Below are 56,524 nucleotides of genomic sequence, written 5' to 3'. Positions count from 1 at the left end.
GCCCACTGGGCACATATGGTTGTACACGGCAGCCTGCATCTGCTCGGGTACGACCACATCGAAGACGATGAAGCCGAAGAGATGGAAGCGCTGGAAACAGAGATAATGCTTGCTCTTGGGTATGCCGATCCGTACATTGCCGAGAAAGAGTAGTCGGCTCAGGGCTTTCCCTTTGCCGCCGCCACGCGCAGGCAGTGCACCATCAGGCTGCCTGTTAGTATTTGATTTATATGAGGCCTAAAACCTAACGCCATGAGCGACGACAATTCACAGAATAGTGACACGCCGGAAGCCAAAAAGGGATTCTTCTCCCTCATTCTCAACCAGCTGTTTCACGGTGAACCGAAAAACCGTGACGATCTGCTGACGCTTATTCGTGATTCTGAGCAAAACTCTCTGATAGACCAGGACACCCGCGACATGCTCGAAGGGGTGATGGATATCGCTGACCAGCGCGTCCGCGACATCATGATCCCACGTTCACAGATGGTCACGCTCAAACACAACCAGACGCTGGACGAGTGTCTCGATGTCATTATCGATTCCGCTCACTCCCGTTTCCCGGTGATAAGCGAAGACAAAGATCACATCGAAGGGATTCTGATGGCGAAAGATCTGCTGCCGTTTATGCGCAGCGACTCTGAGCCTTTCAGCATGGAAAAAGTGTTACGTCAGGTGGTTGTCGTGCCTGAAAGCAAGCGGGTTGACCGCATGCTGAAAGAGTTTCGTCAGCAGCGCTATCATATGGCGATTGTCATTGATGAATTTGGCGGCGTTTCAGGTCTCGTGACTATCGAAGATATCCTTGAACTGATTGTCGGGGAAATCGAAGACGAATACGACGACGAGGAAGACGGCGATTTCCGTCAGCTGAGCCGCCATACGTGGACGGTGCGCGCCCTCGCCTCTATTGAAGACTTCAACGAAACCTTCGACACGCACTTTAGCGATGAAGAAGTCGACACCATCGGTGGTCTGGTGATGCAAGCCTTTGGGCATCTGCCTGCCCGTGGCGAAACCATTGAAATAGATGGTTACCAGTTCAAAGTCGCCATGGCCGATAGCCGTCGTATTATTCAGGTTCATGTCAGAATTCCGGACGACTCGCCGCAACCTAAACTGGACGAATAACTCAGCTATGGCTATAGCTCAACTTCTTCAACGCCAGCGCATTCGCCTGCTGCTGGCGCTTTTCTTTGGGGCCTGCGGAACGCTGGCCTTTTCCCCTTATAATTTCTGGCCTGCAGCCATTGTCTCGCTGGCTGGTTTGCAGGGTCTGACGCTCAACCGTCGCCCGGTACAAAGCGCCGCGATTGGCTTCTTCTGGGGGCTGGGGCTGTTCGGCAGCGGCGTTAACTGGGTTTACGTGAGTATTGCTCAGTTTGGCGGTATGCCGGGCCCGGTGAACGTGTTCCTGGTCGTACTGCTGGCCGCTTATTTGTCACTCTACACAGGTTTGTTTGCCGGTATTCTCAGCAAGCTGTGGCCAAAAACAACATGGTGGCGCGTAGCTATTGCCGCCCCGGTCGTCTGGCAAATTACCGAATTTCTGCGCGGCTGGGTGTTGACCGGCTTCCCGTGGCTGCAGTTTGGCTACAGCCAGATCGATGGCCCACTAAAAGGTATCGCGCCGATTTTTGGGGTCGATACGATTACCTTCCTATTGATGATTATCAGTGGCCTTCTGGTGTACGCCCTGCAGGCACGGAAATGGGTTCCTGCCGCGGTTTCTGCGGCTTTACTGTTATTACCCTGGCCTCTGCGCAGTATTCAATGGTTCCAGCCTCTGCCAGAGCGTTCCGTTGATGTGGCGATGGTACAAGGCAACATTCCCCAGTCGCTAAAGTGGAATGAAAGCCAGCTGCTGGAAACGCTGAAAATTTATCTGGATAAAACAGAGCCGGAGATGGGCAAAGCTAAGCTTATCATCTGGCCGGAATCGGCTATCTCCGATCTGGAAATTAATCAGCAACAGTTCCTGACCATGATGGATGACCTGCTGCGGGCAAAACACAGCTCATTAATTACCGGTATCGTCGATGCACGCCTTAACAAGCAAAACCGGTATGACACCTACAACACCATTATCACGCTTGGTGAAGGTAGCCCTTACAGCTACACCAGCAGTAATCGCTACAACAAAAACCACCTTGTGCCATTTGGTGAGTTTGTGCCGCTTGAATCGATTCTACGGCCGCTGGCCCCGTTCTTCGATCTGCCAATGTCATCGTTCAGCCGTGGGCCATATGTTCAGCCCCAACTGCTCTCAAACGGCGTTAAGCTGACGGCGGCAATCTGCTACGAAATCATCCTGGGTGAACAAGTCCGGGACAACTTCAGGCCAGATACTGACTTCCTGCTGACTATCTCCAACGATGCCTGGTTCGGTAAATCTATCGGCCCGTGGCAGCACCTGCAGATGGCGCGTATGCGTTCGCTCGAACTGGGGCGGCCTCTGTTGCGCAGTACCAATAACGGCGTCACTGCGGTGGTCAACGCCGAAGGTGATATCACTAATATCATCCCGCAGTTCACTCGCGAAGTGCTGGAAGCGAAAGTCACGCCAACCACCGGCTTAACGCCTTATGCACGCTTCGGCTTCTGGCCGCTGTGGGTGATTACCGCGTTATTCGGTTTCACCGCTCTGGTGATGAGCCTGCGTAACCGCAGCAAAAAGTAATCTCCCTTCCCGCGCCTAAAGGCCAGCAAATTTGCTGGCCTTTTTCATTTCTGGCACAAGCTTTGCTAGATATTAACAGTTGAAATCAAATAGCTGGCGCAAAGACGCCCTGTGGCCTGGCCGTATCGGGCAGTGAAAAATGCATGCACCAAAAAGCGACATCGCAAGCACCGTTATAGTGCATCGGCATATCTTTGCCTTTAAACGGTGCGGCGCGCTTCGCAAAAATAAACATCTTATTAGCATTTTCTTTACATTCAGCTAGGTTAGATGCTAACAAAAGAGCATTGCATGACGCTTTTAGCAGCATGAAAAAACAACAAAACACAACACTCACATCGGATACCGGTGCCTCCTCTGGCACTAAGATTAAGGAGTTGGATATGCAATTACGTAAACTGGCCACGGCAATGCTGGTGATGGGCATGAGCGCCACAATGGTTCATGCAGAAGATGCGAAACCTCAGCAGTCAACGCTGGATAAAATCAAAGCCAACGGCGTTATCGTGGTCGGCCACCGTGAATCATCTGTACCTTTCTCTTACTACGACAATCAGCAAAAAGTGGTTGGCTACTCTCAGGACTACTCAAACGCCATCGTAGAAGCGGTGAAAAAACAGCTGAACAAACCTGACCTGCAGGTGAAACTGATCCCAATCACCTCTCAGAACCGTATTCCGCTGCTGCAAAACGGCACTTTCGATTTTGAATGTGGTTCCACCACCAACAACGTGGAACGTCAAAAACAAGCCGCATTCTCCGACACCATCTTCGTTGTCGGCACCCGTTTGCTGGTGAAAAAAGGCGGCCCGATTAAGGACTTCCCTGACCTGAAAGGGAAAACCGTTGTTGTGACCTCCGGAACCACTTCCGAAATCCTGCTCAACAAGCTTAACGACGAGCAGAAAATGGGCATGCGTATTATCAGCGCCAAAGACCACGGTGACTCCTTCCGTACCCTGGAAAGCGGCCGTGCCGTTGCCTTTATGATGGATGATGCCCTGCTGGCCGGTGAACGTGCGAAGGCTAAACAGCCAGATAACTGGGAGATCGTCGGAAAGCCGCAGTCCCAGGAAGCCTACGGCTGTATGCTGCGTAAAGATGACCCAGAGTTTAAAAAGCTGATGGATACCACCATCGCGCAGGCACAAACCTCCGGTGAAGCCGCGAAATGGTTTGATAAATGGTTTAAACAGCCAATTCCACCGAAAAACCTCAACATGAATTTCGATCTTTCTGACGAAATGAAAGCGCTGTTCAAGGAACCAAACGACAAAGCTCTCAACTAATTAGAAACACAGGGGCCGGAAAAATCCGCCCTCCCGATTGACGAACTGAAGCCAGGACAGACTATGCGTTGGTGGGTCGTTCCCCCACCAGCGTGAAGGTGCCCAAAAACGCAGACAAAGATCTGCTTCAAGGCACCGGCTTCTCATCAATCTTCGAGGGTAGCCTGCGCTACCCTCTTTTTTTTATCTCGGAGTAAGTTATGTCTATAGACTGGAACTGGGGAATCTTTTTACAGCCCGCCCCGTTCGGCAACACAACCTATCTGGGCTGGATTTGGAATGGCTTCCAGGTCACCGTAGCCCTGTCAATAACCGCATGGATCATTGCTTTTCTGGTAGGGTCTCTGTTTGGTATTTTGCGTACGGTCCCGAACAAATTCCTGTCCGGCATCGGTACACTTTACGTTGAACTCTTTCGCAACGTTCCCCTGATAGTCCAATTCTTTACCTGGTATCTGGTTGTGCCTGAACTGCTGCCGGAAAACATCGGCATGTGGTTTAAGTCCGAACTGGATCCCAATATTCAGTTCTTCCTCTCGTCAATGATTTGCCTCGGTCTGTTTACCGCCGCTCGCGTTTGTGAACAGGTGCGAGCCGCAATTCAATCCCTGCCTCGCGGGCAGAAGAACGCGGCTCTGGCAATGGGGCTGACGCTGCCTCAGGCCTATCGCTATGTCCTGCTGCCTAACGCCTATCGCGTCATCGTGCCGCCGATGACCTCTGAAATGATGAACCTGGTGAAGAACTCGGCCATCGCCTCAACCATTGGTCTGGTGGATATGGCGGCACAGGCTGGCAAGCTGCTGGATTACTCGGCACACGCCTATGAATCCTTTACGGCGATTACCCTTGCCTATGTACTGATTAACGCCGTCATCATGGGCGTGATGTATGTGGTTGAACGTAAAATTCGCCTGCCTGGCAATATGGGGGGCAAATAATGCTCGATCTTGACTGGAGTTCTATTCTACCTGCCCTGCCGTACTTAATGCAGGGGCTGGTCATTACGCTCAAAATCACCGTTACCGCGGTGGTGATAGGCATTGTCTGGGGCACGCTGCTGGCAGTCATGCGTCTGTCGAGCTTCAAGCCGATCGCATGGTTTGCTACCGCTTACGTGAACGTTTTCCGCTCCGTGCCGCTGGTGATGGTACTGCTTTGGTTCTATCTGGTGGTGCCTGGCTTCCTGCAGTCGGTGCTAGGTCTGTCGCCAAAAACCGATATCCGCCTGATTTCCGCGATGGTCGCCTTCTCAATGTTTGAAGCCGCCTACTATTCAGAAATCATTCGCGCCGGTATTCAGAGTATTTCCAGAGGGCAGTCAAACGCCGCTCTGGCGCTGGGCATGACCCAGTGGCAGTCGATGAAACTCATTATTCTGCCGCAGGCCTTCCGCGCTATGGTGCCGCTGCTGTTAACTCAGGGCATCGTTTTGTTCCAGGATACCTCGCTGGTATATGTTTTAAGCCTGGCAGACTTCTTCCGCACCGCCTCCACCATTGGCGAGCGTGACGGCACACAGGTCGAGATGATCCTGTTTGCTGGCCTGGTCTATTTTGTGATTAGCCTCAGTGCATCGCTGTTGGTCAGCTACTTGAAGAAAAGGACTGTGTAATGATTACCCTGAAAAATGTTTCTAAATGGTATGGTCACTTTCAGGTGCTGACCGAGTGCTCAACCGAAGTGAAGAAAGGCGAAGTTGTCGTCGTGTGCGGGCCTTCCGGTTCCGGCAAATCTACGCTGATTAAAACCGTCAACGGTCTTGAGCCCGTACAAAAAGGCGAAATTCTGGTGAACGGCACCCAGGTGAACGATAGGAAAACCAATCTGGCGCAACTCCGCTCCCACGTTGGCATGGTGTTCCAGCACTTCGAGCTGTTCCCTCACCTGTCGATTATCGAAAACCTGACGCTTGCCCAGGTCAAAGTGCTGAAGCGCGATAAAACAGCTTCCCGCGCCAAAGGGTTAAAATTACTCGAGCGCGTTGGGCTTGCCGCCCATGCCGATAAATATCCGGCGCAGCTTTCCGGCGGCCAGCAGCAGCGTGTCGCGATTGCCCGCGCCCTGTGTATGGATCCTATCGCAATGCTGTTTGACGAACCAACCTCAGCGCTAGACCCGGAAATGATCAACGAAGTACTGGACGTCATGGTTGAGCTGGCCAATGAAGGCATGACCATGATGGTGGTAACCCACGAAATGGGCTTTGCCCGCAAAGTGGCTAACCGCGTGATCTTTATGGATGAAGGGAAAATTGTCGAAGACTCAAACAAAGATGACTTCTTCAATAATCCTCAATCTGAACGCGCCAAAGACTTCCTGGCGAAAATACTGCACTAACCGTAACGCGCCACAGTAAAAAGCCTTCCCTGCGGAAGGCTTTTTTTTAAGGCTCAAATGGCCGTCGATGAAACTGGTTATGACCGCATTTCGGGCAAACCGGCAGCACATCAGGTGTGTAAATTGCAATGTGATGGTGACAGTTTTCACACACTAAATTGCCTAACCCAACAACTTCGCCGCTGTGATACACCCCGTGATGGCTGAGATCTTTAAACACTTCCCGCCATTCAAGCTGCGTTTTGTCGGTAATGTCCGCCAGCTCTTGCCATAAGCTCTCTTTAATCACCCGCATAAAAACGCTGTCGGTGAACTCTTCCTGACTTTCCCCGTAGCTACGAGCAAACTCTTCGAGATCACGGCGCACCGCACGCGTTACCTCCTCTATCTCCGTTCGGGTCAGCTCCCCGGTGTCATTCATCTGCTTACGGGCGCTGGCAACCAGCGCATCAATATCGCGATCCCCCTTGCGTAGACGTTCACTCAGCGATTCGACCAGTTCCCGATAAAATTGAGCAACCTTGTTCATCGTTAGCCTGCCTCCTTGAAGGATTCCCGCATTCGCGGCGTGGTAACTGATTCTAATAGTAGACGTTAATCCGCCCACGCTTTGTTAGATTAACCACACCCTGGGTAAAAAACTGCAAGCGTTACGGAACGGTGAAATGGTCACTGAGGGCGTCGAAAGGCTGTTTTGCCGCTGTCGAATCGGCTATGCTATGGCGATCTAAACTCGAATTCATTAAAGGCTACGTTTCGTAGCCGTCTTTCATACACAGGACTACTGGCTGCCATGCAAGAGCAATACCGCCCGGAAGAGATAGAATCCAACGTCCAGCAACACTGGCAAGAGAACCGTACTTTTGAAGTGACCGAAGACGAAGGCAAAGAGAAATACTACTGCCTCTCCATGTTGCCCTATCCTTCCGGCCGACTACATATGGGCCACGTCCGTAACTACACCATCGGCGACGTTATCGCACGCTACCAGCGTATGCTGGGTAAAAACGTCCTGCAGCCGATCGGCTGGGATGCTTTCGGCCTGCCGGCTGAAGGCGCCGCGGTAAAAAACAACACCGCTCCAGCCCCGTGGACCTACGACAACATCAATTACATGAAGAACCAGCTGAAAACGCTGGGCTTCGGCTACGACTGGAGCCGCGAACTGGCTACCTGTACGCCGGAATACTACCGTTGGGAACAGCAGTTCTTCACTCAGCTGTACAACAAAGGTCTGGTTTACAAAAAAACCTCCGCGGTTAACTGGTGCCCGAACGATCAGACCGTACTGGCAAACGAGCAGGTTATTGACGGCTGCTGCTGGCGCTGCGACACCAAAGTTGAGCGTAAAGAGATCCCGCAGTGGTTCATTAAAATCACCGCCTACGCCGACGAACTGCTGAACGACCTGGATACGCTGGATCACTGGCCGGATCAGGTTAAAACCATGCAGCGCAACTGGATTGGTCGCTCCGAGGGCGTGGAAATCACCTTCGATGTAGAAAACAGCGCCGAGAAGCTGACCGTTTATACGACTCGTCCTGATACCTTCATGGGCGTGACTTACCTGGCCGTTGCCGCTGGTCACCCTCTGGCGCAGCAGGCTGCGGTCAATAACCCTGCGCTTGCCGAGTTCATAGAAGAATGCCGCAACACCAAAGTGGCCGAAGCCGACATGGCAACCATGGAGAAGAAAGGCGTCGCCACCGGCATTAACGCCATTCATCCGCTGACCGGCGAAAGCGTTCCGGTTTGGGTGGCCAACTTCGTGCTGATGGAATACGGCACCGGTGCCGTGATGGCCGTTCCAGGCCACGATCAGCGTGACTGGGAATTCGCCACAAAATACAGCCTGCAGATTAAGCCAGTAATTCTGAATGCCGACGGCAGCGAGCCGGACCTTTCCGCCTCCGCAATGACCGAAAAAGGCGCACTGTTTAACTCTGGCGAATTCGACGGTCTGGACTTCCAACAGGCGTTCAACGCCATTGCCGATAAACTGGCCGCTAAAGGCGTGGGCGAACGTAAAGTGAACTTCCGTCTGCGCGACTGGGGCGTTTCCCGTCAGCGTTACTGGGGCGCACCAATCCCAATGGTCACCCTGGAAGACGGCACAGTGATGCCAACGCCTGAAGACCAGCTGCCGGTTATTCTGCCGGAAGACGTGGTCATGGACGGCATCACCAGCCCGATTAAAGCCGATCCTGAGTGGGCGAAAACCACCGTTAACGGGATGCCTGCGCTGCGTGAAACCGACACCTTCGACACCTTTATGGAGTCCTCCTGGTACTACGCGCGCTACACCTGCCCGCAGTATGACAAAGGCATGCTGGACTCCAAAGCCGCCAACTACTGGCTACCGGTGGATATCTACATTGGCGGGATTGAACACGCCATCATGCACCTGCTCTACTTCCGCTTCTTCCACAAGCTGATGCGCGATGCGGGCATGGTGACTTCCGACGAACCAGCCAAACAGCTGCTTTGCCAGGGCATGGTGCTGGCCGATGCCTTCTACTACACCGGCGTTAACGGCGAACGTAACTGGGTTTCTCCAGTCGACGCTATCGTTGAGCGCGATGATAAAGGCCGCATTGTCAAAGCCCGTGACGCAGAAGGCCGTGAACTGGTCTATGCTGGCATGAGCAAAATGTCGAAGTCGAAAAACAACGGCATCGACCCGCAGGTCATGGTTGAGCGCTACGGTGCAGATACCGTTCGCCTGTTTATGATGTTTGCTTCACCGGCAGACATGACGCTTGAGTGGCAGGAATCCGGCGTTGAAGGGGCCAACCGCTTCCTGAAACGCGTCTGGAAACTGGTCTACGAACACACCAACCGTGGTGCTGCACCAGCTCTGGATATTGCTGCCCTGAGCGAAGATCAAAAAGCACTGCGTCGCGATGTGCATAAAACCATTGCTAAAGTGACCGACGATATCGGCCGCCGTCAGACTTTCAACACCGCCATCGCTGCCATTATGGAGCTGATGAACAAACTGGCAAAAGCACCGCAGGACGGCGAGCAGGATCGTGCTCTGCTGAACGAAGCTCTGCTAGCCGTTGTGCGCATGCTGTATCCATTTACCCCGCACGTTTGTTTCGATATGTGGCAGTCGCTGGGCGGTGAAGGTGATGTGGATAACGCACCGTGGCCGCAGGCTGACGAGCAGGCAATGGTCGAAGACTCTCGCCTGGTTGTGGTTCAGGTTAACGGTAAAGTACGTGGTAAAGTTACCGTGCCTGCCGATGCCACTGAAGAACAAGTGCGCGAGCGCGCCGGTCAGGAACATCTGGTCGCGAAATATCTTGAGGGTGTAACCGTACGTAAAGTGATTTACGTTCCGGGTAAACTGCTCAACCTGGTTGTGGGCTAAGCGCAGGAGGAAGCGTGCGACATCCCTTTATCACCCTGTTAGTAACCCTGGCGGTGCTTGTCACCGCTGGATGTGGTTTTCACCTGCGTGGTAACACGCAGGTCCCTTCAGAGATGAAGACGCTGATCCTCAACTCTGGCGATCCTAACGGTCCGCTAACGCGTGAAATTCGTAAACAACTGCGCTTAAACGGCGTAACGATTGTTGACGATACCGGCACTGGCGTACGCAAGGATATTCCGTCCCTGCGCGTGGGTGCCTACAGCCTTGGTCAGGACACGGCTTCAGTATTCCAGAACGGCCAGACCGCGGAATACCAGATGGTGATGGTTGTTAATGCTCAGGTTCTGATCCCTGGACACGACATTTATCCGATCAGCGCGAAGACCTACCGTTCGTTCTTTGATAACCCGCTGACTGCCCTGGCGAAAGATGCCGAGCAGGATTTGATTATCAAAGAGATGTACACCAACGTTGCCCAACAGCTAGTCCGCAAACTGATGGCTGTGCATGCGGCCGACCTTGCAGCAACAGAAGACAAGGAAAAGCAGGTTAGCGCAGCGAAACCAGCCGAACCTGCAGGCCGGGTGTCCACCACTCTGCCTGCAACCTCTGGTAGCAAATGATCCGACTGTATCCGGAACAACTCCACGCGCAGCTCAATGAAGGGCTGCGCGCGGCATATCTGTTGCTAGGTAACGATCCTCTCTTATTGCAGGAAAGCCAGGATGCGGTGCGTAAACACGCCCAGCAAAACGGCTTTGAAGAACATCACACCGTTCAGATAGAAGCCTCCACGGACTGGCAGGCGCTGTTTTCGATTTGCCAGGCGCTCAGTCTTTTTGCCAGTCGCCAGACGCTGCTCTTATTGCTGCCGGAAAACGGCCCAAATGCCGCCATTAATGCACAGCTAGAAACGCTTGTGAGCCTGCTCCACGACGACATTTTGCTCCTGGTTCGCGGCAACAAACTGACCAAGGCACAGGAAAATGCGGCCTGGTTTACCCAATTGGCAAATCGCTCTGTGCTGGTAACCTGCCAGACGCCAGAACAGACCAATCTTCCCCGCTGGGTGTCTCAGCGCGCAAAACAGATGAATCTGACCCTGGACGATGCCGCCAATCAGTTGCTTTGCTACTGCTATGAGGGCAATCTGCTGGCGCTTTCTCAGGCTCTGGAAAGGCTGTCGCTCATCTGGACGGATGGTAAATTGACGCTGCCTCGTGTTGAGCAAGCCGTGAACGACGCCGCTCATTTCACGCCTTTTCACTGGGTAGATGCGCTGCTCGCCGGTAAGAGCAAACGAGCGCTGCATATATTGCAGCAACTCCGTCTGGAAGCCAGCGAGCCGGTCATTCTGCTTCGAACCCTGCAGCGCGAACTTCTGCAACTGGTCAATCTCAAACGTCAGTCAGCAACGACGCCCTTACGAACGCTGTTCGATCAGCAACGCGTGTGGCAAAACCGCCGCCAGCTGGTCACTGAAGCGCTCAGTCGTGTTTCTCCAGAGCAGCTTTATCAGGCCGTTCGTTTACTGACGCGCATCGAACTGACGCTGAAGCAAGACTACGGGCAGTCAGTCTGGGACGAGCTTGAAGGTCTTTCTTTGCTTATCTGCCATAAAGCTATACCGGAAATCTTTATTGATGCCTGATTCATCTCTTCTGGCGCTGTATGGCGGCACTTTTGATCCTATCCACTACGGTCATTTGAAATCCGTTGAAGCTCTTGCCAGCTTGGTGAAGCTGAAAAGCGTCACCATCATGCCCAATAATGTGCCTCCGCATCGCCCGCAGCCGGAAGCGAGCAGCGCGCAACGCAAAGAGATGGTTGAGCTTGCGATAGCAGACCACCCGCTTTTCACTCTGGATGACCGCGAGCTGACCCGGACGACACCGTCCTGGACCGTGGAAACGCTGGAGCAGCTCCGCGCCGAACTGGGGTCCAAACAGCCGCTGGCTTTTATTATTGGTCAGGATTCACTGCTCAGTTTGCACCGCTGGCACCGTTGGGAAACGCTGCTTACTCTGTGCCATCTGCTGGTCACCCAGCGGCCCGGTTATCCGCTAACCATGGAAACACCTGAACAGCAGGCGTGGCTCGCACAAAACGTAACGGATTCTGTCGAAATACTGCACCAGCAGCCCGCTGGCAAAATCTTTCTGGCCCCAACGCCGTTGTACGACATTTCGGCGACAACGATTCGCCAACGACTTGAGAACAATCAGCCCTGTGACGATCTGCTGCCCCCGGCTGTGCTGACGTTTATTCTCCAGCAAGGGTTGTATCGCTGAGCTTCCAGGCTAAGTCTGAATCATTCGGCAGAACGACAGTGAAATGCCCGGCTTTACGCTATTATCTTTTACCGGAAGCCGCAGCCATTGACACCACTCCTCAGGCTGTTATGCTCCGCTGCCATAATTTCCTGCCCGTAATCCGGCTTTTCTGAAATAGTTTTACAAAAATGGCAATGCAAACTCTGGCGCGCAATGGGATGATAGCCCGCGCTTCGCGCTGGACGGCCAATTTTTCAGCCAAAGCCACCTGCCCTGTTGGTCCAGGGTTATTTACGGGCTCAACCAAACACTCTCATTCTCTCAGGGGGAACACTTGCAGGGTAAAGCACTTCAGGATTTCATTGTCGATAAAATCGACGACCTCAAAGCCCAGGACATCATCGCGATTGATGTTAAAGGCAAATCCAGCATCACCGATTGCATGGTTATCTGCACCGGGACGTCTAACCGTCACGTCATGTCTATTGCTGAGCACGTAGTTCAATCCTCTCGTGAAGTTGGCCTGTCGCCAATGGGCGTGAAAGGCATTAACGCTTCTGACTGGGTCGTGGTCGATCTGGGCGAAATTATCGTTCACGTCATGCAGGAAGAGAGCCGTCAGCTGTACGAACTGGAAAAACTCTGGAGCTAACGGGTGAAGCTGCAACTGGTGGCCGTTGGAACCAAAATGCCTGACTGGGTGCAGACCGGCTTTACCGAGTACCTGCGTCGTTTCCCGAAAGACATGCCTTTTGAGCTGGTAGAAATTCCGGCTGGAAAACGCGGCAAAAATGCCGATATCAAACGTATCCTCGAAAAAGAGGGTGAAATGATGCTGGCCGCCGCAGGCAAAGGTAACCGAATCGTGACGCTGGATATTCCCGGTCAACCGTGGGATACCCCGCAGCTCGCCACGCAGCTCGAACGCTGGAAGCAGGATGGCCGCGATGTCAGCCTGTTAATCGGTGGTCCCGAAGGGTTAGCACCAGCCTGCAAGGCCGCCGCCGAGCAAAGCTGGTCGCTCTCCACGCTAACCATGCCCCATCCGCTGGTCAGGGTACTGGTGGCGGAAAGCCTTTATCGGGCGTGGAGCATTACCACCAACCATCCTTACCATCGTGAGTAAACCTGAGCGGGTAATACTAAGCAGCGAATGAAATTACAGAATTCTTTTCGCGACTATACTGCTGAGTCTGCGCTCTTTGTGCGCCGGGCGCTGGTCGCTTTTATCGGCATTTTGCTGCTTACCGGCGTGCTGATCGCCAACCTTTATAATTTGCAGATCGTTCGCTTTAACGACTATCAGACGCGGTCCAACGAAAACCGCATCAAGCTGGTGCCCATTCCGCCCAGCCGCGGGATTATTTACGATCGTAACGGCACTCCGCTGGCGCTGAACCGCACCATCTATCAAATCGAGATGATGCCGGAGAAAGTCGATAACGTTCAGGATACGCTGGAGGCGCTGCGCCCGGTGGTTGACCTGACCGACGACGATATCGCGAATTTCAAAAAAGAGCGTGCCCGCTCGCACCGCTTCACCTCTATTGCGGTCAAAACAAACCTGACGGAAGTTCAGGTTGCCCGCTTTGCGGTAAACCAATACCGCTTCCCTGGTGTGGAAGTGAAAGGCTACAAACGCCGCTTCTATCCTTATGGCTCAGCGCTGACCCACGTCATTGGCTACGTCTCTAAAATCAACGACAAAGACGTTGAGCGCCTGGATAAAGAAGGCAAGCTGGCCAACTACGCCTCGACCCACGACATCGGCAAGCTCGGTATCGAGCGCTATTACGAAGATGTCCTGCACGGGCAAACGGGCTACGAAGAGGTCGAGGTTAACAACCGTGGCCGCGTCATCCGCCAGCTTAAAGAAGTGCCGCCTCAGGCCGGACATGACATTTATCTGACCCTCGATCTGAAGCTGCAAACCTACATCGAAACCCTGCTCGCCGGCAGCCGTGCTGCGGTGGTTGTTACCGATCCTCGCACGGGCGGCATTCTGGCGCTGGTTTCTATGCCAAGTTATAACCCGAACCTGTTCGTCGACGGCATCTCCAGCAAGGACTACTCGGGCCTGCTTAATGACCCGAATACCCCGCTGATTAACCGCGCGACCCAGGGCGTGTACCCACCGGCCTCTACCGTGAAGCCTTATATGGCCGTCTCGGCCTTGAGCGCCGGGGTAATCACCCGCAACACCTCGCTGTTTGACCCAGGCTGGTGGCAACTGCCGGGCTCGGAAAAACGCTACCGCGACTGGAAAAAATGGGGCCACGGCCGCCTGAACGTCACAAAATCCCTCGAAGAATCGGCGGATACCTTCTTCTACCAGGTCGCCTATGACATGGGCATCGACCGCATTGGCGAATGGATGAGTAAGTTTGGCTACGGCCACCTGACGGGCATCGACCTTTCAGAAGAGCGCGCGGGCAACATGCCGACGCGCGAGTGGAAGCTGAAGCGCTTTAAAAAACCGTGGTATCAGGGTGACACCATCCCGGTCGGTATCGGCCAGGGTTACTGGACGGCCACGCCAATCCAGATGAGCAAGGCGATGATGATCCTGATAAACGACGGTATTGTTCGCGTTCCGCACCTGCTGATGAGCACCACCGAAAACGGCAAACAGGTTCCCTGGCAGCAGCCGACTGAAGCCCCGGTAGGCGATATCCACTCAGGCTATTGGGAAATTGCCAAAGACGGGATGTATGGCGTTGCAAACCGACCAAACGGGACAGCGCATAAGTTCTTTGCTAATGCTCCTTACAAAGTGGCGGCGAAATCCGGTACTGCACAGGTCTTTGGCCTGAAAGCCAACGAAACGTATAACGCGCATAAAATTGCTGAACGCCTGCGCGACCACAAGCTGATGACGGCCTTTGCACCGTATGACAATCCACAGTACGCCGTGACCATGATTCTGGAAAACGGCGGCGCAGGCCCAGCCGTTGGGACCATCATGCGCCAGATCCTCGACCACGTCATGTTAGGGGATAACAACACGGTACTGCCGTCTGAAGCACCGGCCGCCTCGGCCGCAGAGGATCAATAAGCATGACTGACAATCCTAATAAAAAAACAATTTGGGATAAGGTTCACCTCGACCCGACTTTCCTGGTGACCATCCTCGCGCTGCTGGTGTTCAGCGCCCTGGTGGTATGGAGCGCCAGCGGCCAGGATACGGGCATGATGGAGCGTAAAATCGGCCAGATCCTGATGGGACTGGTGATCATGGTCGTCATGGCACAGATTCCGCCTCGCGTTTACGAAGGCTGGGCGCCCTACCTCTATATTTTCTGTATTATTCTGCTGGTGGCGGTTGATGCCTTTGGGGCCATATCAAAAGGGGCACAGCGCTGGCTCGACCTGGGCTTCGTGCGTTTCCAACCGTCAGAAATCGCTAAAATTGCCGTTCCGCTAATGGTTGCTCGCTTTATTAACCGCGACGTTTGCCCGCCCACGCTAAAAAATACCGGCATTGCGCTCGTCCTGATCTTCATGCCGACTTTGCTGGTTGCTGCCCAGCCTGACCTGGGGACATCCATTCTGGTCGCCGCATCAGGCCTGTTTGTGCTGTTCCTGTCAGGCATGAGCTGGCGGCTTATTCTGGTTGCCGTACTGCTGGTAGCGGCCTTTGTACCGATCCTGTGGTTCTTCCTGATGCATGATTATCAGCGCGCGCGCGTAATGATGCTGTTAGATCCAGAAAGCGATCCGCTCGGCGCGGGCTATCATATAATTCAGTCCAAAATCGCCATCGGCTCCGGCGGACTGCGCGGTAAAGGCTGGCTGCACGGCACACAGTCACAGCTGGAATTCTTGCCCGAACGCCACACGGACTTTATCTTTGCAGTGCTTGCAGAGGAGCTAGGCTTAGTCGGCATTCTGGTGCTGCTGGCGCTCTATCTGCTGCTGATCATGCGCGGTCTGTTTATTGCCGCCCGCGCGCAAACCACCTTTGGCCGGGTAATGGCTGGTGGGCTGATGCTGATCCTGTTCGTCTATGTATTTGTAAATATTGGCATGGTTAGTGGTATCTTACCGGTGGTCGGCGTACCGCTGCCGCTTGTCAGCTATGGGGGGTCAGCGCTCATCGTGCTGATGGCCGGGTTTGGTATCGTCATGTCGATACATACTCACAGAAAAATGTTATCAAAAAGCGTGTAACTGGATGAGGTGCGCAATGGGTAAGCAAAAACGGTGGGCTGGCGTCTGCATCGCAGCGGCGTTACTGGCAGCATGTTCGTCAAATGATGAGAGTCAGCAGCCGGTTAATCAGGCACCGCAGCCGGCCGTGTGCAACGGTCCAGTCGTGGAAATCAGCGGCGCTGAGCCACGCTACGAGCCGCTGAATCCGTCAGTGAACCAGGATTACCAGAACAATGGCAAAAGCTACAAAATTGTTCAGAATCCGGCAAACTTCAGCCAGGCAGGCTTTGCGGCTATCTACGATGCCGAACCCGGCAGCAACCTGACCGCCTCTGGCGAAGCTTTTGATCCTAATGCGCTGACCGCAGCACACCCAACCCTGCCTATTCCAAGCTATGCGCGAATCACTAACCTCGCGAATGGCCGGATGATTGTGGTCCGCATCAACGATCGCGGCCCTTACGGCAACGATCGGGTTATCTCGCTGTCTCGTGCGGCGGCAGACAGGCTGAACACCTCGAACAATACCAAAGTCCGTATCGACCCTATTATCGTTGCACAGGATGGCACAATGTCTGGCCCGGGTACGGCCTGTACGACTATCGCCAAGCAGACCTATGCTCTGCCGGCCCGCCCAGATCTTAGCGGCGGCATGGGAAGCGCCTCCTCCCCTGCTCAGCCTGTAGCGCCGCAGGGTGATGTCCGCGCCATCAGCAATTCGACGCTGCAAAGCGCAGATACCACTGGCGCACCTGTTCAGAGCAGCGGTTTTCTCGGTGCTCCTACTCCTCTTGCGGCAGGCGTGATAGAAACACCTGATGCTCCGGCAACGGCAGCTCCTGTGACACAGCAGCCTGTCGCAGCAACAGCTGCACCAGCCGCAGCGCCTACTCCTCCAGTAGCGCCACAGCCAGGGCCGATCGTTGAGCAGCCTGCTCCAGCTGTTTCTGCGCCGGTCACCGCGCCGGGTTCAACGCAAGGTCATGTTCAGCGCAGTACAACTGCAGCAAGCGTGCCTGCCAGCAGTGGCCGTTATGTTGTTCAGGTCGGTGCAGTGAGCGACGGCGCACGCGCCAGCCAGTGGCAGCAAAAGCTAAGCCAGCAGTTTGGCGTACCGGGAGCTGTTTCTCATAACGGCGCCGTGTATCGCGTACAGCTTGGCCCGTTCAGCAGCCGTACTGAAGCCACCGCCCTGCAGCAGCGTCTGATGTCGGAAGCGCAACAGCAGTCATTTGTTACCAACGCTCCCGCTATGTAAAGCAATGACTGGCCTGTTTCTTGCCCGTAAATTTGTGTAAAGACCATTAACAAACGCACGCGCAAAGTCAGATGCCAGTCAAAAATGCTTTTGCTATAGTAAGGCACTTTTTTTAATTCCATCACGGACGTCGTAGTTCCATCATGAATACAGCTCCTTCTGCACGTTTTGTTAAGCGCCTGGCGCTCACCTCGGCTTTCGCTCTTGCGGCTATGGCCTCTGCTCAAGCTGACGACCTCAACATTAAAACTATGATCCCGGGCGTCCCGCAGATTGATGCAGAAGCGTATATCCTGATTGACTACAACTCAGGCAAAGTGCTGGCCGAATCAAACGCCGACGCACGTCGCGACCCGGCCAGCCTGACCAAAATGATGACCAGCTACGTCATTGGCCAGGCGATGAAAGCCGGCAAGTTCGACGACAATGCAATGGTCACCATCGGCAAAGATGCCTGGGCCACCGGTAACCCGGTCTTTAAAGGCTCCTCGCTGATGTTCCTGCAGCCTGGTATGCAGGTGCCGGTCAACAAACTGGTTCGCGGTATCAACCTGCAGTCAGGTAACGATGCCTGTGTGGCGATGGCCGACTTCGTTGCAGGTAGCCAGGATGCTTTCGTGAGCCTGATGAACGGCTACGTTTCCGCCCTGGGCCTGAAAAACACCCACTTCCAGACCGTGCACGGTCTGGACGCAGAAGGTCAGTACAGCTCTGCGCGTGATATGGCGCTGATCGGCCAGGCACTGATCCGCGATGTACCGAACGAATACGCTATCTACAAAGAAAAAGAGTTCACCTTCAACAACATTCGTCAGACCAACCGTAACGGTCTGCTGTGGGATACCAGCCTCAACGTTGACGGTATTAAAACCGGCCACACGGATGCAGCAGGCTATAACCTCGTGGCTTCCGCAACCGAAGGCCAGATGCGCCTGATCTCCGCTGTTCTTGGCGGGCACACCTACAAAGGCCGTGAAACAGAAAGCAAAAAGCTGCTGACCTGGGGCTTCCGCTTCTTTGAAACTGTTTCTCCGCTGAAAGCCGGCAAAGAGTTTGCTTCTGAGCCAGCCTGGTTTGGCGACAACGATCGTGCCTCCCTCGGCGTGGATAAAGACGTTTATCTGACCATTCCTCGTGGCCGCATGAAGGATCTGAAAGCCAGCTACGTGCTGACCACGACTGAACTGCACGCGCCGCTGCAGAAAAACCAGGTTGTCGGTACCATTAACTTCCAGTTGGATGGCAAAACCATCGAGCAGCGTCCGTTAGTCGTGCTGCAGGAAATGCCGGAAGGGAATTTCTTCAGCCGAATCATTGATTACATCAAACTGATGTTCCACCACTGGTTCGGTTAATTATTGAACACTTGAAAGTGTCGAAGTTGACCCCATATACTTAGCATCAAAGCAACTCCCGCCCGCCGGCGGGAGTTATTATTTTTATTGCCGTAACGCTGGAGCTACCATGAAAACCAAACTGAACGAACTGCTCGAATTCCCAACCTCTTTTACTTACAAAGTAATGGGCCTGGCGAAACCGGAGCTGGTTGATCTGGTCGTTGAGGTGGTGCAGCGCCACGCCCCTGGTGACTACACGCCGCAGGTTAAACCAAGCAGCAAAGGTAACTACCACTCGGTTTCTATTACCATCAATGCCACTCACATTGAACAGGTTGAAACCCTGTATGAAGAATTAGGCAACATCGAAATCGTTCGTATGGTGCTGTAATCTGAGAACCCGGCTTAGGCCGGGTTTTAGCTGTGATATACTTTCCGCCACCCTCTTCTCCCGGAGACGCTGTTTTGTCTCAAGACACTATCCTGATTCGCACTCTTGGCCTGCAGCCTTATGAACCTGTTTCGCAGGCAATGCATGACTTTACCGACACCCGTGACGACACTACGGCCGACGAAATTTGGCTGGTTGAACATCCCCAGGTCTTCACCCAGGGCCAGGCCGGTAAAGCCGAGCACGTCCTGATGCCGGGCGATATTCCCGTTGTGCAAAGCGATCGTGGCGGCCAGGTAACCTTTCACGGCCCAGGCCAGCAGGTTATGTATCTGCTGCTGAACTTAAAACGACGCAAGCTTGGCGTGCGGGAGCTGGTTACCGTCCTGGAACAAACCGTGGTTAACACGCTGGCAGAATATGGTATTGAAGCTTACCCCCGCGCCGACGCGCCGGGCGTGTATGTCGACGGACGCAAGATTTGCTCTCTGGGGCTTCGTATTCGTAAGGGATGTTCTTTCCACGGGCTGGCACTGAACATCGACATGGATTTATCCCCCTTCCTGCGGATAAATCCCTGCGGTTATGCCGGCCTGGAGATGACCCAGGTCAGCCATTTTGTCGAAGGCATCACCGTGGCGGATATTCAGCCCCGGCTGGTAGAAAACTTTATCGCCCTGCTAAACCACCCGCCGTACGAATATCGCAAAGAGAAGTAAACGTCAGGCCTGCCTCCCGCGGGCCAGACATTGCCGTTTTATCACTTTTTCGCCCACCAGTTATAATCACTAATTGGATAATTCAGTAATGTCATTATTTAAATAATATGACAGTCAGGAATGGGTTCCCATAGCTTAATTTTTCTCATTCGTGCTTGGGTTGGCAAAATAACTACGCTAATTCCCCAAAATGCTCTATTTGTATCTATAAATATAATATTCTTTATTTTTTTAGCGGAGACCTGACATGGGGCAAAACCCACTGTCTGAGAAAAAAATCGTGGATCGCGATGGTGAAAACAACTATCCCGTATTCAAGACGTTACGCAACATAGATTTGAACTTGCTGACTATTTTTGAGGCCGTCTACATTCATAAAGGCATCGTCAATGCAGCCCGAGTGCTTAATCTCACGCCCTCGGCTATCAGCCAGTCTATCCAAAAGTTGCGCTATATTTTTCCCGACCCTTTATTCATTCGCAAAGGCCAGGGCGTCACGCCGACGGCGTATGCTGCACATCTGCATGAATATATCAGCCAGGGTCTGGAATCGATTCTTGGCGCGCTGGATTTCAACAACAGCAACGATCAGCAGCGTACCATCACCATTGCCACTCAGCCGTCTATTGGGGCTTTAGTTATCCCTAAAGTCTATTCGGCGATCCGCAAGGTCAATCCAAATCTGCTTATTCGCAATGTGCCCATTAACGATGGTGAGTCCCAACTCAGCCAGTTTCAAACCGACCTGATTATCGACACCAGCCGCCACTACGCGCGTACCATCACCAGCGTACCGCTGTATCAGGAAAGTATCGCCGTGGTCTGCCGGGAAGGTCATCCCTGCCTTGAACAGCGGCTCACTCGCGAAGATCTGCAAAATATGGAGCACACTTTCCTGATCATGCAGGATGACCTGTTGCGTGACCTGCGTCAGGAGATCAGCGAGCGGCTTCCTAACAGGCAAATAGCGTTCAGCAGCTACAACTACGTCACGTTGTCCTCGCTGCTGGGCAGCAGCGATTTGCTGGGCTTCATGCCCTGGCGCCTGTACGAAATGTTCAAAGAGACCTGGAACCTGCGAGCCGTTGACTGCGATCTGTTTGCTGATAAAACAATGGAAACCAGCATGCATTTTAACAAGCTGAGCATTCGGGACACGGTTTTGCAGGAGATAATCAAAGCCATTCACACAGAGTTCGCTTGATCCTCAGTGGTTTTCACCTCTTGCCGGGCGTTTCAGAGGTGAATACCATGCTCGTTAACCTCGCATTTAGCACAAAACAACAACCCATTTACAATTCTTTCTCCATTTCACGTTGGGGTATACTGATTCTCCCTGGCCGTGATGGTATACTTCTGGCCATTAATTCAAAAATAGTTGATAGATCCTAACTTAGCTTGAATTAGCCTGACTTCATTATCCGCAACTGGAACACGCACCCTATGAGCAAACCCATTGTGATGGAACGCGGCGTTAAATACCGCGACGCCGATAAAATGGCTCTGATCCCGGTTAAAAACGTGGCGACAGAGCGCCAGGAGCTGTTGAGAAAACCAGAATGGATGAAAATTAAACTTCCGTCTGACTCAACCCGTATCCAGGGCATTAAAGCGGCGATGCGCAAAAATGGTCTGCATTCCGTTTGCGAAGAAGCCTCCTGCCCTAACCTCGCTGAATGTTTTAACCACGGCACCGCGACCTTTATGATTCTGGGCGCTATCTGTACCCGCCGCTGCCCATTCTGCGACGTCGCACATGGTCGCCCTGTTGCGCCAGATGCCAATGAGCCTGAAAAACTGGCACAGACCATCGCCGATATGGGTCTGCGCTATGTCGTGATTACTTCAGTAGACCGTGACGATCTGCGTGACGGCGGCGCCCAGCACTTTGCTGACTGCATTCGCGCTATCCGCGAAAAAAACCCAAGTATCAAAATCGAGACGCTGGTGCCTGACTTCCGTGGACGTATGGATCGCGCGCTGGATATTCTCACCGCAACGCCGCCGGACGTGTTCAACCACAACCTGGAAAACGTACCGCGCGTCTACCGCAACGTCCGCCCAGGTGCAGACTACAACTGGTCGCTGAAGCTGCTTGAGCGCTTCAAAGAAGCTCATCCGGATATCCCGACCAAATCTGGCCTGATGGTAGGCCTGGGTGAAACCAACGAAGAGATCATCGAAGTGATGCGCGACCTGCGCCGTCACGGCGTGACCATGCTGACGCTGGGCCAGTATCTCCAGCCAAGCCGTCACCACTTACCGGTGCAGCGTTACGTTAGCCCGGATGAGTTTGAAGAGATGAAAGCCGAAGCGCTGGCAATGGGCTTCACCCACGCCGCCTGTGGCCCGTTTGTTCGCTCTTCCTATCACGCCGATCTGCAGGCAAAAGGTATGGAAGTGAAGTAACAGCTGTTACATCTTGTTACTTATAAACTAACAGCCATAAAAAAACCGGCCATTTTGAGCCGGTTTTTTATTTTGCAGTCGTCATTCAGTCTTTATGAACGATGCGCTGTTCTGCAGTGGCTTCAGCTTCGGTATCGGGCTTTTTGCCACTGTCGTCTTCAGCCATCGCTTTCTTAAAGCCTTTGATGGCAGAACCGAGATCGCCGCCCAGCGTGCGCAGCTTCTTGGTACCAAACAGCAATACGATCAGCGCGCCGACAACCAGCAGCTTAGTAATACTAATCTCTCCCATACCTACCTTCTTTTGTGATGCGTGCCGTGGCAACGGCGAATAAAAGACCTGATTGCATTAACGGATATTTATCCGGGCGACACAATAGCAATCTGTAACAAGGTGAATCAAGGCTTGTTTAAAAAAACATCATAACATTTGCGGCGGCGCAAACCGCCGGTTAAGCAGTACCGGCAGCATTTGCCTGACCGCCACGACTCGTTCTGTGTTTATCTCGGCAAAAATCAGATCAGGCACCTCAGCTGCCGCAGCAACGGTCACGCCCAGCGGGTCAATGATCCGGCTCTGGCCAATATTTTTATTGCCACACTCTCCAGAAGCAACCATATAGCACGTAGTATCCAACGCGCGAGCGGCGAGAAGCGTCGCCCAGTGAGCCTCTTTATGCGGGCCTTTTAGCCACGCCGCGGGCAGAACCAGCACCTCTGCTCCACTAAGCGCAAGACTCAACGCCATATCAGGAAAACGAAGGTCGTAGCAGGTCATCAGCCCGACGTTCATGCCGGCAACCTTAATCAGGGGGGCCAGGCTTGCTCCGGCATCCACCTGCTTAGATTCCTGCACGCTGAAGGCGTCATACAGATGAACCTTCCGGTAGCTCGCCAAAATCTCACCGCCGCGAATGGCCAGCAAGGTGTTTGCCGCCCGCCCATCACGAGTAGGGACATGCAGCGTTAGCACCGTTGTCATCTCGTTCTTTCGGCTTTCAGCCCGCAGCTGTTGTACATAGCCGCCATCCAGCGTCTGTGCTGACTTGACTGACATATCCGGATCGGTATCACTCCGGGCTAACACCGCCTCAGGTAAAACGAGCAAATCGGCCCCTTTGCCTGCCGCTTGCGCCATCAGGCTGACGCAGGTTGCCGCATTTTCCTGCCAGACTGGCCCCACCACAAACTGCCCGACCGCCACCTTCATATTCGCCTCGCCGTTCAAAGGATTAATTACAGCACATTGGGTATAAATCTCCCGGCCTGAACGCTACACTTTTCCCATTGCTGATGTTTAATAAGGATTAATCGTGATTCAGATGCTATTCGCCGTCTTTATCGGCGGCGGGATGGGCAGCGTAGCACGCTGGTTTCTTAGTATGAAGTTCAATCCAATGCACATGGGCGTTCCCATCGGGACATTAATCGCCAACCTGACCGGGGCATTTATCATCGGCCTTGGGTTGGCGCTGTTCAGCCGCTTCAGCCACGTCGACCCGATGTGGAAACTGCTGATAACCACCGGTTTCTGTGGTGGCCTGACAACGTTTTCGACGTTTTCTGCGGAGGTCGTTTTGCTGCTGCAGGATGGGCGTTTGATCTGGGCTGGCACGAACGTCCTGCTCAACCTGGCAGGCTCGTTTATCATGACCGCGCTCGCATTTTGGCTGGTTTCTCTCTTCGTTACCCAATAAGCCCTGAGGCATTAATGTTAGCTTAATTTTTCTCTGCCACTATCCCAGCCATATCTTTGGGGGAGCGGGCAATGAAAGAGCAAATAACCGGCTGGGCGAGCGTGCTGATAAGCGTCGTTATCGTTGGGTTGTTTTTGAAAACGTATCTGTTTGCCTGACAAATCACAGGCAAAAAAAAACCCGCCTCGGCGGGTTTTTATATTCTACTGGTAATGACTTAGATAGGCATTACGTTTGCAGCAGAAGGGCCTTTGGCACCGTTAGTGATTTCAAACTCAACGCGCTGGCCTTCAGCCAGGGTTTTGAAACCATTGCTCTGGATTGCAGAGAAGTGTACGAACACGTCTTTGCTGCCATCTTCCGGAGTAATGAAGCCGAAGCCTTTGGATTCATTAAACCACTTAACGTTACCTTTAATCTTAGACATCAAAATTACCTTTACATGAAAAAACGACACAAATGCTGTGTCGGGCATCAGTACAACAATTGTGGTGGCTTTTGTCCAGTCCAGAATTGCTAAAAAGTGATAAAAGTCGCTAACTTTTTACTAGCTTGCGCATTACACCTTGTTTTTAAAGGGGTATAAAAACCCTCAGTTTTCACCGACTTCAGGACTATACAATCAGAACTGGAAACGCATCCACGCAAAGTAGACGTTACCGTTGTTATAGGTGCCTGGAATGTAGGTCATCTGGAAGGTTGCCGGGCCGTAGCCAATAGACGCCAGCGGCAGCACAACCGGGATTGGGATATATTTCCAGTTGTCGCGGGCAGTAACACCCACGGTATAACCCAGTCCCATATGGAAGTTATCGTCACTCAACGGCCGCCAGGTTTTCTCCCAACCGTAACCGCCGATAGGCTCCCATTTGTTAAAAGAGTCCTTGAACGCCATCAGATAGATGCCGTTCCAGTTACCTTCCTCATCCCAGCGAGACTGGCCAAAACCTGCGCCCCACGGTCGTTCGTTATAGCGATCCGTTTTTTCTTTGTCATAGGCAAAGCGGGCGTGCCAGGTAATCGCCGGCACGTAAAGGTCATAATGTTCTGGTTCGTTCCAGGTTTTAGACACCTGGCCGGAGAAGGTTTCCCATGCGTTGCTGAAAAAGCCGTCTTCCGCAGCAGCAGAAGCGCTCAGCCCAAGCGTGCAAACAAAAATCAAAATTGAGAACAGTTTATTCGCGTAAGTCACGTCGTTATTACCATATTAAAATTCGACAAGTACCTTACGAAATTATATCTCAATGGAAGCTAAATCAGCACATGACTCGTAAAGAAAATTGTCCATCGCCTGCTGTCAATACGCTGAATTCCCAAACAGATGTCAGACAACGTTGAATAAAATTGCAAGCAGGAGCGCATAACTATATACGCTCCTGCCAACAACGCTTATTTCCGTTTTTTAATCAACATATATACCGCAGGGATAACCAACATCGACAACAATGGCGCCGTCACCATCCCCCCAATCATCGGGGCGGCAATACGTCGCATTACCTCCGATCCAGTGCCGTTGCCCCACATAATCGGCAGTAAACCCGCCATAATGGTGGCCACCGTCATCACTTTAGGCCTGACGCGCAGTACAGCACCTTCATGAATAGCACGCCGCAGCAGACCGCCATCCTGCACGCTGTCAGTTTTCTGATGTTTAGCTAGCGCCTGGTTTAAATAAAGCACCATGATCACACCAAATTCGGCAGCAACACCCGCAAGGGCAATAAAGCCCACGGCTCCGGCCACCGACAGGTTATATCCCAGCAGATAAAGCAGCCACACACCACCAATTAATGAGAACGGCAAAGTCCCCATAATTAATAGCGCATCCTTCACTCGTGAGAAGGTGACATATAACAGTACAAATATGATTAATAAGGTAAATGGCAGCACAATTTTTAATTTCGCCGTCGCACGCTCCAGGTATTCAAACTGCCCTGACCACGAAAGAGAAACACCTTCAGGCAATTTCACCTGCTCGGCCACCGCACGCTGCATATCCTCTACGGCAGACTTCAAATCTCGGCCACGCAGATCGACATAGATCCAGTTCGAAAGGCGCGCATTTTCACTTTTCAGCATCGGCGGCCCTTCTGTAATCGCGATATTTGCCAGTTCAGAAAGCGCCACCTGGCTGCCGTTAGAGGTAATAACCGGTAAATCACGCAGTTTCTGCAGGTTGTCTCGCAGCTCACGCGGGTAGCGCACATTTATTGGAAAACGCTCACGCCCTTCAATAGTTTCACCAATGTTTTCCCCACCGATCACCGTGGCAACCAGCGACTGCAGTTCTTTAACCGAAACGCCATAGCGAGCCGCTTTACGCCTGTCGATATCGATATCCACATAGCGCCCGCCGCCCAGGCGCTCAGCCAGCGCAGAGGTGACGCCAGGCACCTGCTTCACCACGCGCTCAATCTGTTCCGCGACTGACTCAATGGCGGCAATATTATTGCCGTTCACCTTTATCCCTACCGGGCTTTTAATCCCGGTGGCCAGCATATCCAGCCGGTTACGAATAGGCGGCACCCACACGTTGGCAATACCCGGCACCTTCACCACGCTGTCCAGCTCATTCACCAGCTTGTCCATCGTCATTCCCGGCCGCCACTGGTCGCGTGGCTTAAAGCGAATGGTGGTTTCAATCATGGTGAGCGGCGCGGGATCGGTGGCCGTTTCGGCACGTCCGGCTTTACCAAAAACGGTTTCAACTTCCGGCACAGTTTTGATCAGGCGATCGGTTTGCTGCAGCAGCCGCCCTGCCTCTCGCGTCGAGATACCCGGCAGCGTGGAAGGCATATACAGTAAATCGCCTTCATCCAGCGGCGGCATAAACTCGCTGCCCAGTTTGCTCAGCGGCCAAAGCGTGGCGACCAGCAACACGCCGGCTACCGCAAGCGTGGTTTTCGGCCTGTCGAGCACTTTTTCCAGTACAGGCTCGTAGGCCGCAATCAGCCAGCGGTTAATCGGGTTGGCCTTTTCATTGGGGATCTTGCCGCGAATAAACCAGCCCATCAGCACCGGCACCAGCGTAATCCCCAGCCCCGCGGCCACCGCCATAGAATAAGTCTTGGTGAACGCCAGCGGCGAAAACATCCTTCCCTCCTGCGCTTCAAGAGAGAACACCGGGATAAACGAGAGGGTAATAATCAACAGGCTACAAAATAACGCTGGCCCTACTTCTACCGCCGCCTGCTGAGAAATTTGCCAGTAATCTTCGCCGCGAGGCTGCTCTCCCGGACGATCGTGCCGCCACTGCTCCAGCACTTTGTGCATGTTTTCAATCATCACTATCGCCGCATCGACCATCGCGCCAATGGCAATCGCGATGCCACCCAGCGACATGATATTGGCATTCACGCCCTGGTAATGCATGACGATAAACGCCCCCAGAATCCCCAGCGGCAAAGTAATTATCGCCACCAGCGCAGAGCGGAAGTGGAACAGGAACAGCGAACAAATAATGGCGACCACGATAAACTCTTCCAGCAGTTTATGTGAGAGAGTTTCAATCGCGTTTTCAATCAGATGTGAGCGATCGTACACCGGCACAATTTCAACGCCGGCGGGCAAACTCTTCTGCAACTGAGCCAGCTTTGCTTTAACCGCGTTAATCGTTTCAAGGGCATTTTTGCCATAGCGCATCACGATAATGCCACCTGCAACTTCACCCTCGCCGTTAAACTCCGCCACGCCCCGGCGAATTTCCGGCCCAAGCCTGACGGAAGCGACATCGGAAAGCAGCACCGGCACGCCATCACGGCTGGTGATAACAACCTGCTTGAAGTCATCCAGATTTTTGAGATAGCCAGAGGTTCGCACCATATACTCAGCCTCTCCCATCTCGAGCACCGACCCGCCGCCTTCCTGGTTGGCGCTTTTTACCGCATTGATGACTTGCTCATGGGTAATATTCAGCGCTTTCATACGTTCCGGATCGAGCACAATCTGGTACTGACGTACCATGCCGCCTACGCTTGCCACTTCGGAGACGTTAGGCACGGTTTTCAGCTCAAACTTCAGCGTCCAGTCCTGTAAGGCTCGCAGATCTGCCAGGCTGTGTTTCCCGGTTCTGTCCACCAACGCATATTCATATACCCAGCCGACCCCGGTAGCATCAGGCCCCAGCGAGGCTTTGGCCTCCGGCGGCAGCTGAGACTGCACCTGGCTCAGGTATTCAAGTACCCTGGATCGTGCCCAGTAAGGGTCGGTCCCATCGTCGAACAGAATGTAGACATAAGAGTCGCCGAACATGGAAAAGCCACGCACCGTTTTGGCTCCCGGAACGGACAGCATGGTGGTAGTCAGCGGATAAGTGACCTGGTCCTCCACGATTTGCGGTGCTTTACCCGGATAACTCACCCGCACAATCACCTGCACATCAGAGAGATCCGGCAGCGCATCCAGCGGCGCTCTCTGCAGCGACCAAAGCCCCCATGCCGCCATAATGATGGCGGCCAGCACCACCAGCAGGCGATTTTTAAGCGACCAGCGAATAACGGCGGCAATCATTTGTGCGCCCCCGCCATCGGCATCAGGTGAGTGATCACGGCCCCTTTTTCATCGTCCATTGTAAAGCTGAACATGACTGCATCCCCCGGCTTCAGACTGGTCGGCGATGTCAGCGCAAACGGCATCACCATCGCGCCCCAGTTCAGCGCCGGGATAGGATGATGGGCAATAGTAATAGCCTCCGCGCTGACCGCTTTGACCACGCCTTCGCCGTCGTAGGTTTTCACCGCTGGTGATGCTTTGGGCTGCGCGTCAGACTCCGGCAAAGCGCTGCGCAGGCTTGCCTCGGAGTCGATAAGGAACTGGCCGGAAGTGACCACTTTCTCCCCCTCATTCAGCCCGGAGCGAATCTCCACCCAACCCTTGTCACTGATGCCCGGCACCACGTTCACCGGGCGGAAATGGCCGCCCTCTTCGGCAACCAGCACGCGGCTTTGGCTTCCTGTTTCAATCAGCGATTCCTCCGGCACGGCCAGAACCGCGGCACGAGGCTGCTGATTCGCCAGATGCACGCTGAGGTACATGCCGGGCTTGAGCTTCATTTGCGGGTTATCCAGCACAATGCGCGCTTTCAGCGTGCGGGTGGTGGTTTCGAGGTTCGGTAAAAGCTCACTTACCCGCCCGTGAAAGACCTCTCCAGGCCAGCTGTCGGCGGTAGCCACAATCTCGCTTCCCGGCTGCAATGCCTGAGCCTGCGACTGCGGGTAATCCACCACAATCCACACGGAGTCAAGGCTTGCCACTTCGAACAGCGGGGCATTCGCGGTCACCTGTTGCCCTTCCCGCGCCTCCAGTTTATTCACATACCCGGCAAGCTTTGCGCGAACGGTCACGCGGGTTTGCGGCTTGCCGCTGTGCTCAACCTGGCGAATCACTTCCGTGGGCATAAACTGCAGCTGCAGCCGTTCTCTGGCCGCCGCGGTTAAAGCGCTGTCTCCCAGCTTGCGCACCGCCAGAAACTCCTGCTGGGCAGCGGTCCATTCCGGGAACCACAGCTTCGCCAATGGTTCCCCGGCTTTCACGTACTGCTGAGGGGCCCTGACATACAGCGTTTCCACAATGCCGTTAGCGCTGGCCGGGATGATTTGTACGCTACGTTCGTCCAGCGTGACGGTGGCAAAAGCGGCGAACGGCACGCTCAGAGCCTTGCGCTCAACGGCGGCTGTCTTAATGCCCAGGTTTTGCTGCTGGCGGTTGCTGACCGTCACGCCGCCGTCGTTGGCCACTTCATCGGCATAGCGCGGGACCAGCGCCATATCCATAAACGGCGATTTCCCCGGCTTGTCGAAGCGCTGCCCCGGCACCATAGGATCGTACCAATAAAGCACTTTGCGGCCGCTTTCCTGCTGGGATTGAGCGTCGACATGCTGGTGAGAGGTTTGCTGCTTCCCGGCGTAATACCCCGCGGCCAGCGCGGCAACAATCGCCCCCGCCAGCAGGGAAAGAGTGAGTGATTTTTTCATTAGTTAACATCCTGAGGCGTAAGGTAGCGGATCGCCGCCCAGTTGGTGGCCACGGCTTTTTCCGCGCTGCTGGCGGTCAGTTCGGTGTCCAGAAGATCCCGGCGAGCGGCCAACAGTTCAGTCAGAGAGGATTGCCCGGCGCGATACTGCGACTCCAGCAGAGACAGGCGCTGACGCTGAAGCGGTAAAGCCTGCTCCTGCTGCCGCTGCCAGACGCTTTGCGCAGCCTGGTAATTCGCCACCAGCGAGTGAACCAGCGCGATACGCTCCCGGCGAGCCAGCGCCAGCTGATCGTTCGCTTCCATCGCCCGGGAAACATCGGCGGAGTAATCTTTATCCTGCCGCTGAGGTTTAAACAGAGGCAGATCGACGGTGAACATCACGCCCGCCATATCGTCATACCCCTCAGCGCGGCGTCCGTAATAAACTTCGATGCCAACGTCAGGTTTAGCCGCAACGGCAGACTGCGCGGACTTAGCGCGAGCCACATCGGCTTCACGGGCAGCTTCAATCACCTCCGGGTGCTGCATCACGCCTTCTTCAAGCACGGCCGGATCGGCCGGTAACCGCTGGTAGCGGGGCAATGTCCCGACCACGCTATCAATCGTCTGCCCGGTCAGTTGCAGAAGCCGGGTCTGCGCCAGGGTGACATCACGCTCGGCAAGCGTGACTTTGTCCTGCATGGTGAGCAACGTCATGCGGATATCCACTACGCCGGAGGCCGGCGAGCTGCCGCTGGCCACGGTGGCTTTCTGAACGCCAATCTGCCGCTCGGTTTCGCTCACCAGCTTACGGGCAGCCGTTAGTACTCGCTCAGATAAAGCAAGATCCAGCCACGCCTGCGCGGTATCGCGCTGCAGATTGGCGCGAATCACCTCCGCTTTCGCCTGGCTACTGGCCGACTGGGCCAGGATAGTGTCCGCTTTGCGATCGCGTTTATCTTCGCTGACGTAGTCCTGCATGATGCCGATACGCTGCATGGTCATGCCGTCGCGGCTAAAGCGGTGGTTATTACTCCCCCCCACCGGCACGTTTTCGATACCAAACTTCAGCTTTGGATCGGGCAATTGCCGGGCAGAATCAGCCATGGCGTTCAGCGCATCGCTCTGATTACGGTTGGCGGACAGCGCCGCAGAATAGTGCTCGGCGGCCAGCAGAGTCTGTTGCAGGCTGAGCTCCGCCGCCTGGGCGGCGGAGACAGACGTAGCCAACAGCACCCCGCCAAGCCAGAGGCTCAGGGTGTGTCGTTTCATGGCAACCTCGGTTAGTTAAGCGGGGTTGCGGAAGATAACTGATACCCGGTCTCATGCTGGGTGAAAGAGAAAGCGATCTTCTCCCCCACCTTTAACGCCGGCAGCGAACCGTCTTTCGGCAAAGCGAACGTCATGGTCATCGCTGGCCAGCCAAGTTCGGCGACGGGATGATGGGCGATAGACACGGTATCGGCGGTGATGGTCTTCACGATGCCTTCGGTTTTGTAGACCTTAGTCGCCGGAGTCGCATCAGAAGACATCGCCATGCCAGACATGTCAGACATCCCCTTCATAGAGGACATATCGTGGGAAGTTTCAGCGGAAAAAGCAGGGAAAGCGGCAACAACAAGCAGCGCACCGGCCGCGGCAGAACGAATAGCGTTAAACATGATTTATCTCCAAAACACAGTCAAAAAGGGAATGGGCAAAGCCCCAAAACATTGACGGTGCTGGAGTTATTCTCTAAAGCGGCAAAAACGAATGGTTGCCGGAGGTCCTGTTGCGGGAGGGGTAACATAAGGGGCGGACTCAACGACTGTTGAACACTGAGGCTCAACCAGTGCAAGGGTATCTGCAACCGGTAACGCCACCAGCGAGCTATGCCCGTTGTCTTTTTGCATCACGTCAGGCACGCAGTGTTTTTCACACAGCGGGTTACTGAGTTTGGCCTGCATTGCCTTGTCAGGCATCTGCATACTTTCAGTATGCGGGGCTGCCATTGGACCCGCGGTCATATCAACCGGGCAATCGTAAGACGCTATCGCCACCTGACTGTTGACAAAAAACCAGCCCAACGCCAACAGCAGCATCAAAAGATGCTTCCTGATAAAGCGCCAGCGGCTTGTCGACCAGAGGGAGGTGTGCAGCATAAAAACCCCGACATAAAAGAGATCGGCAGTATAGGCGGCAGCCTGTCGCGTTATAAAGTTTTTTTTAACTGCTTTACGAAAAACCCATTCGTTAACAATCAAGCAAAATAATCATTGTTTTTACATAACCGATCGTCGGTTACACCGCCAAAATACGCACAATTTTTGTGCCTTATTTTTTATCGGCCACGTCGATAAACGTAATGCAGCTAACAAAAGCTTTGCCTAAAGTTGATCCGTTGCAACGAAAGTTGATGCTCATCAGAAACTCTAAACAGGTTCTGAGGCAAATTCTTAGCCCTTTACAGCCGGCTGTAAAAAATCACTATTTTAATTTTCTGAGAGAAAACCACTTTTAGCCGCAAGCGTAAGGACGCCGAAGAGCGCCTTAGCGTATCAGGGGATAACATGCTTACCATTCTGGAACTTATTATTGGCGTCGTGGTGATTGTGGGCGTTGCCCGCTACATCATCAAAGGCTACTCCGCCACCGGCGTACTGTTCGTCGGCGGGTTGTTGTTACTTATCGTCAGCGCGCTCATGGGGCATAAAGTGTTGCCCGCCAGCGCGGAAAGCACTGGCTACACCGCCACAGACATCTTTGAATACGTCAAAATCCTGCTGATGAGCCGCGGCGGCGATCTTGGCATGATGATCATGATGCTCTGCGGATTTGCCGCCTATATGACCCATATCGGCGCCAACGATGTGGTGGTCAAACTGGCCTCTAAACCGCTGAAGTTCATCAACTCGCCTTACTTACTGATGATCGCCGCCTACTTCGTCGCCTGCCTGATGTCACTGGCCGTTTCGTCAGCAACCGGCCTTGGCGTACTGTTAATGGCGACGCTGTTCCCGGTCATGGTCAACGTCGGCATCAGTCGTGGCGCGGCAGCGGCCATCTGTGCCTCCCCGGCGGCTATTATTCTGGCGCCGACCTCCGGCGACGTCGTGCTGGCCGCTCAGGCCTCTGAAATGTCGCTGGTCGATTTTGCCTTTAAAACAACCATTCCTATCTCCATCGCGGCCATCATCAGCATGGCCATTGCGCACTTCTTCTGGCAGCGCTATCTCGATAAAAAAGAGCACATCAGCCACGAAATGCTGGACGTGAGTGAAATCCAGACTTCTGCGCCCGCTTTCTATGCCATCCTGCCGTTTACGCCTATCGTCGGCGTGTTGATTTTCGACGGCAAATGGGGCCCACAGCTGCATATCATTACCATTCTGGTTATTTGTATTCTGATTGCCGCGCTGATTGAGTTTTTCCGCAGCTTCAACACGCAGCACGTCTTCTCCGGGATGGAAGTTTGCTATCGCGGCATGGCGGACGCCTTTGCCAACGTGGTGATGCTGCTGGTTGCCGCCGGCGTTTTTGCCCAGGGCTTAAGCACCATCGGCTTTATTCAAAGCCTGATCTCCATTGCCACCTCGTTTGGTTCCGCAAGTATTATTCTGATGCTGGTATTGGTGGTACTGACCATGCTGGCGGCAATGACCACCGGCTCCGGTAACGCACCGTTCTATGCTTTTGTCGAGATGATCCCGAAACTGGCGCACTCTTCCGGAATTAACCCGGCTTACCTGACCATTCCGATGCTGCAGGCTTCCAACCTGGGCCGTACCATTTCCCCGGTTTCCGGCGTAGTAGTAGCCGTCGCCGGGATGGCAAAAATCTCGCCTTTCGAAGTGGTGAAGCGCACCTCTGTGCCGGTCGCCGTCGGTCTTATTGTGGTGATTATCGCCACGGAGATTCTGGTTCCTGCTGCCGCGATCGTTCACTAACGGGCAGGCATCATCGTTTCAAGCGCCTGCATCAGGCGCTTTTTTTATGCCTATAATAAGCCCGCCTCCAGGACAGATAAGAGAATAATGATGAATTTCACACCGCGACATTTACTGCTTTGCACACCGCTTTTCCTCAGTCCCGCAGCGTTTGCCGACGCCCTGCAGCCCAGCCAGTACGGGGATTTTGATCGCTACGTGCTGGCGCTCTCCTGGCAAACCGGCTTCTGTCAGAGCATGCACGACCGCAATCGCAACGAACCCGCGGAGTGTAAAGCCCAGCAGGAACAGGCGGATAAAAGCGCCTTTCTGACCGTTCACGGCCTCTGGCCAGGTCTGCCAAAATCTGTCGCTTCACGCGGTGTCGATGAGAAACGCTGGATGCGTTACGGTTGCGCCACTCGCCCGGTACCGAATATGGCCGAAGCAAGAGCTTCAAACAAATGCGCCGCACCAGACACCGGGCTTTCCGTTGAAATGGCCTCAAAGCTGGCCGGCGTGATGCCCGGCGCCGGGGGGCAATCCTGCCTGGAGCGCTACGAATACGCCAAGCATGGCGTTTGTTTTGGCTTTAACCCCGACGATTACTTCGGCACGATGGTGCGCCTGAACGGGGAAGTGAAACACAGCGCCTTTGGCCAGTTCCTTGCTCAGAATTACGGCCAGACCGTGACGCGTAAGGCGTTTAACAAAGCCGTGAAGCAAACCTGGGGTAGCGATGCAGTGGATGCCATTAAGCTAACCTGTGACGGTAATCCCGCCTACCTCACGGAAATGCAGATCTCCCTGTTGGCAGACAAGATTAACCAGCCGCTGCAAAGCGCCTCCTTTGCCCCGCAAAAACACCCGGGAAACTGCGGGAAGAGTTTCCGTCTGGACGCAGTTGGCTACTGACAGGATAAATACTGAAGTCAAAAATTAATCGCATCACTATTTGTTCCGGTTTTTTGATTATAGCCTTCAGGTAACGGACCTGGAGGTGACCATGAACAGAACAAAACGGTATTTACTGCAGCTGAAGGCGCAGTTCGAGCGTGAAGGCAGCCAGCAAAAACTGCTGGGATTTATCTGGCTCTCGCCGCAGCAGCGCTATGAAATCCTCAAAGAGCTCTTGTTGCCGATAGCGGAACACCCTGCTCGTTAAAATAATCGGGCCCCGTACAGCACGGTGGCCCGCGCTTTATTCCGTTTACTGACGATATAAGTCAGACGCATGTCAGATTTTTTCCAGCCAAACAATTCTCCCGCTCACCTTTCGCGCTGATTATTTTGATTGTTTGAACTTCGTCCCAAAATGTTAACAAACATTACAGAGTTCATTTACAGGCAGCCTGATGTTACCGATATCATGTTACCGGTATCAGCATCACCCAATAACACGCTTTTGGTGCATTCATCTGAGAATTTGCCACTGGGGAAATAAAATGACCGAAATAACAACAAGTTTAGGCGCAGGAACCCTGCTGGGTATCGCCGCCTGCTCCGTCGTGCTTCTGCTCGTATTGATCATGCGCTTTCGCGTACATGCCTTCCTGGCGCTGACCCTGGTCAGCGTCATTGTGGCTCTCGTCACCGGCGTGCCGTTCGACAAAATTGTGCCCACGATTCTGGGTGGCTTCGGCAGTACCCTGGCAGGCGTCGCGTTATTGGTTGGATTAGGCGCCATGATCGGCCGCCTGTTGGAAATTTCCGGCGGGGCAAAAGTGCTGGCGGACACCCTGGTCGGCACCTTTGGTGCTCACCGGGCGCCTTTTGCCCTCGGCGTCGCGTCACTGCTGTTTGGCTTCCCAATCTTCTTTGACGCGGGCCTGGTGGTCATGCTGCCGATCATCTTCAGCGTAGCTAAGCAATTCGGCGGTTCAACCCTGAAATATGCGCTCCCGGCGGCCGGTGCTTTCGCAGTGATGCATGCGCTTCTGCCGCCGCATCCAGGCCCGGTGGCGGCCAGCGAACTGCTGGGCGCAAACATCGGCCTGTTGGTTGTTGTGGGGCTGATTATTGCTATCCCGACCTGGTATATCGGGGCCTATCTCTTCGGGCTGTATGCCGGGAAGAAATTCGATATTCCTCTGCCGAGTTCTTTCCTCGGCAAAATTGAAGTGGATGAAAATCATCAGCCGCCGTCATTCGGCATGGTGATGACGATTTTACTGATGCCGCTGGTGCTGATTTTCCTCGATACCGGCCTCAACACCGCCACGGTGCTCGGCTGGGTCAGCGCCGACAATACGCTGGTGAACTTCTTACGCATGCTGGGCAAAACGCCTATTGCGCTGCTGATCACCGTCTTTTTTGCCCTGATGGTCTTCAGCGGCAAACATAGCCGCCAACATCTTGAAAAAGTTTGTGACGGCGCGCTGGGCCCGATTTGCGGCATTATCCTCGTGACCGGCGCAGGCGGTATGTTCGGCGGCGTTCTGCGCGCAAGCGGCATTGGTGACGCGCTGGCTGGCGTACTCTCAGACACAGGCATGCCGGTTATTGTTGCCGCCTTTGTTATCTCGACTGCGCTCCGCGTCGCGCAGGGGTCAGCAACTGTTGCCCTGACCACCACCGCCGCGCTGGTCTCACCGATGGTTGAAGCAACCACGGGCCTCAGCCAGTTTGATCTGTGCTTTATCGTTATCGCGATTGCCGGGGGCGCTACCGTCCTCTCTCACGTGAATGACTCCGGCTTCTGGCTGGTGGGGCGTTTCCTGGAAATGGATGAGAAAACGACGCTGAAAACCTGGACCGTGATGGAAACGCTGATCGGCACCATCGCCTTCCTGTTGGCGGCGCTGGGGAGTGTGATTCTGTAAGGGACTCGGGGGAAGTCAAAATGTGACTGATCTCGCTTTCAACTCCAGGCTAAGCTCAGTATCATCGGTCTTACGTGAACAACCCTCGCCGGTTTCGGTGGGGGTTTTTCTTTGTACGATTTCAGCACATGAGTGCCCTGTTTTTTACACGGAGAGAACTATGTCCAGACCTGCCATCATCATTAACGAACTAGACGCCGAACGCCTTGACCGCCTGCTGGAACAGCCGCAGTACGCCAAAGCCCCGGTGGCAGAGGCGCTTAACGCCGAACTGGATCGCGCGGAGATGTGCAGCCCGGAAAAAATGCCACCGGATGTGGTGTCCATGAACAGTCGTGTAGAGTTTCGCGATTTAAGCACTCAGGAAGTCCACGTGCGCACGCTGGTTTACCCGGCAAATCTCACCGACAGCGATAACCAACTTTCTGTTATGGCCCCGGTCGGTGCCGCACTGCTCGGCCTGAGGGTTGGCGATAGCATCAACTGGACGTTACCCAACGGCAGCCAGACTCATCTGGAAGTTTTGGCGCTGCAATACCAACCGGAAGCCGCCGGCGAATTCCACCGTTAATTTTGTTTCCCCTCTGCCACGCAGAGGGGAATTTACCTTAAATCGTTATTTGCCACCCGCCATACCAGTTTATAAATACCCTCAACAACTACCAAAATTAATAGCACTTGCTTTAAAGACGCAGATTTACATTCGTTAAATAAATTGACAAAATCTCCGCCCTTTGTTGATGAGCAGTATTTTCCTAAAACGGCAGCGTCCGCTCGAGGCTATTCCCTACATCATAAAGATGCTATTCCCTCTATTTTCCCGCTCATTAATATGAATTAACTATTAATGTTGCACGCGGCCATGCCGATATTTTCGATTATTTTATACAAATGGAGACGTTATGAAAAAGGTTGCTAAGTTATTCGGTATGTTTTTGATTTTAGGCGTTCTTGCAGGCTGTGCGCGCACTGCACCTATCGCCAACATTCAAACCACCGTTAGCGCTGGTCACACTGAAGCACAGGTTAAAAGTGCCATTCTCAAAGCGGGTATTCAGCGCCAGTGGATAATGAATGAAGTAAGCCCAGGTGTTATCAAAGCTCGCCAGCAGAATCGCGAATTCACCGCTGAAGTGCGCATTAACTATACCGCGAACAGCTATTCTATTAATTATGAAAACAGCCTGAACCTGCGCGCTTCCGGCGGCAAAATTCACAAAAATTATAATCGCTGGGTTCGTAACCTGGACAAAGATATTCAGGTTAACCTGGCCTCTTCCGGTCTGTAATTTTGCTTAGCGCCGAATCTAACGGTTCGGCGTTTTCTTTTTATCACGTTGACAGGTATTGCAGCATATGTACGAACAGGACAGCCTTAGCGCATTGGATGCCATTACGGAAGCCCAGCGAATCGCGTTTGCCCCCATGCTGTTTCAAACGGCACTCTGCCTGCGAAATGCCGGCGTACTCGCTTACCTGGACCAGCAAGGAAAACAGGGCGCAACCCTCGAAGAAATAACGGAATCCTGCAACGTTAACGAATATGCTGCCAGCGTTTTACTGGATATGGGCCTGAGTGGGCGCATTATCTTCAGGCAAAATGCACATTATTTCCTGGCGAAAATCGGCCATTTCCTGGTGCATGACACCATGACTCGCGTGAATATGGATTTCACCCAGGATGTTTGTTATCAGGGGCTGTTTTTCCTTGAGGAAGCACTAAAAGAGGGTAAACCCTCGGGTCTAAAAGTGTTTGGCGACTGGCCGACCATTTACCCCGCACTTTCGCAATTACCCACTTCTGCCAAAGAGAGTTGGTTTGCGTTCGATCATTACTATTCCGATGCGGCCTTTGAAGCAGCCCTGCCGCATGTTTTTGCCAGCCAACCGGCTCGTCTTTATGACGTTGGCGGAAATACGGGAAAATGGGCAATACGCTGCTGCAAATATGATGAAAAAGTGGCGGTCACGCTTCTGGATTTGCCACAACAAATTGCACTCGCCCGTGAAAATATAGAGAATGCTGGGCTTTCCAGGCGCGTTGATTTCCACAGCGTAGATATGCTGAGCGATTCCCCGCTGCCCGGGGAGGCAGATATCTGGTGGATGAGCCAGTTCCTGGACTGCTTCTCACCGGAGCAAATTATTAAGCTCCTCAGCAACGTAGCTCGGGTGATGAAGCCCGGCGCAAAACTCTGCGTGATGGAACTGTTTTGGGACGCACAAAAATTTGAAGCGGCTTCGTTTAGCCTGAATGCCTCTTCGCTTTACTTTACCTGCATGGCAAACGGTAACAGCCGTTTTTACAGCGTAGAGAAGTTTTATCGTTATCTGGAAATGGCTGGATTCCATGTTTCAGCCCGCCACGACAACTTAGGCGTTGGTCATACCCTGCTGGTATGCCAGAAAATCTCCTGACCCAGCGCACCTTCAGCGCCGGTAATTAGAATAACACTCGGATTGAACGCAGAACTACGCGGATGAAATTTGCACTCAACATTATTGACTGGCAGGCGAAAGCCCCGGGTCTCAGCAACGCGGCAGAATGGCAGCACTGGTCGCAGCACGGGCAGGCTATCGACCAGACTCAACCTCAGGGCGCGCTAAGCGAACTCCCGATGATGACGGCCCGCCGCCTGAGCTCAGGCAGTAAACTGGCCGTTGACTGCGGACTTGCCATGCTTCGCCGCCACGAGATTGATGCCGTGCTCTATACCAGTCGTCATGGAGAGCTGGAACGCAACTACCGGATTCTGCAGGCGCTGGCGACTGAACAGCCGCTCTCCCCTACGGATTTCGCGCTTTCTGTTCATAATTCCTCCGTCGGTAACCTGACGATTGCTGCTAAAAAGCCGATTACTTCCGTGTCGCTGTCCGCGGGGAAAGATACCTTCCAGCAGGGCCTCTGCGAAGTCATCTGCCTCTTACAGGCAGGTTACAAAAAAATCATGATGGTCGATTTTGACGGCCTGCTGCCTGCGTTTTACCACCCGCGTCTGCCGTCGGAAATGCCTACCTGGCCCTATGCAGTCGCGCTGGTCATTGAAGCGGGAAGCCGCCTGCAGTGCAGCACGCAAAAAAGCGATGCAACTGGCGAACCTGCCCTGCCGCAGAGTCTGATGTTTTTACAGCACTATTTAAATGACAGCCCGGCCTTTACCCTGCCGGGCGAGCGCGTTGAGTGGCAATGGAGTCGTGCATGAAGCGCGTGGCAGCACGGCTAAACTGGCTATGGCGTCTTGCGATGACGGGCTTTTGCTTTGTGCTCTTTGGGCTCGGCGGCCTGTTGCTCTCTACCGTTTGGTTTAACTTACTGTTGGTGTTTATCAGAGATAATGCAAAGCGTCGCCGCATTGCACGCCGCAGCATCGCCGCCAGCTTTCGCCTTTTCCTGACGGTTGCTAAAGCCATTAAGGTGCTGGACTACCGTATTGAAGGACAGGACGTTCTGCAAGCCGAACAAGGGTGTCTGGTCGTTGCCAACCATCCAACGCTCATCGACTACGTACTGCTCGCGTCCGTGATGCCAGAGACCGACTGCCTGGTGAAGGACGCGCTGCTGAGAAATCCTTTTGTCAGCGGCGTTATTCGCGCAGCGGACTATCTGGTCAACAGCCAGGCCGATGCCCTGCTGCCGGCAAGCCGTCAGCGGCTACAGCAAGGTGACACAATATTAATCTTTCCCGAGGGCACGCGAACGCAGCCCGGCGGTAAAATGACGCTTCAGCGCGGTGCGGCCAACATCGCCGTGCGCTGCGGCAGCGACTTACGGGTGGCGACAATCCACTGCAGTGAGAACCTGCTGGACAAGCAAAGCAAATGGTACAATGTGCCTCCCGCAAAACCCTTGTTCACCGTCAAGGTGCGCGAACGAATAAGCATTGACCAGTTTCACCAGGCAAATTCACAAGAACCGGCGCTGTCCGCAAGGCAGTTAAACCGGCACCTTTTGCTTCAATTACAACAGGGGTCGACACCTCTTTCGGGTATTAATGATGCAAGCGCTCTATCTTGAAATTAAAAATCTCATCATAAACACACTCAATCTGGATGAAATGTCGAGCGACGACATTGACACCGATGCAGCACTTTTTGGCGAGGGCTTAGGCCTGGACTCTATAGATGCTCTGGAACTGGGGCTGGCGGTGAAAAACCAGTACGGTGTGGTGCTTTCTGCGGAAAGCGAAGAAATGCGCCAGCACTTCTTTTCCGTCGCCACGCTGGCATCTTTCATTCACGCTCAACGAGCCTGAGGAGAGTCCGTTATGACCGATCCACACGCTATCTATGAAGAAGTTTCCGCGCTGCTGGTAAAGCTGTTTGAAATCGATCCTCAGGACATCAAGCCAGAGGCTCGCCTGTATGAAGATCTGGAGTTAGACAGCATTGATGCTGTCGACATGATCGTCCATCTGCAGAAAAAAACCGGCAAAAAAATCAAACCGGAAGAGTTCAAGGCCGTTCGCACCATACAAGATGTGGTCGATGCGGTAGAACGTCTGATACGAGAAGCGTAACGCACCGTGCCGTGCGCTCGCGCTTTTCCGGGTGTACAGCTGCTGACCGGTCTGCTGCTGCTGGCCTGGCCTGGCATTATCTGGCTAGGCCTGGCGCATAACAGCCTTCACTGGCTGCTGCCGCTCATGGCTCTGCTGCTGTTTTTCCGCTTTCGTCAGACCCGGCGTCAGGCAGGTCCTTTACGCATCGTCACTCAGGTTGTCGCCGTCGCAGGAATCATCCTGTGCGCGGCCAGCTACCTGCTGAAAACGCATCAGCTGCTGCTGTTTTATCCGGTCGTGGTGAACAGCGTAATGCTGGCCGTTTTCGGCGGTTCGCTGTGGTCCTCGATGCCGATTGTCGAACGTCTGGCACGCCTGCGTGAACCGGATCTTCCTGAACCGGCAGTACGCTATACCCGCCGCGTGACGCAGATCTGGTGCCTGTTTTTTGTGGCGAACGGCAGTATTGCCTTGTTTACCGCGCTGTACGGCGATATGGCGCTGTGGACGGCATGGAACGGCATGATCGCCTATCTGCTGATGGGCACGTTAATGGCCGGAGAATGGCTGGTTCGCCGCCGGGTGATTAAAAGAGAATCTCAATGAAGCAACCGCTTTCTCTGGCAGGGTGGCTAACCGCGCCACGCCCTTCATCCACGCTTATTGCCTGGCTTGGCAATCAAGAGTGGACGCTGGGGCATTTGCGCCACGACGTCGCACAGCTAATGCAGCAAATGGCTCATCGCCCCGGCCAGCGCTGGGCGCTGTGCTTTGAAAACAGTTACCTGTTTGTTGTGGCGCTGCTGGCGACGCTTCATGCCGGAAGAACGCCGGTTATCCCAGGCCACTGTCGGAGCGCGCTGCTTGATGAGCAACGCAGCTTGTTCGACGGCGTATTAAGCGACAAAGACCTTGCCTGGCAAGGGCCACTTTGTCTTGTGCGCTCAGAGCAACAAACCGAAGAAGAAACCATCTTTTTCCCCGACGTTGCTGCCGATGCCTTTGTGGAGCTCTTCACCTCAGGCTCGACTGGAACGCCTAAACGCGTAGTGAAACCTATTACTCATCTGGATCGGGAAGCCGCCCTGCTGACGGCGCATTTTGCCGAACGGCTTGAAGGATGCAGGATAGTCGCCTCGGTCGTGCCGCAGCATCTCTATGGGCTGACCTTCCGCATCTTTTTGCCAATGACCCTGGGGCAACCGCTGCATGCCGCCATGCTTTATTACGCCGAACAGCTTGCCGCGCTAAGCCACGAGTATCGCTACGCGTTTATCAGCAGTCCGGCCTTTTTGAAACGACTGGATCGCCAGCTTTCCCCACCGCCGGTAAAAATGATCCTCTCGGCGGGCGGCCTGCTACCCTGGCAGGATGTCACGCAGGTTGCGCAATGGCTGGGCGTCTTGCCGGATGAAATTTATGGCAGCACCGAAACCGGCGTGCTCGCGTGGCGCTACCGGGAGCATGATAACGTTGCCTGGCTGCCGTTCCCGGGCGTAAATATCACCCCAGAAGAGGGTTCCTTCCGCGCCCGTTCGCCGCTGATTGCTGCCGAAGAAGGGCTGCTGCTGGATGACGTACTTCACATTGAGGCCGACGGCAAATTTCGCCTGATGGGGCGCCGCGGACGTGTCGTTAAAATTGAAGAAAAGCGCATTTCGCTGACGGAAATTGAACAGCGTCTGCTGGAGCTTGAAGGCATTTCCGAGGCCGCTGCGCTGCCGGTTTCTCGCGGCGGGCGTCAGGGAATTGGCGTCCTGCTTGTGCTCAACGAATCTGCCCGTCAGCGCTGGCTACAGCGCAGCGGCAAGGCGCAGGAAATGGCCTGGCGAAGGTCGCTTCAGCCGTGGCTTGAACCGGTCGCCATGCCGCGCTACTGGCGCGTTGTGGACGAGATCCCGGTCAATAACATGAACAAGCGTGTCTATGCGCAATTACAGGAGTTATTTCATGAAACCTCATGAAATTGAGCGCCACCAGGCACAACCGGAAAAGCTGGACGTCGTGCTTTATCTCGACCCTTCCCTGTTCTGGTTCCAGGGGCACTTTGCCGTACAGCCTTTGCTACCGGGCGTTGCCCAACTGGATTGGGTGATGCGGTATGCCTGTGACTTGTTGGCACCAGGCTACCGTTTCCACAGCATTCAGAACGTAAAATTCCAGGCACCGCTGCTGCCGGAAACGACCGTCACGTTAGCACTGGAGTGGCATGAAGCCCGCCAGGTCTTGAGCTTTAGCTTTCAACGCCATGACGGTGAACAACGCCATACCGCCAGCAGCGGGAAAATCCGCCTATGTCGCTGACTTTCCGCCCCTGCGTCCTTATCCCCTGCTATAACCACGGCGCTATGATGCCGGGCGTTCTCACGCGCCTGGCCCCCTTTGATTTACCCTGCATCGTTGTCGACGACGGTAGCGATGACGCTACGCGTCAGATCCTTGAGCAGTTAGATGCCCATCATGCAAACCTGACGCTGATTCACCTGCCGTCGAATGCCGGCAAAGGCGAAGCCGTCATTCACGGGCTGAAGGTTGCCGCAGAAAAAGGCTATAGCCACGCCGTACAGGTGGATGCCGACGGCCAGCATGCCGTAGAAGATATCCCCAGGCTGCTTGAGCTGGCGCAGCAGCACCCGGAAGCGCTGATTTCCGGGCAGCCCATTTATGACGATTCTATTCCCCGCTCGCGCCTGTATGGCCGCTGGATAACCCACATCTGGGTGTGGATAGAAACGCTGTCGCTGCAGCTGAAAGACAGCATGTGCGGGTTCCGGGTTTATCCGGTAGCCCCTACGTTGAAGCTTGCCAGCCGCGTTTCCCTGGGCAAGCGCATGGACTTCGATACCGAAGTCATGGTGCGTCTTTACTGGCAGGGCAACACCAGCTATTTCGTGCCAACCCGCGTGATCTATCCGCTGGATGGCCTGTCGCACTTCGATGCGCTCAAAGATAACTGCCGCATCTCGCTGATGCACACCCGTCTGTTCTTCGGCATGCTGCCGCGCATCCCTTCCCTGCTGTTTCGCCGTAAAAAACAACACTGGGCAGAACAGAAAGAGGTCAAAGGTCTGTGGGGCATGCGCCTGATGCTGCTGGTCTGGCGTCTGCTGGGGCGAGGTGCATTTTCCCTGCTGCTTTACCCGGTCGTGGGCGTTTACTGGCTCACCGCACATCGCGCTCGTAAAGCTTCACAAAGCTGGATTTCACGTGTCCGCACGCAGCTTACGGCCCGCAGTATGCCGATACCGGCCAACCTGAACAGCTTCCGCCACTTCCTGCGTTTTGGCGACGCCATGCTGGATAAAATCGCCAGCTGGCGCGGCGAACTGCGGCTCGGCCGTGACGTTTTGTTCGCGCCTGGCGCGGAGCAAACGCTCAACACCAGCGGTACCGCGGGAAAACTGCTGCTCGCTTCCCATTTAGGCGACGTTGAGGCCTGCCGCGCGCTGGCGCAGCTGGAAGGCAGTAAAACCATCAATGCGCTGGTGTTTAACGATAACGCCCAGCGCTTTAAGCAGATCATGCAGGAAATGGCTCCTCAGGCCGGGCTGAACCTGATGCCGGTCACCGACATTGGGCCCGACACCGCCATGCTGCTCAAAGAGAAGCTGGAGCGCGGCGAGTGGATTGCCATTGTCGGCGATCGCGTGGCGGTTAACCCGCAGCGCGGCAACGAATGGCGCGTCTGCTGGAGCCCGTTTATGGGCCAGGCCGCACCGTTCCCGCAGGGCCCGTTCATCCTGGCCTCTATTCTGCGCTGCCCGGTCGAGCTGATTTTTGCCCTGCGCGAGGAGGGCAAGCTTCGCATTCACTTCGAGCCTTTTGCCGACCCGCTTCTGCTGCCGCGCACGGAGCGCCAGGCCGCGCTGCAACGCACTATCGACCGCTACGCGGAGCGCCTGGAGCACCATGCTCTACGGTCGCCGCTCGACTGGTTTAATTTTTTCGATTTCTGGCAATTGCCGGACGTCAAAGACAAGGAGTAAAGGGTGAATAACGATCCCCGTTTTACCGCAGAAGTCGAACTGACAATCCCTTTTCATGACGTCGACATGATGGGCGTCGCCTGGCACGGCAACTATTTTCGCTACTTCGAAATTGCCCGAGAGGCGCTGCTGAACCAGTTCAACTACGGCTACCGCCAGATGAAAGAGTCTGGCTATTTATGGCCCGTGGTGGATACCCGCGTGAAATACCGTAACCCCCTGACGTTTGAGCAGCGCATTCGCGTGCGGGCAAGTATTGAGGAATACGAAAACCGCCTGCGTATAGGCTATGAGATTTTCGACGCCGAAACCGGGAAACGCGCCACCAGCGGTTACACCATTCAGGTCGCGGTTGAAGAAAAAAGCAATGAGCTGTGCTTCGTTAGCCCGGACATTTTATTTGAACGTATGGGAGTCAAACCATGAAATATTGGCCAGTGCTGGCGCTGCTGCTCAGCCCCGTCGTCAACGCCCTGACGCTTGACACCCTGCAACAACGCTTCACCGAACAGCCGGTGGTCCGCGCGCATTTCGAGCAAACGCGTACCATTAAAGATCTGCCGCAGCCGCTGAAATCCTCCGGCGAAATGTTAATAGCCCGGGATAAAGGCCTGCTCTGGGACCAGACGACCCCTTTCTCCATGAAGCTACTGCTGGACGATACCCGCATGGTTCAGGCCATTAACGGCCAACCGCCTCAGACAATCACTGCGGAAAATAACCCGCAGATGTTCCAGTTTAACCACCTGCTGCGCGCGCTGTTCCAGGCCGACCGCAAAGTGCTGGAACAAAACTTTCGCGTGGAGTTTGCTGACAAAGGCGAAGGCCGCTGGACGCTGCGCCTGACGCCAATCGTCACGCCGCTGGACAAGATTTTCGCCAGCATCGATCTTGCCGGCGGGCAATATCTGGATAGCATCCAGCTCAATGACAAACAGGGAGATCGCACGGATATCGCGCTCTCTCAACATAAACTGACCCCGGCTCAGCTCACCGATGACGAACGCCAACGCTTTGTCGCACAGTAACCGCAAAACCCCGGCTCTGCTGTGGGGCATCGCCTGCCTGATCCTGCTGGCGGCTTTACTCACCCTGCTGCCCGGTTCGAGGATGAACAGCAGCGTGCTGGCTATGCTGCCCAAACAGGCGCTGGGCGCGATCCCCCCAGCCCTGAACGACGGCTTTATGCAACGTCTGGACAAGCAGCTGGTCTGGCTGGTCAGCCCGGGTAAAAAAGCCGATCCGGCCGTGGCGCAGGCCTGGCTCAGCCTGCTCCAGCGTTCGCACGCGCTTGCCGAAGTCAAAGGCCCGATGGACGCCGCAGCCCAGCAGCAGTGGGGCGCGTTTTTCTGGCAGCACCGCAACGGCATGCTTGATGCCGACACGCGGGCACGCCTGCAAAACGGCGGGGATGCACAGGCGCAGTGGATCCTCTCCCAGCTTTACTCCGCCTTTTCCGGCGTCAGCGGGAAAGAGCTGCAAAACGACCCGCTGATGCTAATGCGCGGTTCGCAGCTGGCTATGGCCAAAAACGGCCAACGCCTCAGGCTAATGGACGGCTGGCTGGTGACTCAGGATGAGCAAGGTAATTACTGGTATTTGCTGCACGGCGAGCTGGCGGGCTCCTCTTTTGACATGCAGCAAACCCACGGTTTAGTGACTACGCTCGACTCCCTTAAACAGCAACTGAGCGAACGTTATCCGCAGGCGCAGATCCTTTCTCGTGGCACGGTGTTTTACAGCGATTACGCCAGCCAACAGGCGAAGAAAGATATCTCCACGCTGGGCGTAGCTACCCTGCTCGGCGTGGTGCTGCTGGTTGTGGCGGTTTTTCGCTCCCTGTGCCCGCTCGTGCTGTGCGTCATTTCCATCGGTATCGGCGCGCTTGCCGGCACCGTCGTCACCCTGCTTATCTTCGGCGAACTGCATCTGATGACGCTGGTGATGAGCATGAGCATCATCGGTATTTCCGCCGACTATACGCTTTACTACCTGACGGAACGCATGGTGCACGGTAGCGAAGTCACGCCGTGGCAAAGTCTGGCGAAGGTGCGTAATGCGTTGCTTTTGGCGCTGCTCACTACCGTTGCAGCTTACCTGATCATGATGCTCGCCCCGTTCCCCGGTATTCGCCAGATGGCCGTTTTCGCCGCCGTGGGGCTAAGCGCCTCTTGCCTGACGGTCATTTTCTGGCACCCGTGGCTGTGCCGTGGCCTGCCGGTTCGCCCGGTACCAGCCATGGTGCTGATGCTGCGATGGCTCGCCGCCTGGCGGCGGAATAAAAAGCTCTCCGTCGGGCTGCCGGTTGCGCTGGCGGTCTTCTCGCTTGTCGGTGTTTCTACGCTAAAGGTTAATGACGATATCTCCCAGCTACAGGCGTTACCGCAGCATTTACTTTCCCAGGAAAAAACCATTACCGCGCTGACCGGGCAAAGCGTCGATCAGAAATGGTTTGTGGTTTATGGCAGTACGCCACAGCAAACGCTTGAGCGCCTTGAGGCGTTTATGCCCGAGCTGGAGCAGGCAAAAAATAGCGGCCTGATCGGCGGGTATCGAACCTTGCCCGTCAACTCGCTGGCTCGTCAGCAGCAGGATTTAGCGCTTTTACAGCAGGCTACTCCAACGGTTGCGCAAGTCCTGCAGCAAGCCGGACTACAAACGGTTACGCCAGATCTCAGCCCCATGCCAGTGACGGTGTCCGACTGGCTAAAAAGCCCGGCAAGTGAGGGATGGCGCCTGCTGTGGATCACGCTGAGCCATGGCGAAAGCGGTGTGCTGGTGCCTGTTGACGGCGTTAAACAATCAGCCGCCTTGAACGATCTGGCGGCAAAACAGCCTGGCGTGGCCTGGGTCGACCGGAAAGAGACCTTCGATACATTGTTTGCGCTTTACCGACATATTCTGACCGGCCTGTTGCTGGTGGCATTAGCCGTCATCGCCTGCGGGGCCATGCTCCGTCTTGGCTGGCGCAAAGGCCTCATCAGCCTGGTGCCCTCCGTTTTGTCGCTGAGCTGCGGCCTGGCCGTTTTATCGCTGACTGGCCACGCCGTGAACCTGTTTTCGCTGCTGGCTCTGGTGCTGGTGCTCGGCATCGGCATTAACTACACGCTGTTTTTCAGCAACCCGCGCGGCACGCCGCTGACCTCGCTGCTTGCCATCTCGCTGGCAATGGTCACCACACTACTGACGCTCGGCATGCTGGTCTTTAGCGCCACGCAGGCAATAAGCAGCTTTGGCATCGTTCTGGTCAGCGGGATCTTTACCGCCTTCCTGCTGTCTCCGCTGGCCATGCCCGCTAAAAAAAGGGAAAAGAAGAAATGATAAAGCTTAACTTTTGGCACGCCGTATCGCTTGCCGCTGCGCTGATGCTGACCGGCTGTAGCCACTCGCCGAAAGACCAGCAAGGCCGCCCGCAGGCCTGGCTGGAGCCCGGCGCACGCGTTACGCTCCCGGCACCGGGGATTTCCCCGACGGTGAACTCGCAGCAGCTGTTAACCGGCAGCTTTAACGGTAAAACCCAATCGCTTTTGGTGATGCTCAACGCCGACGATAAAAAGCTGACGCTGGCCGGTCTGTCCTCGGTAGGGATCCGCCTGTTCCTGGTCACCTACGATGAAAAAGGGCTGCATACCGAGCAGTCTATTGTCGTCCCGCAGCTCCCCCCGGCAAGTCAGGTTCTGGCCGACGTGATGCTCAGCCACTGGCCGATTTCCGCCTGGCAGACACAGTTGCCGAAAGGCTGGACGCTCACCGACAAAGGCGATAAGCGCGAGCTACGCAATGCCAGCGGCAAGCTAGTGACCGAAATCACCTACCTGATGCGCAAAGGCCAGCGCGAGCCGATAAGCATTCAGCAATATGTCTTTAAGTACCACATCACCATTCAATATTTAGGTGACTGAGATGATTTATATTTCCGCCGTCGGCATGATTAACGCGCTGGGCAATGACCTCGATAACATCGCCGCTAATCTGGGCCAGAACTGTGCGCCCGGCATGCGGGCACGCAGCGGCTGGCTGCAGGGGCACGCAGAAGCCATTTTGGGTGGTGTTGACGGTGAGTTACCGGCTATTCCGGAAACTTTCGCCGCCCATCGCTCCCGCAACAACCAGCTGCTGCTGGCCGCGCTGGCGCAAATTCAGCCGCAGGTCGATGAAGCAATAGAAAAGTTTGGTCACGACCGCGTGGCTATCGTCCTCGGTACCAGCACATCCGGGCTCGATGAAGGTGATATTTACGTCGACCAGACGTTGAACGATAAAGAGAACCATAGCTGGCAGTACCCGCAGCAGGAGCTGGGCGATCCTTCCCGCTTCCTGAGCCACTGGCTGAAACTGGACGGCCCGGCGTTTACGCTCTCCACCGCCTGCTCATCCAGCGCCAGGGCGATGATCAGCGGCCGCCGTTTGATTGAAGCCGGGCTTGCCGATGTTGCCATTGTTGGCGGCGCCGACACGTTAAGCCGCATGCCGATCAACGGCTTCCATAGCCTTGAATCGCTCTCCGCCGAGCTGTGTGAACCCTTTGCCAGGGATCGCCACGGCATCACGATTGGGGAAGGTGCGGCATTAATGCTGCTGACGAAAGAGCCGCAGCCAATCGCGCTGCTTGGGGTCGGAGAGTCCAGCGACGCCCACCATATTTCGGCGCCACATCCCGAAGGTGAAGGGGCTATTCGCGCCATTCAGCAGGCCCTTGCCGATGCAGGAATGACGCCGGAAGAAGTCGGCTACGTCAATCTGCACGGCACCGCCACACAGCTAAACGACCAGGTTGAGTCCAAAGTCATGCACGCGCTGTTTGGTGAGGAGATTCCCTGTAGCTCAACCAAACACCTTACCGGGCATACTTTAGGTGCGGCAGGCATTACCGAAGCGGCCATTGCGATGCTGATTTTGCAGCGTGATTTACCCCTTCCTCCGCAGGATTTCAGCCGTTCTCCTCGCGATCCAGCCCTGCCGCCCTGCGGCATTATTGACTACGCCAGGCCGCTTGAGCGGCCGGTTATCCTCTCTAACTCTTTCGCCTTTGGCGGAAACAACGCCAGTATTCTGCTGGGGAGAATGCTATGAGCCACTATTTATCCCCCACGGAATACCTGCCTCATGACGCGCCGATGCTGCTGCTTGAAAAAGTTGTCAGCGTGACGGATGACGCCGCGGTCTGCGAAGTTACGGTGGCTGAATCCAGCGTCCTGGGGCCCTTTATTGACGCGCAGGGAAACCTGCCCGGCTGGTATGCGCTGGAGCTGATGGCGCAAACCGTCGGCGTCTGGTCCGGCTGGCATCGAAAACAGTGTGGGCAAGACAGCATCAGCCTGGGGATGGTGTTGGGCGCGCGGGAACTCATCTGCCAGGCGGGCCTCCTGCCTGCCAAGGCGAGGCTCGCCGTCACGGTCAAACTGCTCATGCAGGACGAGCGCTTCGGCAGCTTCGAATGCATTATCAGCGTGGGCGATGAGACGCTGGCCACTGGCCGGGTGAACACCTTCCAGCCCACCAAAGAAGAATTAACCACGCTTTTTCATCAGGGATCTACAGCATGAGTCGTTCTGTTCTGGTTACCGGTGCCAGCAAAGGCATTGGCCGCGCCATCGCCCGCCAGCTTGCCGCCGACGGGTTTGTTATCGGCGTTCACTACCATCGCGATGCCGAAGGCGCGCAGCAAACCCTGGACGGCATCCTGGCCGCCGGGGGAGCCGGACGTTTGCTTTGTTTTGATGTGGGCAACCGCGAGCAATGCCGCGAAGTGCTGGAGCAAGACATAGAGGCATATGGCCCGTGGTACGGCGTGGTGAATAACGCGGGTATTGCACGCGATGCAGCGTTCCCTGCACTTAGTGAAGAAGACTGGGACTCGGTTATTCACACCAATCTGGATAGCTTCTATAACGTTATCCAGCCGTGCATTATGCCGATGATTGCCGCGCGCAAAGGCGGACGAATCGTCACGTTATCTTCCGTGTCAGGCGTAATGGGCAACCGCGGCCAGGTCAACTACAGCGCGGCGAAAGCGGGCATTATCGGTGCCACCAAAGCGCTGGCTATTGAACTTGCTAAACGTAAAATTACCGTCAACTGCATCGCGCCGGGCCTCATCGATACCGGCATGATCGAAATGGAGGAAGCCGCGCTGAAAGAGGCGATGGCCATGATCCCCATGAAGCGCACTGGCCAGGCAGAGGAAGTCGCCGGGCTGGCCAGTTATTTATTGTCTGATATTGCGGGCTACGTGACCCGACAGGTTATTTCCATCAACGGAGGGATGCTATGACACGTCGTGTCGTGATTACGGGCATGGGCGGCGTTACCGCCTTTGGTGAAGACTGGCAGAGCGTCTCCGCCAGGCTGCTGGCATACGAAAATGCGGTACGTAAAATGCCGGAGTGGCAGGTTTACGACGGGCTTCATACGCTGCTCGGCGCCCCAATCGATGACTTTACGCTGCCGGAACATTATACCCGCAAGCGCATTCGCGCCATGGGGCGGGTTTCGCTGATGTCCACCCGCGCAACCGAGCTTGCGCTGGAACAAGCGGGGTTAATCGGTGAAGCCGTACTGACCAACGGTGAAACCGGTATCGCCTACGGGTCGTCAACGGGCAGCACCGGTCCGGTGAGCGAATTTGCCACCATGCTGACGGAAAAACACACCAATAATATTACCGGCACCACCTATGTGCAGATGATGCCGCATACCACCGCCGTGAATACCGGGTTGTTCTTTGGCCTGCGTGGCCGGGTGATTCCGACCTCCAGCGCCTGTACCTCAGGCAGCCAGGCCATTGGCTATGCGTGGGAGGCGATTCGTCACGGCTACCAGACGGTCATGGTTGCCGGGGGTGCCGAAGAGCTCTGCCCTTCCGAGGCCGCGGTGTTCGATACCCTGTTTGCCACCAGCCAACGCAACGATCAGCCCAAAACCACGCCGTCACCTTTCGACCAGCAGCGCGACGGCCTGGTGATCGGCGAAGGCGCGGGGACACTGATTCTGGAAGAGCTGGAGCATGCGAAAGCGCGCGGCGCGACCATCTACGGCGAAATAGTCGGCTTTGCCACCAACTGTGACGCCGCACACATCACCCAGCCACAGCGTGAAACCATGCAGATCTGCATGGAGCAGTCGTTGAAAATGGCAGGGCTGAGCGCACTGGATATGGGCTATATCTCAGCTCACGGCACGGCAACCGACCGCGGCGACATTGCGGAAAGCCAGGCCACGGCGGCAATTTATGGTGACAACGTCCCGGTATCTTCGCTGAAAAGTTACTTCGGCCACACGCTGGGTGCTTGTGGCGCACTTGAGGCCTGGATGAGCCTGCAGATGATGCGTGAAGGCTGGTTTGCCCCTACCCTAAACCTTAGTAAACCAGACGAGCAGTGCGGCGCGCTGGACTACATCATGGGTGAAGCACGTAAAATTGACTGCGAGTTCCTGCAGAGCAATAACTTTGCCTTCGGGGGAATTAATACCTCTATCGTCATTAAGCGCTGGGCTTAATATTTTCCCCTCACCCCGGCCCTCTCCCCAAGCGGGAGAGGGCGAAAACAAAAGCTATGGGGAACATTGTTTATTCCCTCTCCCTTTCCGCAGAGGAAGAAAACAAAAGCTATAGGAAACATTGTTTATTCCCTCCTCCTTCCCGCATAGGAAGAAAACAAAAGCTATAGGAAACATTGTTTATTCCCTCTCCCTTCCCGCAGAGGAAGAAAACAAAAGCTATAGGAAACATTGTTTATTCCCTCTCCCTTCCCGCAGAGGAAGAAAACAAAAGCTATAGGAAACGTTGTTTATTCCCTCTCCCTTTCAGGGAGAGGGTTAGGGTGAGGGTAAAAATAAGAAGCAAGGCCCAGTTCCAGCTTAAATCGCCTTCGTTTTCTCTCCGACTGGCCAGCCCAGGCCTCTAAACCTTAGAGAATCGCCTCTTCGGTCAAAATACGCTTCGCGCCAAGATAATGATCCTGCCAGTAATTGTCCGTCAGTTGGCTTATCCGGATATTCAGCCCGGTTCTGGGCGCCTCGATAAACTGCCCTTCTCCTAAATAAACCCCGACGTGATCGGCGCGATCCTGACTTTTGATACTAAAAAACACCAGATCGCCGCGCTGAAGTTGTTGCTGGTTAATTCGCTTTAATCGCCTGTCCTGGAACATGCCGTTGGCGGTACGCGGGAGTTTTTGGCTAAGCAGCTTGTTATAGGCGTAATAAATCAGCCCGCTGCAGTCAAAGCCTTGCTCCGGCGTCTGCCCGCCCCAGACATAGGGCTTGCCCAACTGCTGCTTGAGCCGTGCTATCACTTTGTGGAGAGTCGCTTCAACGCGAGGGCTTACCATCTCAGCCATAAGCGCTTCGGTCGCCAACGGCCACAGGCCTTCTGATCCCCCCATCATCCCAGGACGCCAGCGAGTGTGCATAGCTAACTGCTCACGATTCAGGATCCGGGCAGCCAGTTTTTCAGCGGCCTGGCGCTTTTTCTGTTCAGGCGTGGGCGGGACAACGGCAAGGCGCTGTCTGGCGCTGGCAAGCAACCTTGCACGATTTTTCATCCGTTCACGGGCTTCTTTGCTCTGCAGCTGCGCGACCTGCGTGCGCTTGACGCCTGCTTTAGACTTTGTAGCAGGTAACGCACTGGCCTGTGATGAAAACAGGACGAATAGCAGCAGAAAAAAAAATCCCGCCATGCGCCGGGAGAGTTCGGACGCAGGCGGTAAAGTGGAGACAATTGAGGTGGAAATCAAAATCAGCAATTCAAATACCTAAAACTTATCGTGTCGGGGATGGCTGCTGCACGACGCGCTCGGCCAGCGGTTTAAGGACTTTTTCGCCGTGCTGACCAAAGAACTGATACAGCGACGCGCTCGCGGAATGGGTCAAAACCATAATTTCAATGCGGCGGTTAGCCGAACTGAGCGGATGTTCAGGATCGAGCAGCATCTGGTCAGCCATTCCGCTAACCTGAAGAATTTTCCCGTAATCCAGCCCGCCCTTCGTCAGCGCTTTACGTGCCTGCATGGCACGCTCACCGGACAGGTTCCAGTTGTTGTAAAGCTCTTGATCGCGAAAGCGTGTGGAATCGGTGTGCCCGGTAATAATGATTTTGTTATCGATGGAGTTCAGCGCCCTGGCAAACTCCGTCAGCAAGCGGTTAAAAAAGGGCGTCAGAATGGCGCTGCTGCGCTGGAACATCTCTCGTTTTTGGTCATCCTGTACCAGAATACGCAGCCCCTGCGGGACAATTTCGATTTGCAAATTAGACTGCGCATCATAGGCAGAAGTGATCTTCATGATCACTCGGGCCAAATCTTCGATTTCCTGTTCTGAGCGGCGATTCACCTCTTCCAGGCTTTCCCCCTGGTTTGCCGCGCTGGTCAACGCCTGCAGCGCAGCGACATCCTGCTGAACGTCAGATCCAGCATCATCCGATTTTGGTTTCCCGGCAAGGATAGTCACGCTGCCGCCGGAGCCGTTTGATTGGGTAATTGGCATCGCGGACATGCCCTCAAACAGCGAGTCGCTGTTGAGCAGAGAGACAATCTCTTTCCGCTCTTCTTCGGTAACTGCCCCCATGATCAACTTCGTGGTCGTCACCAAGGGCGCAGAGCGTATTTCTGAAGTGTCGGCCCGCTTTACCCTTGATGCCCTGCCCGGCAAGCAGATGGCAATCGATGCCGACCTGAACGCCGGCTTAATCAATCAGCAACAGGCTAAAACGCGGCGTAAAGACGTTGCCAACGAAGCCGATTTCTACGGCGCGATGGACGGGGCCTCGAAGTTCGTGCGCGGCGACGCCATTGCCGGGATCATGGTGCTTATCATCAACGTGATCGGCGGGATTTGTATTGGTATTTTTAAATACGATCTTGATGCCAGCCACGCCTTCCAGCAGTACGTGCTGCTGACGATTGGTGATGGCCTGGTGGCGCAGATCCCATCGCTGCTGCTGGCGACTGCGGCGGCCATCATCGTGACCCGAGTAAGCGATGGCGGCGACGTTAGCCACGAAATTAAGACGCAGTTGCTCGCTCGCCCGAACGTACTTTATACCGCCGCGTTCGTGATGTTTATTCTGGCCATCGTGCCGGGCATGCCGCATATCGCCTTCCTGAGCTTTACCGTCCTGCTGCTGTTTGCCGCCTGGCGACAGAGCAAAGTGGTATAGCCTGCGCAGCAGCAGGATGATGACATCCTGGCGATTCAGGAGGCACTCATCCCCGACACGGAACCCACCGTCAGTTGGGACAGTATTCCGCTGGTAGAGCCGATTGGTTTAAATCTTGGTTACAAGCTAGTTGCGCTGGTTGATACAGCCAAAGGAAGCCCGCTTTCGCAGCGTATTCGTGGGGCGCGCCAGGTTATCTCTGAAACCTGCGGCGTGCTGCTGCCGGAGATCCGCATTCGTGAAAACTTCCGCCTCAAGCCCGCCCAGTACGCCATCCACATCAATGGTATTCGGGTGGCGCTGGGGGAAGTGAACGCGGAAAAATTAATGGCTATTCCTGGCACCGAGCTTTAAGGCGAAATCGACGGCGTACTGGATACCGATCCGGCTTACGGGATGGCCATCGTCTGGATTGATCCTGACCAAAAGGCGCGGGCGCTAAATCTTGGCTATCAGGTGGTGGACTGTGCGAGCGTGGTGGCCACACATGTCAACAAAGTGGCGCGCCAGCATTTGCCAGACCTGTTTAACTATGACGATATTACTCACTTGCATTCACGCCTTGCGTTGCAGGCACCCAAGCTTGCGGAGGACTTAGCGAATGCGCTGAATTTCAGTCAACTGCTGAAAGTGTACCGCCAGCTTCTGCTGGAACAGGTGTCGCTGAAAGATATTGTCACCATTGCCGCCACGCTGCTGGAAAGTTCGGCGGTGACCAAAGATCCGCAACTGCTTTGCGCCGATGTGCGCTACGCCCTGCGCCGCGCTATTTTGCACAACATCAACGGCGACCGCAGACAGCTTGCCGCCTACACCATTGATAACGACCTGGAAAACCTGCTGCTGAACGCTCTGAATCAGGCCCAGCAGGCGGGGAAAGTTGCGCTGGACAGCTTCCCGGTTGACCCCAATATTCTGGCGCAGTTGCAAAATACTATGCCGATGATTTACGAGCAGATGAAAGCGAAAAGCCTGCCGCCGCTGCTGCTGGTCACCCCACAGCTTCGTCCAATTCTGGCGCGCTATGGCCGCCTGTTTAGCGCCGCTCTGCATGTGTTGTCTTATAACGAGGTGCCGGACGACAGTGATTTGAAGATTGTCGGGACATTGGCGTGATTTCCCCTCACCCCGGCCCTCTCCCCAAAGAGGCGAGGGGGGAAACAAGCAATGGGGGATATGGCTTATCCCCTTGTATGTTTAAAGTCACTTCAGTTACCCGCCGTCAGGCGGGTACACTGTCAAAGCGTTTGACCTGATGCCACAGCCCGTTTCCCCT

At 54.7% G+C, this 56,524-nt stretch carries 57 protein-coding genes and 2 pseudogenes (1 of these 59 cut by a window edge); 46 read left to right on the top strand and 13 right to left on the bottom strand.

The genetic code is table 11. From position 1 onward, the window contains the following. From ybeY to lnt, 3 genes are all read left to right on the top strand, one after another. Nucleotides 1–153, top strand: partial view of an rRNA maturation RNase YbeY gene (gene ybeY, locus B9Y90_RS10510; protein ID WP_085541204.1) — the 3' portion only. Its footprint begins 315 nt before the window's first position; 153 of the gene's 468 nt are visible here — the last part of the coding sequence; the start codon falls outside the window, past its left edge; the stop codon is at nucleotides 151–153. A 99-nt stretch (nucleotides 154–252) separates the two neighbouring features. Beyond that, nucleotides 253–1,131, top strand: a complete 879-nt coding sequence (gene corC, locus B9Y90_RS10505) for a CNNM family magnesium/cobalt transport protein CorC (protein WP_008456079.1) — start codon at nucleotides 253–255, stop codon at nucleotides 1,129–1,131. A 7-nt stretch (nucleotides 1,132–1,138) separates the two neighbouring features. Next, nucleotides 1,139–2,680 carry an apolipoprotein N-acyltransferase gene (lnt, locus tag B9Y90_RS10500; protein WP_085541203.1) on the top strand — a complete coding sequence of 514 codons (1,542 nt, stop codon included), beginning with the start codon at nucleotides 1,139–1,141 and terminating at the stop codon, nucleotides 2,678–2,680. Nucleotides 2,681–2,765: 85 nt separating this feature from the next. On the opposite strand, the gene B9Y90_RS26920 is transcribed toward lnt, so the two are convergent. Then, entirely contained in the window at nucleotides 2,766–3,017 is a 252-nt protein-coding gene (locus tag B9Y90_RS26920; RefSeq protein WP_156108029.1) for a hypothetical protein, read from the bottom strand. A gap of 46 nt (nucleotides 3,018–3,063) precedes the next feature. Between B9Y90_RS26920 and B9Y90_RS10495 the strand changes: the two genes are divergently transcribed. The 4 genes from B9Y90_RS10495 (at nucleotide 3,064) to B9Y90_RS10480 (ending at nucleotide 6,309) form a co-directional block, all read left to right on the top strand. Continuing rightward, nucleotides 3,064–3,969, top strand: a complete 906-nt coding sequence (locus tag B9Y90_RS10495) for an amino acid ABC transporter substrate-binding protein (RefSeq protein WP_039291169.1) — start codon at nucleotides 3,064–3,066, stop codon at nucleotides 3,967–3,969. 200 nt (nucleotides 3,970–4,169) lie between these two features. Continuing rightward, the gene (locus B9Y90_RS10490) at nucleotides 4,170–4,910 is read left to right on the top strand and encodes an amino acid ABC transporter permease (protein WP_039291167.1); all 741 of its coding nucleotides are present in this window, start codon (nucleotides 4,170–4,172) and stop codon (nucleotides 4,908–4,910) included. Next, a complete protein-coding gene (gene gltK, locus B9Y90_RS10485; RefSeq protein ID WP_039291165.1) occupies nucleotides 4,910–5,584 on the top strand; it encodes a glutamate/aspartate ABC transporter permease GltK in 675 nt (224 codons plus the stop codon). The genes B9Y90_RS10490 and gltK overlap by 1 nt, the downstream gene beginning before the upstream one ends. After that, nucleotides 5,584–6,309: an amino acid ABC transporter ATP-binding protein gene (locus B9Y90_RS10480; protein WP_085541202.1), complete on the top strand. Its 726-nt coding sequence runs from the start codon at nucleotides 5,584–5,586 to the stop codon at nucleotides 6,307–6,309. Before gltK ends, B9Y90_RS10480 begins: the two co-directional genes overlap by 1 nt. 46 nt (nucleotides 6,310–6,355) lie before the next feature. Here the strand turns inward: B9Y90_RS10480 and B9Y90_RS10475 are convergent, their stop codons facing one another. Next, nucleotides 6,356–6,838 (bottom strand): zinc ribbon-containing protein, encoded by a 483-nt coding sequence (locus B9Y90_RS10475; RefSeq protein WP_085541201.1) that lies wholly within the window; start codon nucleotides 6,836–6,838, stop codon nucleotides 6,356–6,358. Between the two features lie 264 nt (nucleotides 6,839–7,102). Between B9Y90_RS10475 and leuS the strand changes: the two genes are divergently transcribed. The 14 genes from leuS (at nucleotide 7,103) to lipA (ending at nucleotide 22,227) form a co-directional block, all read left to right on the top strand. Then, the gene (gene leuS, locus B9Y90_RS10470; protein WP_085541200.1) at nucleotides 7,103–9,685 is read left to right on the top strand and encodes a leucine--tRNA ligase; all 2,583 of its coding nucleotides are present in this window, start codon (nucleotides 7,103–7,105) and stop codon (nucleotides 9,683–9,685) included. Nucleotides 9,686–9,699: 14 nt separating this feature from the next. Continuing rightward, a complete protein-coding gene (gene lptE / locus B9Y90_RS10465) occupies nucleotides 9,700–10,311 on the top strand; it encodes an LPS assembly lipoprotein LptE (RefSeq protein ID WP_085541199.1) in 612 nt (203 codons plus the stop codon). After that, nucleotides 10,308–11,339, top strand: coding sequence for a DNA polymerase III subunit delta (gene holA / locus B9Y90_RS10460; protein WP_039291158.1), 1,032 nt, complete (start codon nucleotides 10,308–10,310; stop codon nucleotides 11,337–11,339). Before lptE ends, holA begins: the two co-directional genes overlap by 4 nt. Further along, nucleotides 11,332–11,979 (top strand): nicotinate-nucleotide adenylyltransferase, encoded by a 648-nt coding sequence (nadD, locus tag B9Y90_RS10455; protein WP_085541198.1) that lies wholly within the window; start codon nucleotides 11,332–11,334, stop codon nucleotides 11,977–11,979. Before holA ends, nadD begins: the two co-directional genes overlap by 8 nt. A gap of 316 nt (nucleotides 11,980–12,295) precedes the next feature. After that, nucleotides 12,296–12,613 carry a ribosome silencing factor gene (gene rsfS / locus B9Y90_RS10450; protein WP_008456058.1) on the top strand — a complete coding sequence of 106 codons (318 nt, stop codon included), beginning with the start codon at nucleotides 12,296–12,298 and terminating at the stop codon, nucleotides 12,611–12,613. Between the two features lie 3 nt (nucleotides 12,614–12,616). Beyond that, entirely contained in the window at nucleotides 12,617–13,087 is a 471-nt protein-coding gene (rlmH, locus tag B9Y90_RS10445; RefSeq protein ID WP_008456055.1) for a 23S rRNA (pseudouridine(1915)-N(3))-methyltransferase RlmH, read from the top strand. 27 nt (nucleotides 13,088–13,114) lie between these two features. Next, nucleotides 13,115–15,016: a peptidoglycan DD-transpeptidase MrdA gene (mrdA, locus tag B9Y90_RS10440; RefSeq protein WP_085541197.1), complete on the top strand. Its 1,902-nt coding sequence runs from the start codon at nucleotides 13,115–13,117 to the stop codon at nucleotides 15,014–15,016. A gap of 2 nt (nucleotides 15,017–15,018) precedes the next feature. Continuing rightward, nucleotides 15,019–16,131, top strand: a complete 1,113-nt coding sequence (mrdB, locus tag B9Y90_RS10435) for a peptidoglycan glycosyltransferase MrdB (RefSeq protein ID WP_085541196.1) — start codon at nucleotides 15,019–15,021, stop codon at nucleotides 16,129–16,131. Between the two features lie 16 nt (nucleotides 16,132–16,147). Further along, nucleotides 16,148–17,371 (top strand): endolytic peptidoglycan transglycosylase RlpA, encoded by a 1,224-nt coding sequence (gene rlpA / locus B9Y90_RS10430; RefSeq protein WP_085541195.1) that lies wholly within the window; start codon nucleotides 16,148–16,150, stop codon nucleotides 17,369–17,371. Nucleotides 17,372–17,514: 143 nt separating this feature from the next. Next, a complete protein-coding gene (dacA, locus tag B9Y90_RS10425; protein ID WP_039291151.1) occupies nucleotides 17,515–18,726 on the top strand; it encodes a D-alanyl-D-alanine carboxypeptidase DacA in 1,212 nt (403 codons plus the stop codon). 109 nt (nucleotides 18,727–18,835) lie between these two features. Next, a complete protein-coding gene (gene ybeD, locus B9Y90_RS10420) occupies nucleotides 18,836–19,099 on the top strand; it encodes a DUF493 family protein YbeD (protein ID WP_008456041.1) in 264 nt (87 codons plus the stop codon). A 74-nt stretch (nucleotides 19,100–19,173) separates the two neighbouring features. Next, complete coding sequence (gene lipB / locus B9Y90_RS10415; protein ID WP_039291147.1) at nucleotides 19,174–19,818, top strand: lipoyl(octanoyl) transferase LipB; 645 nt, start codon at nucleotides 19,174–19,176, stop codon at nucleotides 19,816–19,818. Between the two features lie 247 nt (nucleotides 19,819–20,065). Continuing rightward, nucleotides 20,066–21,022 (top strand): YbeF family transcriptional regulator, encoded by a 957-nt coding sequence (locus B9Y90_RS10410; RefSeq protein WP_008456036.1) that lies wholly within the window; start codon nucleotides 20,066–20,068, stop codon nucleotides 21,020–21,022. Nucleotides 21,023–21,261: 239 nt separating this feature from the next. Next, nucleotides 21,262–22,227: a lipoyl synthase gene (lipA, locus tag B9Y90_RS10405; RefSeq protein WP_039291145.1), complete on the top strand. Its 966-nt coding sequence runs from the start codon at nucleotides 21,262–21,264 to the stop codon at nucleotides 22,225–22,227. An 85-nt stretch (nucleotides 22,228–22,312) separates the two neighbouring features. On the opposite strand, the gene tatE is transcribed toward lipA, so the two are convergent. Together tatE and B9Y90_RS10395 are read right to left on the bottom strand one after the other, a co-directional pair. After that, a complete protein-coding gene (gene tatE, locus B9Y90_RS10400; protein ID WP_039291144.1) occupies nucleotides 22,313–22,519 on the bottom strand; it encodes a twin-arginine translocase subunit TatE in 207 nt (68 codons plus the stop codon). 129 nt (nucleotides 22,520–22,648) lie between these two features. After that, nucleotides 22,649–23,437 carry a deaminated glutathione amidase gene (locus B9Y90_RS10395; protein WP_085541194.1) on the bottom strand — a complete coding sequence of 263 codons (789 nt, stop codon included), beginning with the start codon at nucleotides 23,435–23,437 and terminating at the stop codon, nucleotides 22,649–22,651. A gap of 103 nt (nucleotides 23,438–23,540) precedes the next feature. On the opposite strand from B9Y90_RS10395, the gene crcB reads away from it, so the two are divergent. After that, on the top strand, nucleotides 23,541–23,924 hold the full coding sequence (crcB, locus tag B9Y90_RS10390; protein WP_039291139.1) for a fluoride efflux transporter CrcB: 384 nt from the start codon (nucleotides 23,541–23,543) through the stop codon (nucleotides 23,922–23,924). A gap of 217 nt (nucleotides 23,925–24,141) precedes the next feature. Here the strand turns inward: crcB and cspE are convergent, their stop codons facing one another. The 7 genes from cspE to B9Y90_RS10355 all read right to left on the bottom strand — a co-directional run bounded on the left by cspE (nucleotide 24,142) and on the right by B9Y90_RS10355 (nucleotide 32,120). Then, a complete protein-coding gene (cspE, locus tag B9Y90_RS10385; protein ID WP_004100146.1) occupies nucleotides 24,142–24,351 on the bottom strand; it encodes a transcription antiterminator/RNA stability regulator CspE in 210 nt (69 codons plus the stop codon). Nucleotides 24,352–24,546: 195 nt separating this feature from the next. Continuing rightward, nucleotides 24,547–25,116, bottom strand: a complete 570-nt coding sequence (gene pagP / locus B9Y90_RS10380) for a lipid IV(A) palmitoyltransferase PagP (protein WP_039291134.1) — start codon at nucleotides 25,114–25,116, stop codon at nucleotides 24,547–24,549. Nucleotides 25,117–25,313: 197 nt separating this feature from the next. After that, entirely contained in the window at nucleotides 25,314–28,433 is a 3,120-nt protein-coding gene (locus tag B9Y90_RS10375; RefSeq protein ID WP_085541193.1) for an efflux RND transporter permease subunit, read from the bottom strand. Next, the gene (locus B9Y90_RS10370; protein WP_085541192.1) at nucleotides 28,430–29,896 is read right to left on the bottom strand and encodes an efflux RND transporter periplasmic adaptor subunit; all 1,467 of its coding nucleotides are present in this window, start codon (nucleotides 29,894–29,896) and stop codon (nucleotides 28,430–28,432) included. The genes B9Y90_RS10375 and B9Y90_RS10370 overlap by 4 nt, the downstream gene beginning before the upstream one ends. Further along, nucleotides 29,896–31,149, bottom strand: coding sequence for a TolC family protein (locus tag B9Y90_RS10365; RefSeq protein WP_039291128.1), 1,254 nt, complete (start codon nucleotides 31,147–31,149; stop codon nucleotides 29,896–29,898). The genes B9Y90_RS10370 and B9Y90_RS10365 overlap by 1 nt, the downstream gene beginning before the upstream one ends. Before the next feature lie 11 nt (nucleotides 31,150–31,160). Continuing rightward, the gene (locus B9Y90_RS10360) at nucleotides 31,161–31,538 is read right to left on the bottom strand and encodes a copper-binding protein (RefSeq protein ID WP_085541191.1); all 378 of its coding nucleotides are present in this window, start codon (nucleotides 31,536–31,538) and stop codon (nucleotides 31,161–31,163) included. A gap of 66 nt (nucleotides 31,539–31,604) precedes the next feature. Next, the gene (locus B9Y90_RS10355) at nucleotides 31,605–32,120 is read right to left on the bottom strand and encodes a hypothetical protein (RefSeq protein ID WP_085541190.1); all 516 of its coding nucleotides are present in this window, start codon (nucleotides 32,118–32,120) and stop codon (nucleotides 31,605–31,607) included. Nucleotides 32,121–32,426: 306 nt separating this feature from the next. Between B9Y90_RS10355 and dcuC the strand changes: the two genes are divergently transcribed. The 23 genes from dcuC (at nucleotide 32,427) to B9Y90_RS10240 (ending at nucleotide 52,589) form a co-directional block, all read left to right on the top strand. Next, nucleotides 32,427–33,803, top strand: a complete 1,377-nt coding sequence (gene dcuC / locus B9Y90_RS10350) for an anaerobic C4-dicarboxylate transporter DcuC (RefSeq protein WP_039291126.1) — start codon at nucleotides 32,427–32,429, stop codon at nucleotides 33,801–33,803. An 87-nt stretch (nucleotides 33,804–33,890) separates the two neighbouring features. Then, complete coding sequence (rna, locus tag B9Y90_RS10345) at nucleotides 33,891–34,697, top strand: ribonuclease I (protein WP_085541189.1); 807 nt, start codon at nucleotides 33,891–33,893, stop codon at nucleotides 34,695–34,697. A gap of 91 nt (nucleotides 34,698–34,788) precedes the next feature. Next, the gene (locus B9Y90_RS26915; RefSeq protein ID WP_156108028.1) at nucleotides 34,789–34,947 is read left to right on the top strand and encodes a hypothetical protein; all 159 of its coding nucleotides are present in this window, start codon (nucleotides 34,789–34,791) and stop codon (nucleotides 34,945–34,947) included. A gap of 280 nt (nucleotides 34,948–35,227) precedes the next feature. Beyond that, on the top strand, nucleotides 35,228–36,604 hold the full coding sequence (locus B9Y90_RS10335) for a GntP family permease (RefSeq protein WP_085541187.1): 1,377 nt from the start codon (nucleotides 35,228–35,230) through the stop codon (nucleotides 36,602–36,604). Between the two features lie 160 nt (nucleotides 36,605–36,764). Continuing rightward, nucleotides 36,765–37,175, top strand: coding sequence for a nucleoside diphosphate kinase regulator (gene rnk, locus B9Y90_RS10330; RefSeq protein ID WP_039291122.1), 411 nt, complete (start codon nucleotides 36,765–36,767; stop codon nucleotides 37,173–37,175). 331 nt (nucleotides 37,176–37,506) lie between these two features. Further along, nucleotides 37,507–37,893: a lipoprotein gene (locus B9Y90_RS10325; RefSeq protein WP_039291120.1), complete on the top strand. Its 387-nt coding sequence runs from the start codon at nucleotides 37,507–37,509 to the stop codon at nucleotides 37,891–37,893. 67 nt (nucleotides 37,894–37,960) lie between these two features. After that, nucleotides 37,961–39,022: a methyltransferase gene (locus B9Y90_RS10320; protein ID WP_085541186.1), complete on the top strand. Its 1,062-nt coding sequence runs from the start codon at nucleotides 37,961–37,963 to the stop codon at nucleotides 39,020–39,022. A gap of 62 nt (nucleotides 39,023–39,084) precedes the next feature. Continuing rightward, complete coding sequence (locus B9Y90_RS10315) at nucleotides 39,085–39,807, top strand: beta-ketoacyl synthase chain length factor (RefSeq protein WP_085541185.1); 723 nt, start codon at nucleotides 39,085–39,087, stop codon at nucleotides 39,805–39,807. After that, nucleotides 39,804–40,619, top strand: a complete 816-nt coding sequence (locus tag B9Y90_RS10310; protein WP_085541184.1) for a lysophospholipid acyltransferase family protein — start codon at nucleotides 39,804–39,806, stop codon at nucleotides 40,617–40,619. Before B9Y90_RS10315 ends, B9Y90_RS10310 begins: the two co-directional genes overlap by 4 nt. Next, nucleotides 40,600–40,857 carry a phosphopantetheine-binding protein gene (locus tag B9Y90_RS10305; protein ID WP_038474790.1) on the top strand — a complete coding sequence of 86 codons (258 nt, stop codon included), beginning with the start codon at nucleotides 40,600–40,602 and terminating at the stop codon, nucleotides 40,855–40,857. The genes B9Y90_RS10310 and B9Y90_RS10305 overlap by 20 nt, the downstream gene beginning before the upstream one ends. 12 nt (nucleotides 40,858–40,869) lie before the next feature. Then, nucleotides 40,870–41,121, top strand: a complete 252-nt coding sequence (locus B9Y90_RS10300) for an acyl carrier protein (RefSeq protein WP_038474792.1) — start codon at nucleotides 40,870–40,872, stop codon at nucleotides 41,119–41,121. A 6-nt stretch (nucleotides 41,122–41,127) separates the two neighbouring features. After that, the gene (locus tag B9Y90_RS10295; RefSeq protein WP_085541183.1) at nucleotides 41,128–41,709 is read left to right on the top strand and encodes a COG4648 family protein; all 582 of its coding nucleotides are present in this window, start codon (nucleotides 41,128–41,130) and stop codon (nucleotides 41,707–41,709) included. Next, entirely contained in the window at nucleotides 41,706–43,067 is a 1,362-nt protein-coding gene (locus B9Y90_RS10290; RefSeq protein WP_085541182.1) for an AMP-binding protein, read from the top strand. Before B9Y90_RS10295 ends, B9Y90_RS10290 begins: the two co-directional genes overlap by 4 nt. Next, entirely contained in the window at nucleotides 43,054–43,407 is a 354-nt protein-coding gene (locus B9Y90_RS10285; protein ID WP_039291108.1) for an ApeI family dehydratase, read from the top strand. The genes B9Y90_RS10290 and B9Y90_RS10285 overlap by 14 nt, the downstream gene beginning before the upstream one ends. Further along, a complete protein-coding gene (locus tag B9Y90_RS10280) occupies nucleotides 43,398–45,089 on the top strand; it encodes a glycosyltransferase family 2 protein (RefSeq protein WP_085541181.1) in 1,692 nt (563 codons plus the stop codon). The genes B9Y90_RS10285 and B9Y90_RS10280 overlap by 10 nt, the downstream gene beginning before the upstream one ends. Nucleotides 45,090–45,092: 3 nt before the next feature. Beyond that, nucleotides 45,093–45,515 (top strand): acyl-CoA thioesterase, encoded by a 423-nt coding sequence (locus B9Y90_RS10275; protein WP_085541180.1) that lies wholly within the window; start codon nucleotides 45,093–45,095, stop codon nucleotides 45,513–45,515. Continuing rightward, a complete protein-coding gene (locus B9Y90_RS10270; protein ID WP_085541179.1) occupies nucleotides 45,512–46,117 on the top strand; it encodes an outer membrane lipoprotein carrier protein LolA in 606 nt (201 codons plus the stop codon). The genes B9Y90_RS10275 and B9Y90_RS10270 overlap by 4 nt, the downstream gene beginning before the upstream one ends. Beyond that, nucleotides 46,086–48,410 carry an MMPL family transporter gene (locus tag B9Y90_RS10265; protein ID WP_085541178.1) on the top strand — a complete coding sequence of 775 codons (2,325 nt, stop codon included), beginning with the start codon at nucleotides 46,086–46,088 and terminating at the stop codon, nucleotides 48,408–48,410. The genes B9Y90_RS10270 and B9Y90_RS10265 overlap by 32 nt, the downstream gene beginning before the upstream one ends. Continuing rightward, on the top strand, nucleotides 48,407–48,991 hold the full coding sequence (locus B9Y90_RS10260) for a DUF3261 domain-containing protein (protein WP_085541177.1): 585 nt from the start codon (nucleotides 48,407–48,409) through the stop codon (nucleotides 48,989–48,991). Before B9Y90_RS10265 ends, B9Y90_RS10260 begins: the two co-directional genes overlap by 4 nt. 1 nt (nucleotide 48,992) lies before the next feature. Next, entirely contained in the window at nucleotides 48,993–50,162 is a 1,170-nt protein-coding gene (locus B9Y90_RS10255; protein ID WP_085541176.1) for a beta-ketoacyl-[acyl-carrier-protein] synthase family protein, read from the top strand. Continuing rightward, on the top strand, nucleotides 50,159–50,635 hold the full coding sequence (locus tag B9Y90_RS10250) for a hotdog family protein (RefSeq protein WP_085541175.1): 477 nt from the start codon (nucleotides 50,159–50,161) through the stop codon (nucleotides 50,633–50,635). The genes B9Y90_RS10255 and B9Y90_RS10250 overlap by 4 nt, the downstream gene beginning before the upstream one ends. After that, a complete protein-coding gene (locus B9Y90_RS10245) occupies nucleotides 50,632–51,363 on the top strand; it encodes a 3-ketoacyl-ACP reductase FabG2 (RefSeq protein ID WP_039291091.1) in 732 nt (243 codons plus the stop codon). The genes B9Y90_RS10250 and B9Y90_RS10245 overlap by 4 nt, the downstream gene beginning before the upstream one ends. Beyond that, entirely contained in the window at nucleotides 51,360–52,589 is a 1,230-nt protein-coding gene (locus tag B9Y90_RS10240) for a beta-ketoacyl-ACP synthase (RefSeq protein WP_085541174.1), read from the top strand. The genes B9Y90_RS10245 and B9Y90_RS10240 overlap by 4 nt, the downstream gene beginning before the upstream one ends. Before the next feature lie 410 nt (nucleotides 52,590–52,999). On the opposite strand, the gene B9Y90_RS10235 is transcribed toward B9Y90_RS10240, so the two are convergent. Beyond that, nucleotides 53,000–53,770, bottom strand: coding sequence for a C40 family peptidase (locus B9Y90_RS10235; protein WP_441302652.1), 771 nt, complete (start codon nucleotides 53,768–53,770; stop codon nucleotides 53,000–53,002). A gap of 82 nt (nucleotides 53,771–53,852) precedes the next feature. Further along, a pseudogene (locus B9Y90_RS27655) lies at nucleotides 53,853–54,659 on the bottom strand (OmpA family protein); the annotation flags it as partial. Here B9Y90_RS27655 and B9Y90_RS10225 point away from each other — a divergent pair. Next, nucleotides 54,655–56,364: pseudogene (locus B9Y90_RS10225) on the top strand (flagellar biosynthesis protein FlhA); the annotation flags it as partial. The pseudogenes B9Y90_RS27655 and B9Y90_RS10225 overlap by 5 nt on opposite strands. Between the last annotated feature and the right edge of the window lie 160 nt (nucleotides 56,365–56,524).

The organism is Cedecea sp. NFIX57 (assembly GCF_900177785.1).
Lineage (GTDB): Bacteria > Pseudomonadota > Gammaproteobacteria > Enterobacterales > Enterobacteriaceae > Cedecea > Cedecea neteri_C.
This window is presented reverse-complemented; position numbering and strand designations above follow the sequence as displayed.

Bases quoted from the DNA above. Each gene is read 5' to 3' on its own strand.
- corC (WP_008456079.1), top strand. From the start codon at position 253: ATGAGCGACGACAATTCACAGAATAGTGACACGCCGGAAGCCAAAAAG.
- lnt (WP_085541203.1), top strand. From the start codon at position 1,139: ATGGCTATAGCTCAACTTCTTCAACGCCAGCGCATTCGCCTGCTGCTG.
- B9Y90_RS10495 (WP_039291169.1), top strand. From the start codon at position 3,064: ATGCAATTACGTAAACTGGCCACGGCAATGCTGGTGATGGGCATGAGC.
- B9Y90_RS10490 (WP_039291167.1), top strand. From the start codon at position 4,170: ATGTCTATAGACTGGAACTGGGGAATCTTTTTACAGCCCGCCCCGTTC.
- gltK (WP_039291165.1), top strand. From the start codon at position 4,910: ATGCTCGATCTTGACTGGAGTTCTATTCTACCTGCCCTGCCGTACTTA.
- B9Y90_RS10480 (WP_085541202.1), top strand. From the start codon at position 5,584: ATGATTACCCTGAAAAATGTTTCTAAATGGTATGGTCACTTTCAGGTG.
- B9Y90_RS10475 (WP_085541201.1), bottom strand. From the start codon at position 6,838: ATGAACAAGGTTGCTCAATTTTATCGGGAACTGGTCGAATCGCTGAGT.
- leuS (WP_085541200.1), top strand. From the start codon at position 7,103: ATGCAAGAGCAATACCGCCCGGAAGAGATAGAATCCAACGTCCAGCAA.
- holA (WP_039291158.1), top strand. From the start codon at position 10,308: ATGATCCGACTGTATCCGGAACAACTCCACGCGCAGCTCAATGAAGGG.
- nadD (WP_085541198.1), top strand. From the start codon at position 11,332: ATGCCTGATTCATCTCTTCTGGCGCTGTATGGCGGCACTTTTGATCCT.
- mrdA (WP_085541197.1), top strand. From the start codon at position 13,115: ATGAAATTACAGAATTCTTTTCGCGACTATACTGCTGAGTCTGCGCTC.
- mrdB (WP_085541196.1), top strand. From the start codon at position 15,019: ATGACTGACAATCCTAATAAAAAAACAATTTGGGATAAGGTTCACCTC.
- rlpA (WP_085541195.1), top strand. From the start codon at position 16,148: ATGGGTAAGCAAAAACGGTGGGCTGGCGTCTGCATCGCAGCGGCGTTA.
- dacA (WP_039291151.1), top strand. From the start codon at position 17,515: ATGAATACAGCTCCTTCTGCACGTTTTGTTAAGCGCCTGGCGCTCACC.
- ybeD (WP_008456041.1), top strand. From the start codon at position 18,836: ATGAAAACCAAACTGAACGAACTGCTCGAATTCCCAACCTCTTTTACT.
- B9Y90_RS10410 (WP_008456036.1), top strand. From the start codon at position 20,066: ATGGGGCAAAACCCACTGTCTGAGAAAAAAATCGTGGATCGCGATGGT.
- lipA (WP_039291145.1), top strand. From the start codon at position 21,262: ATGAGCAAACCCATTGTGATGGAACGCGGCGTTAAATACCGCGACGCC.
- tatE (WP_039291144.1), bottom strand. From the start codon at position 22,519: ATGGGAGAGATTAGTATTACTAAGCTGCTGGTTGTCGGCGCGCTGATC.
- B9Y90_RS10395 (WP_085541194.1), bottom strand. From the start codon at position 23,437: ATGAAGGTGGCGGTCGGGCAGTTTGTGGTGGGGCCAGTCTGGCAGGAA.
- cspE (WP_004100146.1), bottom strand. From the start codon at position 24,351: ATGTCTAAGATTAAAGGTAACGTTAAGTGGTTTAATGAATCCAAAGGC.
- B9Y90_RS10375 (WP_085541193.1), bottom strand. From the start codon at position 28,433: ATGATTGCCGCCGTTATTCGCTGGTCGCTTAAAAATCGCCTGCTGGTG.
- B9Y90_RS10370 (WP_085541192.1), bottom strand. From the start codon at position 29,896: ATGAAAAAATCACTCACTCTTTCCCTGCTGGCGGGGGCGATTGTTGCC.
- B9Y90_RS10365 (WP_039291128.1), bottom strand. From the start codon at position 31,149: ATGAAACGACACACCCTGAGCCTCTGGCTTGGCGGGGTGCTGTTGGCT.
- B9Y90_RS10360 (WP_085541191.1), bottom strand. From the start codon at position 31,538: ATGTTTAACGCTATTCGTTCTGCCGCGGCCGGTGCGCTGCTTGTTGTT.
- dcuC (WP_039291126.1), top strand. From the start codon at position 32,427: ATGCTTACCATTCTGGAACTTATTATTGGCGTCGTGGTGATTGTGGGC.
- rna (WP_085541189.1), top strand. From the start codon at position 33,891: ATGATGAATTTCACACCGCGACATTTACTGCTTTGCACACCGCTTTTC.
- B9Y90_RS26915 (WP_156108028.1), top strand. From the start codon at position 34,789: ATGAACAGAACAAAACGGTATTTACTGCAGCTGAAGGCGCAGTTCGAG.
- B9Y90_RS10335 (WP_085541187.1), top strand. From the start codon at position 35,228: ATGACCGAAATAACAACAAGTTTAGGCGCAGGAACCCTGCTGGGTATC.
- rnk (WP_039291122.1), top strand. From the start codon at position 36,765: ATGTCCAGACCTGCCATCATCATTAACGAACTAGACGCCGAACGCCTT.
- B9Y90_RS10325 (WP_039291120.1), top strand. From the start codon at position 37,507: ATGAAAAAGGTTGCTAAGTTATTCGGTATGTTTTTGATTTTAGGCGTT.
- B9Y90_RS10320 (WP_085541186.1), top strand. From the start codon at position 37,961: ATGTACGAACAGGACAGCCTTAGCGCATTGGATGCCATTACGGAAGCC.
- B9Y90_RS10315 (WP_085541185.1), top strand. From the start codon at position 39,085: ATGAAATTTGCACTCAACATTATTGACTGGCAGGCGAAAGCCCCGGGT.
- B9Y90_RS10310 (WP_085541184.1), top strand. From the start codon at position 39,804: ATGAAGCGCGTGGCAGCACGGCTAAACTGGCTATGGCGTCTTGCGATG.
- B9Y90_RS10305 (WP_038474790.1), top strand. From the start codon at position 40,600: ATGCAAGCGCTCTATCTTGAAATTAAAAATCTCATCATAAACACACTC.
- B9Y90_RS10300 (WP_038474792.1), top strand. From the start codon at position 40,870: ATGACCGATCCACACGCTATCTATGAAGAAGTTTCCGCGCTGCTGGTA.
- B9Y90_RS10290 (WP_085541182.1), top strand. From the start codon at position 41,706: ATGAAGCAACCGCTTTCTCTGGCAGGGTGGCTAACCGCGCCACGCCCT.
- B9Y90_RS10285 (WP_039291108.1), top strand. From the start codon at position 43,054: ATGAAACCTCATGAAATTGAGCGCCACCAGGCACAACCGGAAAAGCTG.
- B9Y90_RS10280 (WP_085541181.1), top strand. From the start codon at position 43,398: ATGTCGCTGACTTTCCGCCCCTGCGTCCTTATCCCCTGCTATAACCAC.
- B9Y90_RS10270 (WP_085541179.1), top strand. From the start codon at position 45,512: ATGAAATATTGGCCAGTGCTGGCGCTGCTGCTCAGCCCCGTCGTCAAC.
- B9Y90_RS10265 (WP_085541178.1), top strand. From the start codon at position 46,086: ATGACGAACGCCAACGCTTTGTCGCACAGTAACCGCAAAACCCCGGCT.
- B9Y90_RS10260 (WP_085541177.1), top strand. From the start codon at position 48,407: ATGATAAAGCTTAACTTTTGGCACGCCGTATCGCTTGCCGCTGCGCTG.
- B9Y90_RS10255 (WP_085541176.1), top strand. From the start codon at position 48,993: ATGATTTATATTTCCGCCGTCGGCATGATTAACGCGCTGGGCAATGAC.
- B9Y90_RS10250 (WP_085541175.1), top strand. From the start codon at position 50,159: ATGAGCCACTATTTATCCCCCACGGAATACCTGCCTCATGACGCGCCG.
- B9Y90_RS10245 (WP_039291091.1), top strand. From the start codon at position 50,632: ATGAGTCGTTCTGTTCTGGTTACCGGTGCCAGCAAAGGCATTGGCCGC.
- B9Y90_RS10240 (WP_085541174.1), top strand. From the start codon at position 51,360: ATGACACGTCGTGTCGTGATTACGGGCATGGGCGGCGTTACCGCCTTT.
- B9Y90_RS10235 (WP_441302652.1), bottom strand. From the start codon at position 53,770: ATGGCGGGATTTTTTTTTCTGCTGCTATTCGTCCTGTTTTCATCACAG.